Genomic DNA, 57,113 nt, shown 5'->3' with positions numbered 1-57,113 from the left:
GCCGGCCGTGAGGGGAGGCAGGCATGACGTCCGCGGACGAAACTCCGGTGCGCGTCGGGGTGTTCGGCCTGCTCGGCTCCGGCAACCTCGGCAACGACGGGTCGCTCGAGGCCGTGCTCGGGTATCTCCGCGCCGAGCACCCGGAGGCGGTCGTGGACGCGCTGTGCGGCGGACCCGAGGTCGTCACGGCCCGGTACGGAATCCCCGCGACGCGCCTGCACTGGTACCGCGGGGAGTACCGGACCGCGTCACGTGCGGGCTCGATCGCGGCGAAGGGTCTGGGCAAACTCGTCGACGCCGTCCGCACCGCGGCCTGGGTGCGCCGGCACGACGTGGTGATCGTGCCGGGCATGGGTGTCCTGGAGGCCACGCTGCCGCTGCGGCCGTGGGGCTTCCCGTACTCGCTGTTCCTGCTCTGCGCGACCGGCCGGCTGTTCGGCACCAGGGTCGCGCTGGTCGGCGTCGGCGCCGCCCCGATCGGCAACCGGCCGACCCGGGCCCTGGTGCGCTGGTCGGCGCGGCTGGCCGCCTACCGGTCGTACCGGGACGCCCTGTCCCGCGACGCGATGCGGGCGATGGGCGTGGACACCGCGCGCGACGAGGTCTACCCGGACCTCGCCTTCGCCCTGCCGACGCCGCGGGCGAGCGCGCCCTCGGGTCCGTCGGCTCCACCGGGCCCGGTCTGCGTCGGCGTCATGGACTTCCACGGCGGCAACGACGACCGCGCCCGGGCCGAGGAGATCCACCGGCGCTACCTCGACGGGACGACCCGCTTCGTCCGCGCGCTGGTCGAGGACGGCAGGCCGGTCCGGCTGCTCACCGGCGACGAGTGCGATGCGCCGGTGGTCGCCGCGATCCTCGACGCGGTGGACTCGCCGCTGGTCACCGCTGCCGAGGCGGCCTCGCTGGCCGACCTGATGAAGGAGATGGCGGCCGCCGACACCGTCGTGGCCACCCGGTACCACAACCTGATCTGCGCGCTGAAGGTCGGCACGCCGACGCTCGCACTCAGCTATGCGGCGAAGAGCGACGCGCTCATGAATCGGATGGGGCTGGACGCGTACTGCCACCCGGCTCGCGAGACCGACGCCGACCGGCTGCTCGAGCAGTTCCGGGCGCTGGAGCAGAGATCGGCGGAGCTGCGGCGCACCCTCGCCGAGCGGAACCAGGCCGCCGCTCGGCAACTCGACGACCAATTCACCGCCTTGACCACGGCCCTGTTCCCGGCGACCGACCACGCCCACGCCCACGCTCGGCAGGAGACTCCATGAAAGCGACCGAAGTCCCGGAGATCGCCGGCGCGTACCTGTTCGAGCCGACGCCGTACGCCGACGAGCGCGGCTTCTTCTGCCGCACCTTCGACGCCGACGTGGTCCGCTCGGTGGGCCTCGACCCGGACGCCTTCGTTCAGGACAGCCTGTCCCGCTCGGTCCGGGGCGTGCTGCGCGGCCTGCACCTGCGCTCCGGCGCAGGCGAGGCCAAGCTGGTGCGGTGCTCGTACGGGAGGATCTTCGACGTCGTCGTGGACCTGCGGACCGACTCGCCGACCTACCTGGGCCGGGCCTTCTTCGAGCTGTCCGACGAGACGCAGGTGACCCTGTACATCCCGGCGGGGTGCGCGCACGGCTTCCAGGCGCTCACCGAAACCGCTGACACCTCGTACCGGATCGACCGCCCGCACGATCCGGCCGAGGACGTGACGATCGCCTTCGACGACCCGGAGCTCGCCATTCCCTGGCCGTTGCCGGTCACATCGATGTCCCAGCGGGACCGGGAGGCGCCGAGCCTCGCCGACGTCCTGAAGCAGAAAGAGAGTTGAGGTCGGCGTGGACACCGAACACACCGAAGAGACCGAGGAGTTCCTCCTGCCCCGGTCGCGGAAGGCGAACGAGCGGCTGCACGCCCTGATCCCCGGGGGCGCGCACACCTACGCCAAGGGCGACGACCAGTACCCCGAGAACCTGGCCCCGGTCATCAGCCACGGCCGCGGTGCCCACGTGTGGGACATCGACGGCAACCGCTACATCGAGTACGGCTCCGGCTTGCGGTCGGTCAGCCTCGGCCACGCCCACCCACGCGTGATCGAGGCGGTGCGACGGGAACTCGACCGCGGCAGCAACTTCGTCCGGCCGTCCATCGTGGAGGTCGAAGCAGCGGAACGCTTCCTGGCCACGGTGCCGACCGCCGAGATGGTGAAGTTCGCGAAGAACGGCTCCGACGCCACCACCGCCGCGGTGCGCCTCGCCCGCGCCGCCACCGGGCGCCCGCGGGTGGCCATCTGCGCCGACCATCCGTTCTTCTCCGTCGACGACTGGTTCATCGGCACCACGCCGATGTCCGCCGGTGTTCCGGCGGCGACCAACGAGCTCACCGTCGCGTTCCCTTACGGGGACCTGGCCGCCACGGAGGAGCTGCTCACTCGGTACCAGGACGAGGTCGCCTGCCTGATCCTCGAACCCGCCACCCACACCGAGCCGCCGCCCGGGTACCTCGAGGGCCTCCGCGAACTGGCCGACCGGCACGGCTGCGTACTGATCTTCGATGAGATGATCACCGGCTTCCGCTGGTCCGAGGCGGGCGCCCAGGGCCTGTACGGCGTCGTCCCCGACCTCTCCACGTTCGGCAAGGCGCTGGGCAACGGATTCGCCGTCTCCGCGCTGGCCGGGCGCCGCGACCTGATGGAGCTGGGCGGGCTGCGGCACTCCGGCGACCGGGTGTTCCTGCTGTCCACCACGCACGGTGCGGAAACGCACTCGCTGGCCGCGGCGATGGCCGTGCAGACCACCTACGTCGAGGAGGGCATTACCGCGCGGCTGCACGCCCTCGGTGAGCGGTTGGCCGCCGGTGTCCGCGACGCCGCGGCCGGCATGGGCGTCGGCGACCACATCGTCGTCCGGGGCCGGGCCAGCAACCTGGTCTTCGCCACCCTCGACGAGAACGGACAGCCGTCGCAGCAGTACCGCACCCTGTTTCTACGCCGGCTCCTCGCGGGCGGGGTGCTGGCCCCGTCGTTCGTGGTGAGCAGCGCGCTCGACGACGCCGACATCGAGCACACCGTCGACGTGGTGGCCCAGGCATGTGCGGTGTACCGGAAGGCACTGGACGCCGCCGACCCCAGCCCCTGGCTGGCCGGACGACCGGTGAAGCCCGTGTTCCGCCGCTTGGCGTGACGTGACGTGACGTGACTTGACTTGACGTGACGTCAGCGCCCCTCCCGCCGACCGGCGTCGGCCATCCGATCGACCAGCCGGTCGGCCATCCGGTCGACCAGCCACGCGGTCGCCGGTATCACCGCCAGCGCGGTGCACCAGCCGCCGAGGACGTCGGTCGGGTAGTGCGCGCCCAGGGCGACCTGCGCCCAGCCCATGGCGGCACCGGCGACCAGCGCCGCGGCGAGCACGAGTGACGTGCCCGCCGTCCTACCGAGGCCGAGCCGGCCGGTCGCGAGCAGCGCCACCACGAGGGCGAGCGCGGTGAGGAAGGCGGTGTGCCCGCTCGGGTAGGACAGGTTGTCTTCGCCATGGATGGTGCGTCCCACCAGGGACTTGAGCAGCTTTGTCGTCCCCACGGTCATGCCGGCGCCGACGACGACGAGCAGCGCTGCGCGAGGACGCCGAAGCAGCAGGCAGCCCGTCACGGTGGCCGCGACCAGCGTCGCCGCTCCCACGGGCTCCCCCAGGAAGTCCGTGGCCAGAGCGACGTTCCGCCATGGCTGCCGCATACCGTCCACCGCCGCCCAGATCCGCGCGTCCACCATGCCGGGCTCGCCCTCGTCGGCATACAGGACCCCGAGCACGACGACCACCAGCGCGGCGAGGACCGCCATCAGCCCGAGCCACACGCGCAGCGACGGGGGCAGCACCGCGGGCGCCGACCGGCCGGTCACACGCACACCGCGTCCGGTCGACCTGCGGTGCTGTGCCGTGATCGGTAGATGGTGTTCCGGATCGTGACTTCTTGAGGCAGGACGAGGGTGCTGCCCTTCATCCGACCGGTGGACAGCCATGAATCAGCGACTCCCTGTTTCCCCTGCTCCAGGCCCTCTTGAAGACTGCCCGGCCTGCTTTCGGTGACCTTCTTGTCCGCCATGCGCAGCAGTGGTTCATGTCCCGGTCCCCGTGGGACCACGAGCCGGTCGACGACCCGCGGATCGACCTGCTGATGCCCGCGCCGGCGACCGGGCCCCACGACGGCGGGGCGTTGTTTCCGGACGACTTCGATGACCACAAGTCCGGGCACGCCACGGCCTATGTGTCCCGTCAGTACGTCGGCTCCGACGGGCGGGCCGGAAACGGCATTGTCGCGGCCACCAGCGTCCGGGCCGACGAGCGCGTGCATTACCCGCCGCGCACCCTGCCCTACCTCGCCGACCATCCGGCAGATGCGATGCACCTCCCCCTCCCGTCGGGGCCGACGCCATGTCACCCGCCGCTACCGCGATGCCGCGCCCCCGAGAACTGCCCGCTGCCGCCCGCCGACATGGCCGGGGTCGTCAGATGTACGGGCTGCGCACGGCTGGACCGAGCAAGATTGCAAACACGTCAAGCGCGAACCGGGCCGGGCCGACTTCCAGGCCCGCTCCGGCCAAGCGATCCAACGCCACTGACGCTGGTCGACGTGCCCTTCGGCTTCTGCCGACGCCAACTCCCCACCAACGAGCCCCCCGTCGTGTCTGACTTGGCCCGCGCGGGCGCCATCAGCCTGCCACCCTAACCAACAACGCAGAAGCAAGGGGTGAAGTCGGTCAGACGCCGATGTCGGCCAGCCACTGGCTCGTGGTCCGGGGAGTGACGCCCAGCAGCTTCTGGGCGGAGGTCTCCGGCGCGATCGAGCGGTCCGGCATGGTGCTCATCGCCTGGTAGGCCCCCGCGATGTCAGCGGCTGCGGCCTCCCCGATCAGGGGCGCGATCGAGGTGCGCATCTCCTCCGGGGTGATCGGCTCGAAGACGACGTCCCGGCCGAGCCAGGTGCCGAACACCTCGGCCAGATCCGGCCCGGTGATCGCCGGGTACTGGCCGACGGAGACCGCACCGGTGACGTCCGTGCGTTCGAACAAGGCGACGGCGACATCGGCGATGTCGAGGTGGGAGGCCCAGGAGACGGGGAAGTCGGCCCGGATCGCGTAGGGCAGCACACCGCGCTCACGGACCGAGTCCATGACGTAGGGCATGAGCAGGTTCTCCAGGTACAGCTCGGGCGCGATCACCGCATGGGACACGCCACTGTCGGCCAGGCCGGCAGCCAGCGTCGAGGCGGCACCGCCAACGGCGGGATCGATCGGGAAACCGCTGGTGGAGAACACCACACGGGCCGGCCGGGCCGCACGGACGGCGGCGAGGATGTTGCCCGCGAAGATTTGGCGGTCCTCCTCCGAAGCCACGGGCAGGTGGACGAACACCCCTGCGGCGCCACGGTAGGCGTCGGTCAGGTCAACGGCGGAGGAGTAGGGAGCGGCCACGACGCGCGCGCCGTCCACGACGGCGTGCGCGTTGCGGGTCACAGCGGTCACGGGCTTGCCCGCGGCGGCGAGAGCGGCGACGACGGGGGCACCCTGGGCGCCGGTGGCGCCATGAATCACGTAGGTCATGGGCCCATTAGTGCATGTGTTGCACCAGTTACATCAACTGCACTAATGGGCTACTCTCAAAAAATGTCCGACCCCTGTCTCCCGGAGTGCGGTGTCGCCCGGTTCCTCGCCCTGCTCAACGGCCCCTGGGCCACCTTGATCGTGCGCGAGCTCCTGCGCGGCCCGCACCGCTTCACCGAGCTGCGCGAGGCCCTGCCCGGCATCAGCCCGCACACGCTGACCAGCAGGCTGCGCCAGTTCGAGACCCACGGCATCGTCATCCGCACTGCCTACGCGGAGATCCCACCCCGCGTCGAATACCAGCTCACCCCCCTCGGCGAGGGGCTGCGCGACGTCCTCAACGCCATGGGCGCCTGGGCTCAGGCGGTCCCCGACCCCGAGCCCGACGCCATCACCTGACACTGCCGCCGGTGCGACGCGCTCACGCCGAGCCGGCCAGCCTCTGCCGCAGGGCGTCGTTGTCGTCGTGGTGGACGACCTCGTCGAAGCGCAGCCAGCCCGTGCTTGGCCAGCAGGCCTGCCACGATCGCGTCGAGCTGTTCGCGGTGTTCCTCGGTGCGGGCCTGTACGTACGCCTCGCGTACCTCGTCGGGTTCGTCGGCGAGGACCTGGTCCATGCGCTCGCGGATGTACCGCTTGAGGTTGATGTGCTCCATGAACACCTCAGTGACGCCGGCCTCGACGAGCTGCCCGACCGTCCGGCAAACACCCCAACACATCCGCGCCATCGTCGTGCGAGCCACCCACCCGGCGAACTTCGGTACATCCATCGCGTCGGCACAGATCCACGACGAAGTCCTCGAACTCGCCTCCCGACATCGCGTCCACCTCGGTCAGGGACCGGTGGCCGGCCTTGAGGGCCTCCTCCTGCCGCCACTGGTGATCACGTCCCTTGACCAGTCGATTCGTACGCCACAGCCACCACCCGCAGACGGCACCCCCGACGAGAACGAGGCCACCGACGAGGTACGGCCAGATCATCTGCCAGAAGATGACCAGCGGGACGAGGCAGCCCACACCGCCGATCAAGCCCGCCTTGAGTCGCTGCTCGCGGCGCTTCCGTGCGACCGACGTCGATTCCGTGCCGCCACCCAAGCCCTCCCCGTGTCCTGAGCAGCAGTCTCAGCAGCTCTGTGGACATCGGTAAGGGCGCAGATCGGCCAGTGGCTGATGTCATTTCTCCGGCGACACCGCGACAGGCGGAAGCCGACCTCATTGCTACCCAGGCGTGTTCGCTCCGCTCGCCGGCGCAGCCTTCCTCGACGCGGAACTCGTCATCCGTATGCGGTGATGGCGTCGACACAGCACCTCGTACCCCACCTCGGCCGCCGACCCGTCGCCTTCGGCATCACCACTGACTTCCGCACCAAGCGATCGTCGACGAGGCCCTCGCGAAAATCCGGCTGCCCGAGCCGGAACCGTGTGGACGGATGCCGCTGGGCGCGATCAGCCTGAAAAGTCCTACGGCACCCACCAGGTCCTCACCGGAGTGGACCTCGCCGTGGACCGCGGCAGCCGCGTGGTGATCCTCGGCCTCAACGGCTCCGGCAAGACCACCCTGCTGCGCATCCTGGCCGGCGAGCAACAACCCGACAGCGGCCGGGTCGTGCACGGACACGGACTGCGGCTGGGCTACTTCGCCCAGGAACACGACACCCTCGTCCGGGACCACACTGTCCGGCAGAACCTGGCTGACGCGGCCCCGTACCTGACCGACGGCGAAGTGCGGCGCGTCCTGGGCGCTTTCCTGTTCTCCGGCGACGACGCCGACAAAACGGCCGGGGTGCTGTCCGACGGGGAGAAGACCCGCCTGGCCCTCGCCGGGCTCGTCCACTCCGGTGCGAACGTGCTGCTGCTGGACGAGCCGACCAACAACCTCGACCCCGCCTCCCGCGACGAGGTCCTGGCCGCAGTCGGCTCCTACCCCGGCGCCATCGTGATGGTCACCCACGACGAGGGCGCCATCGACGCCCTGCGGCCCGACCGCGTCCTGCTGCTGCCGGACGCGGACGAGGACTTGTGGGACGAGGAGTACCGCGACCTCGTCGGTCTCGCCTGACCAGCCGCCCCCACACCCGGCCGTTCCGGACTGTGTACCGCGCGGAGAACTCCTGGCCCTCCGGCAGCAGGAGACTCACGGGCGCGGGCACGGGCACGGGCACGGCCGGGTCGTTGGAGGGCGTAGTCACGGCCCAACGTGATGGTGAAGTTCCGCCCGAATTCGTCAGAGCACGCCGCGCAGCAAGTGGTACAGCTGCTCCGTCAGCGGCCGGGCGGCCGCCAGCCGGCGGGCGGCCATCGGGTCGGGACGCACGGTGCGGTGGGGTCACGCCGCGACCGGCGCGGCGGTCAGCGACGGCAGGGTGCCGAGTGCGCGGTGGCCGAGCAACGCGGCGCCGAGACCGGAGCCCGCGGCGTCGTCCGTTATCCCCAGCGGCATGTCGAGGGCGGCGGCCACGACGTCCGCCCACAGCGGGGAGCGCAGTGCGCCGCCCGTCGCCCGTATCGCCGAGACGGGTGCTCCGGCCGCGTGCAACGATGCGCGGACCAGTGCCAGTTGCTGACCGACTCCCTCGATCATGGCGCGCGCCATGTGCGCCCTGCCGTGTTCGCGACGCAGCCCGATCAGGGCGCCGCGGGCGTCCGGGTCCCACCAGGGGGCGCGTTCACCGAGCAGGTGCGGCAAGGCGACCAGTCCCTCCGACCCCGGTTCGATCTCGGCGGCCTCCTTGAGCACGTCGGCGACGTCGGCTCCCCCGAAGGACTCCGCTGCCCACTGGGCGACCACCCCGGCGTTGCTGACCGCGCCACCGATCACCCACAGCCCGTCGGCGAGGTAGTAGCAGAACACCCGGCACTGATCGTCCACGCCGGGACGGTGGCGAACGACGCGGAGAGCGCCGCTGGTGCCGAGGGACAGCGCGGCGGTCGCTGGGGCGGTGGCACCGACCGCGACGTTGGCGAGTGGGCCGTCTCCGGCTCCCGCGACCACCGGCAGCCCGGCGGGCAGTCCCAGTGCGGTGGCCGGCTCCGGTCGCAGCGCCAACACCTCGGTGGGCGGGACGAGTTCGGGAAGCCGTTCGGCGCGCACTCCGGCGATCTCCAGTGCGGGCGGATGCCATGTGGTGGTGTGCATGTTCATCAGTCCGGTGGCCGAGGCGCAGGAGAGGTCGGTCACCAGGCGGCCGGTCAGCCGGTACAGGACGAAGTCCTTCAGACCGCACCAGGCCGCCGTACGCCGGACCAGCTCCGGCTCATGCGCGCCGAACCAGGCGAGTTTGGTCACCGGAGCCATGGGGTGCACGGGCGTGCCGGTCGCCCTGTGCAGGGCGTCACCGACTCCGCCGTCCGCGCGCAGCCTCCGGGCCACGTCGGCCGAGCGGGTGTCCGCCCAGCTCAGCGCCGGGGTCAGTGGCTCACCCGAGGCATCGAGCGCGAGCAGGGTGTGCAGGGCGGCGCTGAAGGACAGGCCACTCACCGCGAGTCCCTGCCGCGCACAGGCCTCGGTGCTCTCGCGTACCGCCTCGACCACTCCTGCCAGGACGGCCTCGGAGTCGTGCACCGCTTCGCCGTCACGTGCGGTACGCAGCGGGGCAGGGCGCTCGACGGTCGACACCGGCCGGTGCGTGCCGTCCACGGCCACCACTTTGGTCGCGGTGGTGCCAAGGTCGATGCCGAGCACCACCTCGCCCATGTCGCTCATCACTGTCTCCGTTCCAAGCGGGCTCTCGCCCCGGTCATGCGTATGGGTGCCCGCCCCGCGCCCCGGAGCAGGGACGGCACAGGGCGCGGGGCGGGCGGCTCTCGGCCGTCGGCCTTCCGGCGTCGGGCAACCGGCGTCGAGCTACCGGCGTCGGCCTTCCGGCGTCAGGCAACCGAGCGTCGGCTACCGGGCGTCGGCGGGATCGGTGAGGTCCCGGCCCCGGGTCTCCGGGGTGACGAAGGTCGTGAAGAACGTGATCAGCGACAGGACGATGACGTAAGCCGCCAGCGGCCACCACGCGTCGTTGAAGGCGAGCAGCAGCGTCGCGCCCAGCAGCGGAGCGACACCGCCCGCGACGATCGCGCTGAACTCCCGTCCGATGGCCACTCCTGTGTAGCGGTGCCGTGCCCCGAACAGCTCCGCCAGCAGGGCACATTGGGAGCCCAGCATGCCGTTCACTGCGACACCGATTCCCACTGTGATGACCACACAGATCAAGACGGTGCTGCCGGTGCTCATCAACGCGAAGGCGGGGACGGCGAACAGAGCCTGGAAGAGCGCGGCCCAGCGGTACAGCGGCACCCGGCCCACGCCGTCCGACAGCATGCCGAAGAGAGGGATGGTGACGACGCCCGCGAGCGAGGCACAGGCCACCGCCAGAGGTCCGACCGAACCGGAGACACCCACCACGGCGGTCACATAGCTGATGCTGAAGGTGGAGTACAGGTACGAGGTTCCGTTCTCCGCCATCCGCAGACCGAAGGTGATGAACAGGTTGCGGCGGCTTTTGACCAGCAGGTCGCGCAGCGGACGCTCGCTCACCTCGCCGCTCTCCGCGAGCTGTTCGAAGGCGGGGCTCTCCTCCAGCTTCAGCCGGATGTACACCGCGACCACGATCAGCACAGCGCTCAGCAGGAACGGCACACGCCACACCCAGCCGAACAGGACGTCCTCGTCCAGCGCGGCCAGCGGTACGAACAGTGCGGTGGCGAGCAGCATGCCGACCTGGATGCCGACGAACGGCAACGCCGCGTAGTAGCCGCGTCTGGCACGCGGCGCGTACTCGGCCATCAGCGTCGACGCGCCGGCCTGTTCGGCGCCGGCACCGAACCCCTGCAGCAGCCGCAGGAGCATCAGCAGGACGGGGCTCCACACCCCCGCGGTGTGGTAAGTGGGCAGCAGCCCGATGGCGAAAGAGGACCCGCCCATCAACGCGACGGTCACCACGAGCACCGTCTTACGGCCATGCCGGTCGCCGAGCGATCCGAAGAACAGGCCGCCGAGCGGGCGGGCGACGAAACCGACCGCGTAGGTGGCGAAGATGGCCACAAGCCCCACCGCGGAGCCGAGTCCGGGGAAGAACAGGTGCTTGAACACGAGGGCCGAGGCGGTGCCGTAGATGGCGAAGTCGTAGTACTCCAGTGCGCTGCCCACCGAGCTCGTGACGAGAGCACGGCGCAGCCCGGGATCTTTGTGGGTGCTGTCGCCATCGGTGGGCCTGGATGTCGTCGTTGGCACCTGCATGGGATGCCGCCTTCCGTCTCACGGACGCTGAAACACGCCGTACACCTGGGGACGCCCTGGACCGTAACAGCATGCGACACGTAAGCCAACATGTTGAACAGATGAGGCGAAGGCTTGCCACATTCGCCACTGACGGCCAATATTCTGTTCGGCGAACAGCATTTAGTTCGGGAGGCTTTAGTGTCAGAGCATACGGAGGTGGGGATCGCCGGGCTCGGTGTCATGGGCTCGGCCATCGCCCGCCGACTGTTGCGGCGCGAGCGCGCCGTGCGGGTCTACGACATCCGACGGGACGTGATGGCGGAACTCGCCCGGGAAGGGGCGGCCACCGCTGAGTCCGCCGCGCATCTGGGCGCGGCGTCCACGGTGATCCTGTCCCTCAACACCGCCGACATCGTGGAACAGGCGGTCTTCGGCCCGGAGGGAGTACTCAGCACCGCACCCGATGGTGTGCTCGTCATCGACATGTCGAGCATCGATCCCGGCCGCACCCGTGAATTCGCCGAGCGCGCCGCGAAACGGGGCGCCGGCTGGGTCGACGCGCCGCTGTCGGGCGGGGCTCCGGGAGCCGAGCGGGGCGAGTTGACCCTGATGCTCGGCGGTGACGACGAGCATGTGGAGCGGGCGCTGCCCGTACTGGGCGCCCTGGCGACCCGGTTGACCCACCTCGGTCCCGCCGGGTCCGGGCAGCTGGTGAAGTCGGTCAACCAGGTGCTGGTCGGCTGCCAGTTCGCCGCGCTCGCCGAAGCCGCGGCCCTGGTGCGCGCGGCCGGGTTGTCGCCGCGACAGGTCCTCACCGCGCTGACCGGTGGCAGGGCGGACTCCGCTCTGCTGCAGGAGTTCTTCGTGAAGTTCGGCGAGGTCGATCTCACCCCGACCGGACGGGTCAGCAACATGGTCAAGGACCTGGAGGCCGCCCGCGACTACGCACGCTCCGTCGGAGTACCGCTGCCGGTGGCCACCACAGTCTCGGAACTGCACCGCTGGGTGGCCGCCGCGGGTCACGGCGACGCCGACAACGCCGCGCTGATGCACCACTACGAGCCCTTGGGGGTACGGTCGTGACGGGTACCGAAGCGTCGGTCACGCGGGGGCGCGAGGGCTCGGTCGCGAAAGGCCCCGCGCTGTTCGACCTGTCCGGCCATCGAGCCCTGGTGACGGGGTCGAGCAAGGGCATCGGACTGGCCCTCGCCATCGGTCTGGCCGAGGCCGGGGCCGAAGTGATACTCAACGGCCGAAACGCGGAAGCTCTGGAGAGCGCCCGCGAGGCCCTGGAGGAGTGCACAGGCACCAAGGCGCACAGCGTCGCGTTCGACGTCACCGACGAGGCCGCCGTACAGGACGCGGTGCGGGAGATCGAGGACCGGATCGGCACGCTGGACATACTCGTCAACAACACGGGCGTACAGCACCGCGAGCCGCTGCTCCAGGTGCCCGCGGACACCTTCGAGCAGGTGCTTCACACCAATCTCACCAGCGCCTTCCTCGTCGGGCGCGCCGTGGCCGCGGGCATGGTGGAACGCGGCCGCGGAAAGATCGTCAACATCTGCTCCGTGCAGACCTGGCTGGCCCGCCCCGGCATCGCCGCCTACGCCGCCTCCAAGGGAGGCCTGGCGATGCTGACCCGGGGCATGTGCGCGGAGTGGGCCGGATCGGGGGTCACGGTCAATGGACTCGCTCCGGGCTATGTGATCACCGAGCTCACCCGTTCCCTTGTGGACGATCCCGCCTTCGACTCCTGGATCCGGGGGCGCACACCGGCCGGGCGCTGGGCAGCCGTCGAAGATCTCGTCGGCACACTGGTGTGGCTCGCCGCACCGGCGTCCGACTTCGTCAATGGCCAGGTGATCGCCGTCGACGGTGGCCTGACCTCGGTCATCTGAGAGGGACGGACCGTGAACATGAGCAGCATACGAGCGGTCGTGGCGCACGGGGCGGGCGATCTGCGCGTGGAACAGCGCGAGGTTCCCGTACCGGGCCCCGGCGAAGTGGCGGTCGAGGTCCGCTACGGCGGCATCTGTGGATCTGACCTGCACTACTGGCGGCACGGTGCGGTTGGCGAGTTCCGGCTGCGCGAACCCCTCGTCCTGGGCCACGAGATCGTCGGTCACGTACGCCAGGCGGGACCCGGCACCCAGGCGCTGCCGCTGGGAACGCCGGTGGCCGTGCACCCGCTGGCCTCGTGCGGCACCTGCCGGCAGTGCGGTGCCGGCAGACGCAACACCTGCTTGGACGCCGGTTACCTCGGCAGCGCGGCCCGCGATCCACACGTACAGGGCGGCCTCGCCGATGTGCTGGTGGTGCCCGCCGAGCGGGTGCTGCCCCTGCCCGAGGGTCTGGACCTGCGGCTGGCCGCGCTCGCCGAGCCGGCGTCGGTCGCCTGGCACGCGGTACGCCAGGCCGGCGACGTACGGGGGAAACGGGTCCTGGTCACGGGCGCGGGCCCCATCGGCTGTCTGGTCGTCGCGGCGCTGCGGGCCGCCGGAGCCGGTGAGATCACCGTGACCGACGTCCACGAGGAGCCACTGGCCGTCGCCAGGGCGGTGGGCGCCACATCGGTGGTACGGGTCGGATCCGAGCCGGACGGACTGGACGGTCTGGCCGCTGACCTCGCCATCGAGTCATCGGGCAATCCGGCGGGACTGCGCACCTGTGTGTACGGGGTCGACCGGGGCGGGCTCGTGGTGGGGCTGGGCCTGCTGCCGCCCGGCGACACCCCGGTCGCGGCCAACGCCGTCATCACGCGGGAACTGCGGCTGGTCGGATCCTTCCGGTTCGACACCGAACTCGGCGAGGTGCTGCGGGCACTGTCCGACGGCCGCCTGCCGGCAGATCCGGTGATCAGCTCCGTACTGCCGGTGTCCCGTACGGACGAGGCCTTCCGGCTGGCGGCCGAACCGGCTCGCTCCTGCAAGGTGCTGCTCGACTTCGCCGATCCGGCGACGGCTTGACGTCCTTGACGCCGACTGTGCGAAATCCCCTGTCAGGAAACGGAGTTCCTCGTGATCGGAAGTTCATCATGACCGGTACGTCCATGACATCCGGTACAGCCACGCCACGCCCTCGCGTGGCAGTCAGCCGTGCCGGGCTGCCAGGAGCCGGCGTCAAGCGCCTCGCCTCCCACTACGACGTCACCATGTGGGAGGGGACGGCACCGCCCACTCCCGCCGAGCTGGCGCGGCTGGCCCATGGCTGCGAGGCGCTGCTCGTCCTCGGCTCCGACCGCGTCGACTCCGCGCTGCTCGACGCAGCCGGACCGGGACTGCGTGTCGTTGCCCTGGCGTCGATGGGCTACGACGGCGTCGACCTGGACGCGGCTGCGGCGCGCGGCGTCGTCATCACCCACACGCCCGACGTGCTGGCAGACACCACCGCGGACGTGGCGATGGCGCTGATCCTCATGGCACGCCGCCGCCTCGGGGCCGGCGTGGACGCCATGCGGCGCGGCGAATGGGGCGCCTTCCGCATGGACGCCTTCCTCGGCCTGGACGTGCACGGAGCGACCCTCGGGCTCATCGGCTACGGGCAGATCGCCCGGGCCCTGGCCCGCCGTGCGACCGGGTTCGGGATGCGGGTGCAGCACCATCACCCGCGGCGCAAGGAGGACGACGAACTGTCCCGCTGGGTCTCCTTCGACGAGCTGTTGCAGACCAGCGACATCGTGTCCGTCCACACCCCGCTGACCGCCGAGACGGCCGGACTGATCGGCGCCGCGGAACTCGCCCGCATGCGGCCCACGGCAACCCTCGTCAACACCGGGCGGGGTGGCGTCGTCGACGAGGAGGCGCTGCTCTCGGCGCTGCGCGGCGGACGGCTGCACTCGGCGGGCCTCGACGTGATGATCGACGAGCCCCGTACGGACCCGGCGGACCCCTTGTTCGCCGAGCCCCGTCTGGTGGTGCTGCCGCATGTGGGATCGGCCACGGAGGCGACGCGTGCGGCGATGGTCGATCTCGCCGCGCGCAACATCGAGGCCGTCCTGGACGGCAGCGACGCGCTGACCCCACTGCCGGGCACGCGGCTGCGGCCGGAACGGCCTGTCACGCCGTGAACTGTTAAGCGAGGGCAGCCCAACACTCCGCATACGTAGGCGCGTTGGGCTCGCTCGTGACCCGGCTGCCCGGCCTTGCCGGACCGTCACCCAAAACCCGAATGCGCCGGCTCACGCGGCTCTGGGATCATCTCCGAATGGGACACAGCTTCGAACCGCTGGTCATCCGGCATACCCACCGACTCCCCTCCCCCACGGGACCCACCGGGGAGGGCGACGTCGCGGCGCGACAGTTCGACGACGCGCTGATGTCCGTCGGCTTCAAACTCTCGGCGGACCTGCTGGAGCACCTGTCGGGGTTGTCCGAGGGCACCGTGGTCGCCACTGCCCGGCGCACGTTGAGCACCGTCCGCGAGATGGTCGGCGACCACGTCCAGCACAACGTCTACTTCATCGACTTCCCGGCCAACGTGCCCGACACGTTCGACTTCTGGATGCGATGCGTCGCCGAGGCGCTCACCGACGACGCCTCGCGCGCCGGCACACTTGCCCAACTGCGGAGCGGTGTACTGGATCTGCTCACCCTCCCGTCGTACGGCAACTACCGGCACACCTATGCCGAGATGCTCGCCGCCCACGACGAGCTGATCGCCGCGGCGGGCGACCGCATGACGGTTCTGCACGCGGGCGGCGACCTGGACGACGAGGTCACCGCTCTGTACCTGGCCCTGGCCGGGAGCACCACACCGCTGAGCGATGACGACCTGCGCGACCTGAAGGCGCTCGCCGAGCACCAGGTGAACGGCCCGCAGCCGGAGACGATCCCGGTCCGCGAGAACCGCGCCGTCATCAACCATGCCCGCCTGAACGTCGGCGCGGAGCTTCTGCTGGACACCGTCACCGATGTGCTCCGCCTGGCCTGCGTCGTATCGGACGGCGACGTCACCCTGCTGGAACCGACTCGGTTCCGAAAGCTGTCCCGGCCGGTCCGCCGCGCCCTGCTCGCGGGTCTCGACGCCGTCGTCGGCGCCGCACCCGCCAAGCTCGCCGACGTCAACGCGCATCGCGAGGCCTTCAAACGCCTCGGCGAGCGCCTCCATCCGCATGAGTACCCGCTCTGGCCGCACGCCGCCGACGTGTTCGCCGTCGCCCGGGGCGAGAAGAAGGCGCGGTCCTTCGACAGCCGTGTCGAGGAACTGCTCGGCATGAACGACGTCAACGGAGCGGCGGAGCTGCTCAAGTCCGCCCCGGGCAAGCTGTTCCGCTCGCTGGACCGGCTGCTGCGTCTCGCCCTCACCCAGGACGAGCGCGACGCCGTTGTGGCCGCCGCCGAACACGTTGCCCCGATGGTCTCCGGTCGGGTCGTGCTGTCGGTCCGCGAGCACCTGCACAATCGCGCCGAGGAAACCGGCGAGCGCCGCGTCTTCGTCAACCGCCTCGGCCGTGCCTGGGTCACCTCCGACGATCGCCCGCCCGTACTGCCGCCGGAGCGCGAGCGCCTGATCACCGCTCTCGACGCCGAGATACGCCGCCGCCTCCCCGCGCCGGGCCATCTGTTGATCGACCCCGACGTCCTCGACGTCGCGCTTCCGCTCAGCGGCAAGGCGACCGCGTCCGGCCTCGGTGTACTGCCCCGCGGCTCTGTCTCCCCGGTCGACGGCGAGCTGCTGCGCTTCTTCGTGTACTGGAAGCAGACGGAACGCACCACTGACTACGACCTGTCGGCGCTGCTGCTGGACGCCGACTACGCGACCGTCACCTGGCTGTCGTACACCGCCCTCAGCGACCTCGAGGGCGAGCACTCGGGCGACATCACCGATGCACCCGACGGCGCTTCGGAGTTCATCAACCTGCGCCTGGGCGCGGCCCGCGGCACCTTCATCGTCCCGCAGGTCAACATCTTCTCGGGGGAGGGCTTCGAGGAGGTCGAGGAGTCGTTCTTCGGGTTCATGCTGCGGGACACCGAGCAGCAGGGCCGCCCGTTCGAACCGCGTACCGTGCGCATGAAGTCGGAACTGCGCGGCCCGGGGAGGGTCGCACTGCCGCTCGCGTTCATGCGCGGCAGCGACGGCCGCTGGCGCGCCAAGTGGCTGCACCTCTACCTCAAGGGCCATCTGTCGGCCAACCAGGTCGAGGGCAACCGCTTGTCGGTCGCGACGCTTCTGCGCGGCATCGTCGCGCGTGACCAGCTCACGGTCCGGTACCTCACCCACCTGACAGCCGACGACGCCACGACCATGACGCTGTGGGACGGCAAGACGGTCCCGGACGGCCCCGTCACCTTCATCGGTCTGGAACGCCCCGACGGCCTGCACCCCGACTCCCGGGTCTTCACCCCGGAAAATCTGCGCGACCTGATCCCCGCCTGACTGGTAGCGTTGACCGCGGCGAGGCCATGAAGGGACTTCCTTCTCATTCCTCTCTGAAACTAGTCCTTTCGCTTTCCTCGCCCCCCAACATGTGTGCCAGGGCCGCCCGAACGGCGTCCCTGGCATTTGTGCGTGCCGACGCCTGCCGCCCGCCTCGGTTCCGGCGCGTCGGGTGGCTGTTCACCGCCGGGACCTGCATGAAAGGCTCACCGCACACGGGCGGCCGTGTGCCAGTCGGCATCGGAAGTGCAGTCGGCATCGGTCGCCGCACGGGATCGGCACGAGGAGAGGGCGGCGGCATGCGTATCGGACTGCTCGGTACTGGACCGTGGGCCGCGATGGCTCACGCCCCCGCCTTGAGCGGGCACGGTGAACTGGACTTCGTGGGCGTGTGGGGCAGACGCCCGGACGCGGCCAAGGCCCTGGCCGACGAGCACGGAGTGCGGGCGTACGAGGACGTCGACGCCCTGCTGGCCGAGGTGGACGCGGTCGCCATCGCCCTGCCGCCCGCCGTTCAAGCCCCTCTCGCCGCACGCGCCGCGCGGGCGCACTGCCATCTGCTGCTCGACAAGCCGCTCGCGGCGGGCGTCGAGGAAGGGCGGGCGGTGGTCGAGGCGGTCGAGGAGTCCCACGTTGCCTCGGTCGTCTTCTTCACCGCGCGTTTCCAGGCCACGACCGAAGCCTGGCTCGCCGAACAGGCTGCCATGGATGGCTGGTTCACCGCACGCGCGGAGTGGCTCGGCACAGTGTTCACCAGCGACAGCCCGTTCGCGGCGTCGCCATGGCGCCGCGAAAAAGGGGCCCTTTGGGACGTCGGCCCGCATGGTCTGTCCGTGCTCCTGCCGGTGCTCGGCGACGTCGAACGCGTGGCGGCCGCCGCGCGCGGTCCGAAGGACACCGTCCACCTCGTTCTTCAGCACGTCAGCGGGGCGTCCAGCACGCTGACTCTCAGCCTCACCGCTCCCCCGGCCGCCGCCGGCGTCACTGTCGAACTGCGAGGCAAGGCGGGCGCGACCGTCCTGCCCGCGTCCTCCGACGGACCGGTGCAGGCTCTCACCCGGGCAGCCGACGCTCTCCTCGCCTCAGCCCGCACCGGCCGACCGCACCCCTGCGACGCCGCCTTCGGCCTGCGGGTGACGGAGATAATCGCCGCGGCTGAAGCACAGTTGACCGGCGATTGAGGGCTCCGGTGTGACGGACGCGGTGGAGGACAGCGCGCTGAAGACCGACCGGGGGCGCGCTCGGCCGAGGTGTCTCATCGAGGCCGTGGAGAAACTGCCCTCACGCGGCTCGGCGCACCGGGTCTGACCAGTGCGAGCGCCGCGTACGGACGGATGAATCTGCGGCCTGCCGCCGCCGCGTCCCCGGCCCCGACCGCCCTCCCGGCCCTCATAGTGCGGGGATGCCGCCCAGAGAGGGACGAAGGACGGGGTTCATGGGGAAACGCAGGCAAGGACTCGGCCGCAGGGAGCTTCTCGGACTCGGCGCGGCGGCTCTCACGGCTGCGTCGGCCGGCACGCCGCCCGCGTACGCGGTGGACAAGCGGTTCGACCTGGCGGGGCCGAACGCGCTCTGGATCGACGAGAAACGGCTGCACCACACGACCGTGATGCAGTCCTTCGCCTTCGACGAGCAGCGGCACCACATCTATGCCTTCCAGGTGATGCAGGGCGGGATCCGTCTCCCCGGGGAGTCACGGACGTACACGCACGCGGAGCGGAAGGTCCAGGGCGACCTGTGCCTGAACCGGCTCTCGATGAACGGCGATCACGTCGACCACATGTACCTGAAGGGCTTCGGCCACGGCGGCGCCATCGCCGTGGAGGAACGACCCGTCGGATCCCCCAGGCTGTGGGCCGAAGGAGACATCAACCCGGCCTCGGGCTACGGCCGCGCGATCGTCCGCTTCCGCTACGCCGCCGGCACCGTGCTACGGAGCGGCAGCAGCAGCGTCGCCGTTTTCCGGCCCAAACCGGGCACGACCAACAACAACGTGGCCCTCGACCTGTACCGGCGCCGCATGCTGCTGCGCTACCGGTTGGCCGGCGCCCCGCGCTATGCGCTGTACCGCTTCGACGACTTCACCGCGGGCCGGTTCAACGTGCTGATCGACTTCCCGCAGCCCGGCGCCGAACTCGGTCTGCCGTTCCAGGGCATGGCCCTGCACAACGGCTACGCGTACCAGATGCTCGGCCACGCCCTCGACCCCGACCACCCGTCTTCCCCTGCCGGTGACGGCCGGCTCCACTGCATCGACGTGCGCACCGGACGTGTCGTGCAGGAGCAGCTGGGCCGGCCCGCGCGACTGCGGCAGGCGCGCGAGCCGGAGGGTCTGGCAGTCCTGAGGCGGATCGCCAAGCCTCGGCTGTGCCTGGGTTTCGCGGCCGGCCCGCCGAGGGGCCGGACCTATTCCATCTACTACAAACAGGCCCTCTGACCCCGGGCGACGGCACTCTCCCGCGAGTATCAGCGGGCGAGTTCAGGCATCAATCGCATGGCGTTCTCTCGGTTGATCCCCTGGAGTTGCTGATCGGAGATGACCGGATCGTTGTCCAGAGCAGACGTCGTGATGTCGGCGATGACGTGTCCCGGAGTGGGCGGCCAGTCCGTGCCGAAAAGGATGCGACTGGGATCCACGGTGGCCAACAGGGTGGGCGTGGCCGAGGGAGACATGGGGCCCGCTGTATCGAAGTAGAACCGGTGCAGGTAATCGCGGACGCGGCCCGGCTCGATCTCGGGAGTGAGATGACCGCCGAAGAGTTCGAGCCGGGCGGCGATGTAAGGAAGGAATCCCCCTCCGTGCGGAAGGATGAAGGTGAGATTCGGATAGCGGTCCAGCGTTCCATTCTTGATCAGGTTGATGGCGGCGCGTGTGGTGTCCACGAGGAAGTCGCATACGAAGGGCGGCATCCCTGGAAGTCCCATACCGGGGTCGTTTCCTGTCGGCACTTCCATGGGGTGCGTGCTGATGACCGCGGACCGGTCGTTCAGTTCCTTCAGCAGGCGGTCATGCGTGTCGTCGCCGAGGTAGACACCGCCCATGCTCGTCCTCGTGCTCACCCCGACGGCGCCGAGCTCATCGAGGCCGTACTTGAGGCTCCACGTGGAGAGTTCCAGGTCATCGAGGAACACCGGCGTGAAGAACCTGAAGCGTGCGGGATGCTTTTCGACCACGTCAGCCGCTGCCCGCAGGGCGACACGCGCGCTTTCCTGGCGCTCCGGGCGCTCTCGGAGCCGGCCGAGCATCGCCACCGTCATGACGGCCGTGCTGATGCCCGCCTTGTCCATGACGTCCAGGGCGGCGTTGAGGTCCCAGCGTGTCCACCAGGGCAGCTTGTCGCGCTTGACGACGCCTTGTTCCTCCGCCCAGTCCAGCCATTCCGGCGCGGTGAAGTGGTGGTGGACGTCTACTCGGCCCGCCGCCGTGCTGTCGTCGGCTGCTGATGTCATTGCTCTATCCCCTTCTCAGTCGCGGCAGAGTACTGTCTGCAGCACATTCGTCAGCATGCGATCAGCATGTGGCATTTCGGCATGCGCTCGCCACGCGACGTAACCGTCGGGGCGTACGAGAACGGCACCGTCTTCGGCTGCGCCGTGCAACTTGGCCCAGTCGGCATCCGACTCAGGAACAAGGTCGCGATCACGACCATTTCCTACGAGATATGCCTCAACGGGAATACCCAAATTCTCAGAGGCTTTCTCTGCCGCATTCCGCCACACCTGTCCTCTGGGACCGGCGAGGACGACGAAGTGCCGCTCGTACAGATCCAGCGTGGAGATCTTGACGCCTTCTCTCATGACCCACATATGAGGTGCACGGCTGCCTGGTTCGCCGCCGAGCTCGAAGGTGTCCGGGACGACCGGCCGTTCCGCGGAGGCACCCACGACAGCATTCGACGCGTACCGGTAGCAGAGCGCGACGGTGTTGAGGTCCGCCGGGTCATTGTTACGTCCCGCTGCGGGACTGTATCCCGGATGCTGCTCCTCGACTGCTTGCAGGCACGCCCGTGTGCTGGTCGTGACGGCGACAGGCCGTCGTTCCTGCTGGTAGGTGTCGAGCAAGGGCATGCCCGCCCACCCGCGGAGCACTGCGGCCAGCTTCCAGGCAAGATTGTGAGCATCCTGAATTCCGGTGTTGGAACCGAATGCTCCGGTGGGCGGCATTTCATGCGCCGAATCACCTGCCAGAAAAACACGGCCCTGACCGTAGCTGTCCGCAATACGGTTCGAAGCGCGCCAAGGCGCCTTTCCGGTGATCTCCACATCGATATCCGGAACACCGGCGGCCGCGCGGATATGCGCTGCGCAGCGGTCGTCACTGAAGTCATCCAGGGATTCTCCGGAGTCCGGAAACCAAGGAACATGGATCACCCAACGTTCCTCGTTGTCCACAGGCAGCAAAGCACCTTCGCCGAGCGGGTCGGTGACATAGCAGACAACAAATTTCTTTTCTCCGACGTAATCCTTGAGCATCTTACTACGGAAGGTGACGCTGACATTGCGGAAGAGTTCACCGGGTCCTGACTGACTGATTCCCAGACGTTTACGGACAGGGCTTCTGGGCCCGTCGGCCGCCACCAGAAATTCAGCATCAACGGTATACGTCTCACCGGTATCCCGGTGCATGACCTGAGCCTGGACTCCGTCTCGGTTCTGCGTGAAGGAAAGCATCTCCGCACCGAAGCGGATATCTCCGCCCTGGTGGCGGGCGCGGCTCAGCAATACCGGCTCGAGATCGTTCTGACTGCACAGGCACCAGTTTGAAGAGCTGATCCGAGACATGTTCATGCCTGCGGAGATGTCACGAATAATCCAGCGGCGCTCGTCTCCGGCGAGGGTGTCCACTTGAAGGACGCCGTCGTTTCCGGAGAGAACGGAGGCAGCCTCGCGGATATTCTGCTCCAGTCCGGCACTCCGGAAAATCTCCATGGTGCGCACGTTGTTCCCGCGGCCACGTGGGTGCGTCGATGTCCCGGAATGCCGCTCGACGAGCATGTGCTCAATTCCAAGGCGCCCCAAGAACACGGAGGTGGAAAGACCTACCAGGGATCCGCCTACGATGAGAACTGGTACAGATTCCGCTGCGCGTCCACTCACTGATTTCCTACCCATCCGGCGTCCCCAGTCCTGGGAGTCGAGGACCGGCCTGTCAATCAGTGTTTACCAAGGGGTACTTGAGCACGCGATCGGGGAGCACCCTGCGATGGGCCGACTGGGTCAGTGGAGCCGTTTGCACAATTCATACGGCGACCCGACCCATATGGCCCAGCGACGTTTGCTCCACAGTGCCGCACGGGAAACCGTGCCACTGACCGATGGAACTCACCCCTGTGGTCAGGGGTGCTCCGGTGAACACCATGCCTCACAGCTGCCGTCGGCAGCTCGACCCCCGGGACCAGCCATGACGCAAGCCTTCGCATCTGAGGAATTCTCATCCGAAGAGGCCGCGACCGCGGCCTCATCCTGCAGTCGGGAGTTTCGCGCCAACCCGCATCCCGTCTACGCCAAACTCAGGGAGACGGCACCCGTATGCCCGCTGTCGCCTCCCCATGGGGTCGAGACGTACCTCATCACTCGGTATGACGACGCTCGTGCCGCCTTGGCCGACCCCCGTCTGAGCAAGGACATGTACGGCGGCATCGACGCCTACCAGCGCATCTTCGGTGACTCGTCGATCGCTCTGGACGACAACATGCTCTTCTCGGACCCTCCGAAGCACACCAGGCTCAGGAGAATTGTCGGCAACACCTTTACCCCAAAAAGGACGGAATCACTGCGTCCGCGCGTCAAAAAGATCGCCGAGGATCTGCTGGAGCAATGCTCGACTTCGGAGCCCGTGGACCTGCTGCCGGAGTTCTGCTTCCCGCTGCCGCTCGTTGTGATCTGCGAACTTCTGGGTGTCCCGGAAAATGAACGCAAGCAAGCCCACGCATGGTCCAATACCGTCGCTCGGACCGGTTTCGGTCCAGAGGCGAGGAAAGCGCTGGAAGTGGCGGAGGGCAACCTTCGCGACTATCTCGTGGATCTGATCGCGCGAAAGCGGCAGGAGCCGGACGGAGGTCTGCTCAGCGCACTCGTCACAGCGAGGGACGAGGATGGCGCGCTCACTGACCACGAGCTGGTCTCCACAGCCTGGGTGCTGCTTTTCGCAGGTCACAAGTCGACTGCGTATCAAATCGGCAACGCCGTCTACCATCTGCTTGCTCAGCCGGAACAGAAGAAACTGGCACTCCGAGACGCGGACGCCACAGCCGCGGCCATCGAAGAGATCTTCCGGTTCGAGACCTCCGTGGAGAACTCGACATTCCGCTACGCAAAAGAAGACGTCATGATCCGCGACACGCTCATCCCCAAGGGCGCGCTCGTCCAGATTTCGATCACCGCGGCCCACCGCGACCCGGAGGCGTTCGCCGATCCGGACCGGATGGACGTCACGCGCCCGAACGTCCAAGCAACTCACCTTGCATTCGGCTTGGGCCCTCACTACTGCATCGGCGCGCCGCTGGCACGTATGGAGATGCAGATCGCCCTCACCGCGCTCTTCGGGCGGTACCCTCGCATGGCCCTGGCCGGGGCGCCGGAAGACGCACGCTGGCTGACCGTGCCGTTCCCTGCCTTCCGGGGGCTGGCGGAACTTCCCGTCACCCTTGACCCGTCCTGACCATGACCAAGATGGAACCAGACGGTCAGAAGTCTACAGCCGCCTCCCCAGTTCCGGCACGTGTGCGAGTAATTCGCATGCTGCGCGTGCGAGAAGGAATGGAAGCAGATTTCGTAAAGTACTATGACGGCTTGCGCGAACGCGCCGCGCGATTCCCCGGACACCTCGGCGAGCAGCTTTGCCGCGACGCCGACGATCCCAGTCGGTGGCTGCTGACCAGCGAGTGGGAAAGCCTCGAATCCATCAAACAGTGGCGCACCGACCCCGATCACACAGCTCTGGTCGAGCCGATGAACGGCTGCCTGCACGACGACCGACGGACAGCGATCTTCCACGTCATGGACAGGGAGGCCGGGTAGGCACGTGAGCCGCACCCGGTGGCGTGCGTTTAGCCTTGGGGCATGCATCAGGACCTAAGACGCGACCGGCGTCCGGCCCGTCACCCCGCGCCGGCGCCGGCCCGTCACCAGACTCCGGCCGCGGCGGTCGAGGGAGCCGATGTCGTGGTCGTCGGCTACTTCTCCGGCAAACAGAAGGACTTCGCCGCACTGATGGATGCGGCGGTGCGGGAGATGACGGCGCACGGTGCACAGGTCGTGGGCCGGATTGTGCAACGGCGAGGTGTCTCGGACGGCGGGGCCAGGAAGATGGCCCTGCCGTATTCCTCCAGCACTCTGCTGAGCTATGGGAAGGTTCGTGAAGCAGCCGCGCTCTGTCAGCGGACCGGTGCTGACGCGGCTGTCTTCCTGGCGCCTCTGACGGAGCGCCAGCGGCGTGTGCTGACACGGATGCTCGGATGCCCCGCTGTGAGTCTCGCCGACATCGTGACAACGGACTGAACTCGTCCAGCGGTCCACGGTCCGCCCGGCGGGGCCGCCGGCCCGCCGAGCTCATGCATCCGACCCTCGTGTCAGGTTAGGTTTGCCTTAGTTTAGGGTTGCCGTCGAGTCACGTGCCACCACTCGAAGGGAACCTGATCATGTCCCGCCCCCTGCGGGTAGCCATAGTCGGAGCCGGCCCCGCCGGGATCTACGCCGCCGACGCGCTGCTGAAGTCCGAAGTGGCCGCCGACCCCGGCGTGTCCATCGACCTCTTCGAGAGGATGCCCGCCCCGTTCGGCCTGATCCGTTACGGCGTGGCGCCCGACCACCCTCGGATCAAGGGCATCATCACGGCCCTGCACCAAGTGCTCGACAAGCCGCAGATCCGCCTCTTCGGCAACGTCGACTACCCGCGCGACATCGGTCTGGACGACCTGCGGACCTTCTACGACGCCGTGATCTTCTCCACGGGCGCGACAGCCGACCGGGCGCTCGACATACCCGGCATCCACCTCGACGGCTCCTACGGGGCGGCGGACTTCGTCTCCTGGTACGACGGTCACCCGGACGTCCCGCGGACCTGGCCGCTGACGGCGGAGAAGGTCGCCGTCCTCGGCGTCGGCAACGTCGCGCTCGACGTGGCGCGCATCCTGGCCAAGACGGCGGACGAACTGCTGCCGACCGAGATTCCGCCGAACGTCCACGACGGCCTGAAGGCCAATCGCGCCCGCGAGATCCATGTCTTCGGCCGACGCGGACCGGCGCAGGCGAAGTTCAGCCCGATGGAACTGCGGGAGCTGGACCACTCCCCCACCATCGAAGTCATCGTCGACCCCGAGGACATCGACTACGACGACGGCTCGATCGCGACCCGACGCGGCAACAAGCAGGCCGACATGGTCGCCAAGACCCTGGAGAACTGGGCGATCCGCGATGTCGGCGACCGGCCGCACAAGCTGTTCCTGCATTTCTTCGAGTCGCCGTCCGAAATCCTCGGCGAGGACGGCAGGGTCGTCGGCCTGCGCACCGAGCGCACCGCTCTCGACGGCACCGGCAACGTCAAGGGCACCGGTACGTTCAAGGACTGGGACGTCACCGGCGTCTACCGGGCCGTGGGCTACCTGTCCGACAAGCTGCCCAAGCTGCCCTGGGACGTCGAGTCGGGCACGGTGCCGGACAAGGGCGGCCGGGTGATCGAAGAGACCGGCGCACACCTGCAGTCGACGTATGTCACGGGCTGGATCCGGCGCGGCCCCGTCGGCCTGATCGGCCACACCAAGGGCGACGCCAACGAAACGGTCGCCCATCTGCTCGACGACCACGCGGCCGGCCGCCTGCACGTGCCCGCTTCGCCCGCACCGGAGTCCGTGGACGCCTTCCTCAACGAGCGGGACGTCCGCTTCACGACGTGGGAGGGCTGGTACCGCTTGGACGCCGCCGAGAAGGCACTGGGCGAACCTCAGGGCCGCCAGCGCGTGAAGATCGTCGAGCGTGAGGACATGCTCAGGGCGAGCGGCGCCTGACGGACCCCACCCGCGCTCTCCCTGCCCGCCGGCCGGGGCGGGAGAGCGCGGGAGCGCGCGGTCAGTGCGGAGCGCGCGGTCAGTGCGGGATGTTGTCGATCAGGTCGCGGGCGCCGTGTCGGAGCAAGGTGACGGCGACGGACATGCCGAGGGTCGACGGGTCCAGGCGGCCCGCCCGCTCCTGGGCGGTGAGGACGGTTTTGCCGTCCTCGGTGAACACGCTGGCGTGCAGGGACAGTTCGCCGTCGGGCGCGGTCTGCGCGTATCCGGCGATGGGCGAGTTGCAGTGGCCCTGCAGAACGTGCAGGAACATGCGCTCCGCGGTGGCTTCCCGATAGGTGTTGGGATCGCCGAGGTCGCTGATGACGTCGATCAGGTCGGTGTCGCCCTCGCGACACTGGAGGGCGAGGATGCCGGCGCCGATCGGCGGCATCATGATGTCGGGCTCCAGGACCTGGGTGATCACATCCTGGCGGCCGATGCGCTCGAGGCCGGAAACCGCGAGCAGCAGTGCGTCCGCCTCGCCTGCGGCGAGTTTCTCCAGACGCCGGTTGGCGTTGCCGCGAAACGGTACGCACTCGAGGTGCGGGTACGCGGCGGCAAGCTGGGCGACACGCCGCACCGAGGAAGTGCCGATCCGGGTGCCGGGCGGAAGCTGGTCGAGGGGCAGGCCGCCGGGATGGATGAGGGCGTCGCGGATGTCGTCCCGCTTGAGGAACGCGGCGAACACCGTGCCGGCCGGGAGCGGCCGGTCGGCGGGGACGTCCTTGACACAGTGCACCGCGAGGTCCGCCTCGCCCGCGAGCAGGGCGGCGTCGACCTCCTTGGTGAACGCGCCCTTGCCCTCGACCAGGGACAGGTCCCCCATCCACTTGTCGCCGGTGGTCTTCACCGGGACGACCGTGGTGCGGATCCCGGGATGGAGCACGGCCAGCTCGGCGCGGACGCGCTCCACCTGGGCCAGGGCCATGGGCGAGTCACGGGAGACGATACGAATGAGTTCCGGGGCGGACATGCGGTCCACGATAGCCCGTCGGCCGCGGGGGCCGACGGGCAGTCCGCAGACCCATCTCAACAATGCGCCACGCGAGTTGGACGCTTAGGACAGGAGTGCGAGGGAATCGCCGTGGACGGTACTGTCATCCGTCGTCTCCCCTGACGGTCATGCCGCGCAGCCTCCCGATGTTGTCGAACGACCCGAATCCGACCCTGCCGGCGGTGAGCGTGGTGTCGACGGCGGTCATCAGCGGCTGTCGCGAGCCGTCGACGTAGACCGCGATCTCGCCGGTGCTCGCGCAGCGCACCACCCGTACCTTGTGCCAGGCGGTGTCGGTGATGGCCGGCGGGGCGCCCGTCCTGCCGTTCCACTGGTCCTCGATCCGCAGCCGGTCGGCGTCGTTGACGACGAAGATCCCGTTGTGCGGATAGATGGTGTTGTCCGTGGACAGATGGGCGTAGTAGAACTTCGTGTCCGACTGGTACCCGAAGACGATGATCACGTCCCGGTTGCGGATCTCGACCGGAGTGTCGATACGGACCTCGGCATCGACCTGCACATCGCCGTACGCCCGTCCCGCCGTCAGCACGGCGTACTCGAAGGGGCGGCGCGGGCCGGGGCGAGCGACTCCCGCCTCGGCGAGGATGGCCTCACCGCCCGTGAACCGCCACTTGGAAGGCGTCACGGGAGCCCAGTTCCGCTCGCCCATGACACGGGTGAGCGTGGTTCCGTCGGTGTCGCAGGAGGCGAACTTCCGGGTGCCCGTCACCTTCCAGATCTTGCCGTTGGCCTTGGACAGCAGATACAGCTCGCCGTCCGCGTCCCGCCCGAAGCGCAGGTCCACCCGGGTGTCCCCTGCCAGGTCCTGCATGGTGACGCGCTTGCCGCTCTCGTCGTAGAGCATGAGGTCGTACAGCCGCGCCAGATCCTTGCTGTCGCGGTCCATGTCCTCGGTGTCGGCGAAGAGCAGCCGTCCGTCGACGAGGTCTCCGAAGATGTACTTGCCGCGCAGTCCGGGCAGGTCACTGCCGCGGTAGACGAAGCCGCCCACGATGGCGCGGCCCACGTCGGAGGTGCAGTTCCAGCCAGCGGGCGGGTCGTGGTCGTAGGCGGCGACAGGGTAGGTGTAGCGGTACCGGTCGTCGTCCTCGGGGAGCGGGAGGATCCGGGCGCAGGGGTCGGTGGCCGTCTTGTCGAAGACGAAGGGGCCCTCGCGTTCGCTCCAGCCGAAGTTGTCGCCCGCGCGCACCTCGTAGACGGACTCGATGGCGTGCTCACCGATGTGGCCGAGATACATGCGGTGGCTGCCGCCGGGGTCCCAGCTGAAGCGGTGCGGGTCGCGCATGCCGACGGCGTAGATCTCGCCCAGCGCGCCGGGGGTGCCGGTGAACGGGTTCCGCGCCGGGATCCCGTACTTGCCGTTGGCGCTGCCCGTGCCGCGCGGGTCGATGCGCAGGATCTTGCCGTGCGGCAGGGAGAGGTCCTGCGGCTCGGTGTTCCTGACTCCCTGGCCGCCGTCGCCGACGGCGACGTAGAGCAGGCCGTGGTCGGGGTCGTACCGGTCGGCCGTGGGGTTGAAGTCGATCTGCTGGATGCCGTGGATCCGGCCCGCGAAACCGATGCGCAGGATCTCGCGGCGGGTGCCCTGGAAGGTGTCGGCCGAGGGGTCGTCGGCGGTCCACTCGGTGATGATGCCGTGGTAGAGGGTCGTGGCCTGCTGCCGATAGTCGGGTACGGCGGTGGTGGCGGAGGCCAGTTCGGTGTGGACGGTGTAGAAGCGGCCGTTGCGCTTGAAGCCGGGGTCGAAGGTGACGAACCCGAAGCCCTGGCCGAGGCCCTGGCTGGCGAAGAACTGGGGCGCGAAGGTGGTGGCGACGTCGAGGTAGAGGCGTGGGGTGCCGTCCTCGACGAGATACAGCTTGCCGTTGAGGTCGGGCACGGCCATCCGGCCGGATCCGTCGGGGAGTTCGCTCAGGTAGTTGATACGGGCGTGCCGTACCAGCCGCGGATCGGTGACCGGGCCGGGCGGTGGTTCCGTCTTCGGGAAGGAGGCGTACTCCTCGACGGTCAGCCCTATGCCGGAGGCGGCGGGCCGCTCGGGTATGGGATCGGTGAGGGGGTCGGCGGCCGCGTGCGCCCTTCCGGGTACGGCGACGAGGGCCGACAGCAGCAGGGCGAGCACGATGAGAGGGGCCAGCAATAGGGGTCTCGGTCTGACGCCGAGGGATGTGTTCATCGGTCATTCCTCCTTACTGATGGCTCAGTTCTCACCGGTTGTCACCAGTCGGTACTGAGCCCGTATCCGCTCGCCGTCCAGGGCCCGGTTCAAAAACATCAGGCTGTCCATGCGGCAGTCGCAGGGATTTCGTTCGGCGGTGTTCTGCGGGAAGCTGCCGCCGATCTTGATGCCCCTGGGGTCGGTGGGCGAGGTTCTGTGCGGCCCCGGTCCCGAGAGGTCCCAGGGGTCGCCGGGGACGGCGTAGAAGCCGTCCAGCCGCTGCCCATCGCGATAGAGCGCCATGGCTCCGGTGTCGAAGTCGAAGGTCGCGGCGAGGAAGACCCACTTGCCGTCCGGCAGCAGGGTCCGCCAGTCCTGGGAGGCGGCGAAGGTCTGCGAGCTCGCCCCGTCGACGCGCCGGCCGAGGGCCACCAGACGCAGTTCGCCGTTCACGTTGATGATTTCCAGCAGCCCACGGACCGCGTGGCCGTCGGAGTCCCCCGACAGCACCCCGGCCAGGCCGACGGCGCCGTAGTAGTCGTCCGGGGCTGCCGTGTTGCTGTTCGGGCTCGGGTTCGGGCCGGTCATCTTGAACCAGCCCATGACGGTGATTCCCCTGACCGCGTTGAAGGCCTTCAGCGTCGGCACGCCGGAAGTCCCGTACACGCCTGACTTCCAGTCGTCGTTGCCCGCCGTGTCCGGGTTCACCTGCCGCACCTGGAGGGAGGTTCGGCTGCCGCGGTGGCCCCCGTCCGCCGTCCGCATCAGCGCCCCGCCGTTGACCAGGTCGATGTCCGTGCGGGAGAAGCCCTGGTCCCGCTCCTTCGCCGGGTTCCCGCGCACCGGGTGCTCGAAGTCGTAGTACGCCGCCAAGTACGGCCTCAGGGTGGGGTGTACGGCACCTTTGTCGGCCCCTGCTTGCGCGGGTGCGGCCGCCACGGCCATAGAGGCGGTCAGGAAGGCGGCGAGAGCCGCGGCGGTGTGCCGTCTGCGTCGCATGAACATTCCACTCGCTCCTTTGCGAGGCCGGTCATGGGCGGGCGTGTCGCGGGGGGCTGTCGGAGGGACGGCGTGTCGGAGGTGCGGCGGGTCCCAGACGCGGCGTGTCGCCGTGGGACGGCCCGGAGGGCGGCATGTCGTGGGCAGGGGTTGTCGTGGCTGGGGATCTGTCGTGGACCGGGGAACTGTCGTGGACCGGGGATCTGTGGTGAGCCGGAGGTGCGCACGTCAGCGGCGCGCGGGCCGGCCTCCGAGATAGAGCTCGCCCAGTTGCGGATCGGCGAGCAACTGCCGTGCCGGGCCGGAGACATGGACCCGGCCGAGGTCGAGGACGCAGCCGGTGTCGGCGGCCTCCAGCGCGCGCCGCGCGTTCTGTTCCACGAGCAGGACGGCGGTGCCCGCGTCCCGCATCCGTACGATCTGCTCGAAGACGATGCCGGTCGCCTTGGGGTCGAGCCCCATCGAGGGTTCGTCGAGGAGCACCACCCGGGGTTTGACCATCAGCGAGCGCGCGAACTCCACCTGCTTCTGCTGGCCGCCGGAGAGCAGCCCGGCCAGGCTCGTCCACCGCTCCCCCACGACCGGGAAGAGTTCCCGCACGAAGCTCACCCGCTCGGCGAGGAGCGCCTTGTCCCGGAGGGTGTAGCCGCCCAGCAGGACGTTCTCGGCGACCGTCATCTCCCGGAAGACGCTGTGCCCTTGGAGGACGTGGGCGACTCCGGCGGCGAGCATCCGCTGCGGTCCGTGGCCGGTGAGGTCCTCGCCGTCGACCAGGATCCGGCCCGCGCGCGGGGCGAGGAGTCCGCTGGCGACCTTCAGGACGGTGGACTTGCCCGCGCCGTTCGGCCCGACCAGGCAGACGATCGCCCCGGCGGGGACCTGGACGGTCAGCCCGCGCAGCACCAGCGCCGCCCGGCCGTATCCGGCCTGTATGTCGTCGAGTTCGAGAAGGATTGCGGAGTCAGAGTCAGACGCCAAGATATGCCCCGAGGACTCGTTCGTCGGACTGGATCACCGAGGGCGGGCCCTGTGCGATCGGCCTGCCGCGGTCGAACACGACGACGTGGTCGCTGAGGCTCATGACCAGGTCCATGTTGTGTTCGACGATCAGGAAGGTCCGCCCCTCGGCGTTGAGTTCGCGGACCAGCTCGCAAATGCGGTCGATGAGCGCCGGGTTGACGCCGCCCGCCGGCTCGTCCAGCAGGACCAGCTCGGGCTCGCTCATCAGCACACCCGCGAGTTCCAGCAACTTCTGCTGTCCCCAGGACAGTTGGCGTGCCTCGGCCCGCTCCAGATGCTCGATGCCCATCCGGGCCAGCCAGCTCCGGGCCCGTTCGGTCTCCTCACGCTTGCCCGCGCCCGCGAGCTGTCCCGCCAGACCGGACGGCCGTACGGCGGCAAGGAGGTTGTCCAGTACGGTCATCCGCGGGAAGACCCGGCACAGCTGGAAGGAGCGTCCGATGCCGGCGCGGGCGATCCGGTGCGGGGGCTTTCCGGTGATGTCGCGTCCGCGGTAGGTGATACGGCCCGCGTCCGCGCGGATCATCCCGGTGACGCAGTTGAAGAAGGTGGTCTTTCCGGAGCCGTTGGGGCCGATCAGGGCGTTGACCTTGCCGTGGTGGAAGGTCACGGTGGCGGAGTCGAGCGCGGTGACCCCGCCGAAGGCCTTGATGAGTCCGACGGTCGCCAGACTCGGCTCAGGCTCAGGTCTGGCTCCCGGTCCCGGTCCCGCTTCCGCTCCCGCTTCGCTCACTGTCTCTCACCTCTTCCGTTCCGTTGCGCTGTCCGCGCCGCTCCCGCAGTTCGGCGGCGGTCACCTCGCGGATGGAGGTCTCGCCGGTCTTGCGGAAGCGGTCCAACAGGGCGGTGGCGGCCGGGATGACCCCGTCCGGCATGAACATCACGACGACGCCCAGCAGCAGCCCCGCCACGACCAGGTGCAGGGGTGTGTCGCCGAATTCGACCTTGGAGTACTCCAGCGCGTACCCGACGATCACGGCCCCGAGCACGGGCCCGTACAGATGGCGTACGCCTCCCAGCAGCGCCATCAGCACCATGTACGCCCCGCTGAGGATCGAGAACTGGAAGACCGGGTCGAGGTCGCCGAACCAGAGCGCGTAGAGCCCGCCCGCCAGCGAGGTGAAGGCGGCGGAGACCACGAACACCACGAGTTTGTACGTGTACGTGGGGGTGCCCAGCGACTGGGCCTTGTCCTCGTCCTCACGGATCGCCTTCAGCCCCATGCCGAACCGCGAGCGGTCGATGATCCACCAGACCAGCAGCGCCGCCGCGAGCAACGCGGCGAAGAGGAAGTAGAAGGTGCGGTGGTGCTCGGCGCGCAGCATGCCGGGGAAGGGCCGTGGTACGACCAGTCCTCGGGATCCGCCGGTGAAGGAGGACCAGCTCTGGAAGACCAGCAGCAGGATGAGGACCAGGGCGATGGAGACGATGACGAAGGAGGCGCCGCGCACGCGCAGGGCGGCGTAGCCGACCGGCACGGCGACGGCGGCCACCAGGACGGCGGCCGTGAACAGGGCGGCGAAGGGCGGGAGTTCGGTCTTGGTGACCAGCAGTCCGGTCCCGTAGGCGCCGAGTCCGGCGAAGCCGCCGTGCCCGAGGGAGATGTAGCCGGTGAATCCGCCGACGAAGTTCCACGAGGTGGAGAGAACCGCGTAGTTGAGGATGGCGATGCCCACGGTGATCTCGTACGGGCTCGGGGCCATGGAGGGGAAGGACAGCACGACGGCGACCACGGCGAGCAGGATGCCGAGGCGCGGCAACCTGCCTGCCCAGAACGGGGTTTCGCCCGCCCGGAGCTGGGTTCCGCCTGCCCGCAGCGAGACTTCGCTCGCCGGGAGCGAGGCTTCCCCTGCCGGGAGCGGGGCTTCAGAATCTCTGGGCAAGCCGCCCCCCGAAGAATCCCTGTGGCCGGAAGGCCAAGGTGGCGAAGAGCGCGACATAGAACACGGTCTGCGCCCAGGTGGTCGAGAGCTCCAGCTGGAGCAGGCTCTGGAGCATGCCCAGCGTCATGGCTGCGATGGCGGCTCCCGGCACGCTGCCGAGTCCACCGACGACGATGATGGCCATCAGCGGGCCGATCCAGTGCCAGTGCAGCGAGGGGTAGATGGTGGTGTCGAGGGCCAGTGCCGTGCCGCCGACGGCCGCCGTGGCGAGGCCGAGCCCGAAGCCGTAGCCGGCGACCCGGTCGGTGTCGATGCCGAGCAGCTGGGCGGCTTCCCGGTGCTGGATGGTGGCACGCAGCGCCTGGCCGAACCGGCTGTGCTTCATCAGCGCGTACAGCCCGAGCAGGGCGAGTGCGGCCATGCCGAACGCGATCAGCTTCACCGCCGCGATCCTCGCCCCGAGGAACTCGAAACCGGCCGAGCTGTAGTCGAGCCGGATACGGCGCTGGGTGCCGCTGAAGACGTACCCGAGCAGTCCTTCGATGACGAGGGCGACCGAGAAGGTGAGCAGCACCGACATCATGGTGAGCGTCGCGGGCCGCAGGCGAGTGAGGAGCAGCCGCTGCATGGCGACGCCCGCGGCGAAGAACAGCGGCACGGTGACGAACAGGGTGAGAAGCGGGTCCACACCGGTCTCCCGGTGGGCGTACCAGGCGAGGTAGGCGGCGAGGATCAGGAAGGCGGAGTGGGCGATCATCACGACGCGCATGACGCCGAAGTAGAGGGTCAGGCCTGCCGCGAGGAGGGCGTAGAGCCCTCCCAGCAGCACACCGAGGACGACGCTCTGGAAGACGAGGCTCGCGGAGGGCACGCCGGCCTCACCACTCCGGCTTGGGGTAGATCAGATCGGCTTCCTTCTGTTGCTCGGGGAGCACGATCTGGATCTCTCCGTCGACCCATTGCTGGATCATGTGCGCGCTCTGCGGACGGCCCTTGTCGTCCCACTTCAGCGGTCCGACGACGGTCTCCACCTGGTGGCCGCGCAGCCACTCGACCATCTTGCCCTGGCATTCGGGGTCCTGGGAGGCGCAGTCGGCGGCCTTGACCGCCGCCGCGACCACCTGACCCGTGGTGTAGGCGTTGGCCTCGTCCTCCTCCGGGGCCTTGCCGAACTGCTTGGTGTACTTCTCCACGAACTCCTTGTTGCTGGGGTAGTCGCCCTTCTGTGTGTAGCCGGTGGGCGCGAGGATCCCCTCGGTCTTGTTGCCGACGGCCTTCGCGAACTCCGGTTCCGTCGGCGCGGTGGAGAAGGCGGCCATCTTCGGCTGGTAGTTGAGCTGTTGGAGGGCGACGATCAGGTTGACGCCGTCCTGGTACTGCGAACCGCCCACCACCATGTCCGCCTTGGAGTCGGCGATCTTGGCGGCGATACCGCCGAAGTCGGTGGTGTTGGGCGGGTAGACCTCGTTGACGACGGTCTTGATACCGCCCTTTTCCAGTTTCTCCTTGAGTCCGTAGGCCGTTCCCTGGGCGAAGGGGTCGTCCATCGCGGCGTACGCGACCGTCCGGGGACGCTTGTCGGCCGGCAGGGCCAGGATGTATTCGGCCAGGTGGTTGTAGTGGTCGTTGGCGACGGCCGGCGCGGCGTAGAAGAGGTTCTTGAAGCCCTGGTCGAAGACCTCCGGCGCCGCTCCCGCCGGCTCGACGAAGAGCATGCCGTACTCCTCCGCGACGCGCGCGGAGGGGACGACGAGCCGGGTGGAGAAGGGCCCGAAGACCAGGTCCACCTCGTCCTTGCCGATCAGCTGCTCGTAGTCGGAGACGACCCGGTCGGCGTTGGACTGGTCGTCGAGAATCTTCAACTCGACCTTGCGGCCGAGGAGTCCGCCCTTGTCATTGACGATCTTCGCCCAGGCCTTGTATCCGCGCTCGACGCCTTTGCCGGGTTCGGAGAAGTCGCCGGTGAGAGGCAAGGAGACGCCGATCACGATGGGGTCGTCGGGTGAGTCCTCGGAATTGGAGCCGCCGGAGACGCAGCCACTGGCGACGAGCACCAGGGCGAGCGTGCCGACGGTGATTCCCCCTTGCAGACGGTGCGTTGTTCTCATCGAATGGACACCCCTCGTCGGCTGGACCGCCTCATGGGTTGGCCGGATAACGTGGTGCGTGAAAGCGCTTTCAGCGACGCTTTCGTCCTATGTAAGCCGTGTCAGGGTGGTCTGGACAACAGTCGTGCACGGAGAAATTTGGCCTTCGCTTGACCAGTTTGGTGCCCCGCCCGCCCGGCGGCGGCCCGCTCGCTCCCCCTCGGGCGGGGTGGCGGGACCGTCACCATCCGCCGGGGCCGCCTCGAAGTTGACGGCTCGACAGCGTTCGGGGGGCGACGTTCCGTCGGCGGAGAGCTGAGCTGCCACGGACGGATCCGCGCGCGTTGGCACGAGGTTGTGCGGACGGACCGGTTACGCCCCTGAACTGGGACGTTCCGATTGCGCGCACACTACGGAGACGGGGGGACGGCGGCCGCGTCCGCGGTCAACTGCGCCTGTCGGCCGACAAGTCCTCGACCTCGCGGGTCAACACAAGAAAACGCGAAGGGCTGACGTGGCAACGATGACCCGTACGGTCCTCAACTCGCGGGGAGCGGGCCCGCGCTGCGGACCGGAGCCCGTACCGGCCTGAGTCGTCCTTCACCGGAGCGTGGCCGGACCGGAGCCCGTACGGATCTGATTCATCCGACCTTTGAGTGACCGGACCTGAGTCCGTACGAACCTGGGTCTCTGACCGTTTGTCTCACAGGGCCTGAGCCCGTACAGCCCGGGCGAGGCCTGCGGCGCCGCGCCGAAGGTCAGGCGGCGTACTCGTAGAATCCGTGGCCGCTCTTGCGGCCGAAACGGCCCGCGGCGACCATGCGGCGCAGTAGCGCGGGCGGCGCGTAAAGGGGCTCCTTGAACTCCTCGTACATCGATTCCGCCACGGCCTGGGCGGTGTCGAGCCCGATGAGGTCGAGAAGGCGCAGAGGGCCCATGGGATGTGCGCAGCCGAGCTCCATGCCGCGATCGATGTCCTCGGCGCGGGCGGATCCGGACTCGACCATCCGCACCGCGGCGAGCAGGTAGGGCACGAGGAGTGCGTTGACCACGAACCCCGAGCGGTCGGTGGCCTGGACGACCTCCTTTCCCAGGCACGCGGAGGCGAAGGCGCTCGTCCGGGCGACGGTGTCCGGGCTCGTGGTGAGGGCCGGGATGACCTCGACCAGGGCCTGCACCGGTACCGGGTTGAAGAAGTGCATGCCGATGACCTGAGTGGGCCGCTGTGTGGTCACGGCCAGGTCGACGATGGGTATCGACGAGGTGTTGCTGGCGAGGATGGCCTGGGGATCGGTCACGACGCGGTCAAGGGTCTTGAAGATGCCGGTCTTGATGTCACGGTTCTCCGCGACGGCCTCGATGACGAACTGACGATCCGCCATGGCGTCGAAGTCGTCGGTGACGGCCAGGCGGGCGAGCGCGGCGTCCCGCGCCTCCTCCGTGATCTTGCCGCGGCACACACCGCGGTCGAGGGAGACCTCGACGCGTCGGCGGCCGGCCCGGGCTGCTTCGGGGGAGGACTCGGCGACCAGGACGTCGGTGCCGCCGAGTGCGGCGACTTCGGCGATGCCGGAGCCCATGAGGCCGCAGCCGACGACGCCGAGGCGGGAGACGGTTTCCATGTGATGGCCCTTGCGGTGGATGGTTGCTGTGGAGTTGATGGGGGTGGTGCCGATCAGTGGTGCAAACGGACAGGGTGTCGCGCGTGTTGCCAGGTGTTTTGGGCCGGCGCCGTCATGAGCCGGCGACGTCGAGCGGGCGGGGCTGCCGGTAGGGCTTCACCGCGCGGCGCGCTATGGCGAACCGGTGTGTCTCCGAGGGGCCGTCGTAGATCCGGAACGGGCGCACCTCCCGGAGCAGGCGGGCCAGCGGGGCGTCGGCGGCCGAGATGCCGAGCGCTCCGCAGATCTGTACCGACCGGTCGACCACCCTCCCCACCGCCTCCGCGACGAAGGTCTTGGACACCGAGGTGAGCTGCGCGGCCGCGGCGGAACCGGTGTCCAACTCCCAGGCGGTACGCAGAATCAGGGCGCGGCTCGCCTCGATGTCGATCTCGGAGTCGGCCAGCATCTGCTGCACCATGCCGAGGTCTCCCAGCACGGAGCCGAACGCCGTCCGGCTGCCCGCCCGCTCCAGTGCGACGTCCTGAGCGCGGCGGGCCGCTCCCAGCCAGCGCATGCAGTGCGTCATACGGGCGGGGCCGAGCCGGACCTGGGCGTTGTCGAAGCCGCGGTCCACCGCGCCGAGCACCTGCCCCTCGCCGACCACGCATTCCTCGAAGACGATCTCGCTGTGCCCGGCGAAGAGCCCCTCGTCCAGGGTTTCGATGTCCCGGACGATGCGCATGCCCGGGGTGCCGGCATCGACCAGGAACATGGTGGCGCCGCCCGCGTCGCCGGGGCTGCCGGAGGTGCGGGCCATGACGATGGCGAAGTCGGCTCCGTTGGCTCCGCTGATGAACCACTTGCGCCCGTCGATGCGCCACCCGCCGGGTACCCGGGTCGCGGTGGTCCGCAGGGAGCGGGGGTCGGCGCCGGCTCCCGGCGCCGGTTCGGTCATCGCGAAGCAGGACCGCGACTCGCCGGCGGCGAGCGGGCGCAGATAGCGCTGCTGCTGCTCCTCGGTGGCCACCTTCTCCAGCAGGTGCATATTGCCCTCGTCCGGAGCCGCGCAGTTCAGGGCCAGCGGTCCGAGCAGCGAGTACCCGGCGGCTTCGAACACCACCGCCTGCCCGCGCAGGTCGAGCCCGTGCCCGCCCCACCGCGCCGGCACATGCGGCGCGAACACGCCTGCCTCTCGGGCGCCCTTCTGCAGAGCCCGGCGCAGCGCCTCGGGGGCGTCGTGCACGGAGCCGCCGCACTCGCGCTCGGCAGGGATCACCACTTCGCGTACGAACGCCGCGGTGGCCTCGGCCAGCCGGGCGACAGGCGGATCGACATCGAACTGGACAGGCATGGTTCCTCCCCGCCACGGGCGTACGGGCATCGGTGCCCGTCGCGACCCTAGAAACTGTACAACGTCTTCAGTATCTTGCCTCTGTGACGCTCGGCAACCACGAGAGAAGACCCCTGTGAATCATCAGCCGGTGGATACCGAGCCGGTCCGGGTCGTCCGGCATCCCGACGGAGTCGTCGAGCTGAGGCTGGACGATCCCGGGCGGGGCAACGCCCTGGACCTCCGGACAGCCGAGGCGCTGCGGGACATGACCGCCCAGGTGGCCGCCGACCCCGGCGGCGCGGTCCTGCTGCGGGCCACGGGAGCCAACTTCTGCGTGGGCGGTGACCTGCGCTCTTTCACCGGCCTGGGCGCGAAGACCGGTCCTTATGTGCATGCCGTGGCGACCGCCGCGCACGCGGCGGTGCGGGCTCTGCACGAGCTGCCGGTGCCCGTGGTGGCCGCCGTGCGCGGCGCGGCGGCGGGCGGCGGCATCGGTCTCGCTCTCGTCGCCGACCTCGTCCTGGCCGCCCGGTCGGCGCGGTTCCGGCTGGCGTACACGGCGATCGGGCTCTCGCCGGACTGCGGGGCCTCGTGGTTCCTGCCGCGCCTGGTGGGCCCCCGGCTGGCAGCGGATCTGATCCTGACGAACCGGGTCCTGACCGGCGACGATGCCGAACGCCACGGCCTGATCTCCCGTACTGTCGGCGACGACGAACTGGACGAGGCCGCCTACCGGACGGCCGCCGAGCTCGCCGCCGGGGCCGGTGAGGCGCTGCGCGCCTCGAAGAGCCTGCTGTGCGACGACGACACCAGGGGCGACCTGCGCCGTCACCTCGCCGAAGAGGCGCGGCTGATCGCCCGCCTGGCGGACGGCCCGGAGGCACAGGCCCGCATGGCGTCGTTCCTGACCTCCCGGAGCCGCGCGGCGGTGGCCGGCGGCGCGACCGGAGCGAGTCGACCAGGACGCCTGACCGTGCCGGGGAAGCCCGGCCCGGAGCCGGAACCCAAAAGTGTTTCTTGATTCCCTCTTCACTAACAGACCCACCGGAGCGTAATCTCCGGGCAACACAGAACCGAGGAAGAGGTGTGGCGATGCAACCTGCTGCCGTGACCGGGTCGGACGCTGTCGACGAGACCCTCACCGAAGCCGTTGTCGACCTCGTTCTGCGTGGCATGTGGCGTGGCGCCCCCGAGTCCGAGCACCGCCCTCTGGTGGACGCCGGGCTGGCCATGGCGAAAGGCCCGATGGTCCTGCCGACCGAGCGCGCCAAGGCCACCGCGGCTCAGCTCCTGCGGGTCCCCGCGGGATCGGAGCAGGAGGAGCGGATCACCGCGGTCTACGAGGCGTTTCTGCCGGTCAACAGGAAGATCCGCGAGGTGTGCACGGCATGGCAGTGCCGCCCCGACGGCAGCGCCAACGACCACACCGACACCGTCTACGACGCCGAGGTGCGCGAGTCGCTGGAAGATGTGCACGAGGCCATTCAGCCCGTGCTGCGCAGGCTGGAGCGGGTGCTCGCGGGCAGCGGACGCTATATGACCGGCCTGGACGAGGCGCTCGACCGCTTCGACGACGGCGCGGTGGAGTGGCTGGCCTCGCCGCTGTGCGACTCGTACCACACGGTGTGGATGCGGCTGCATCAGGAACTGCTGCTGGTTCTGGGGATCAGCCGGGCGCAGGACGAGGTTCTCGAAGAGGAACTGGTCCGAAGGAGCCGGGGTTGAGCACGACCGACGGCCGCTCCGGCGCACTCGCACAGGCACACACGCCCGTCGCACAGGCACCCACCCCCGGCCACACCTTGGTGCCCTACGGCCAGGGCCGGATCCGGGGGCTGGACGCCGGTGAACTGGGCACGCACGGAATCGCCATGGACCGGCTCGTGGCCCTCGGCCTCCCGGTGGTCCCCGGACTCACCGTGCCGGCCGGTTCGGCCGACTCGCTGTGCGAGCCGGAGACCGCCCGGGCCGCCCTGGAACTCGTCGAGCAGCTGTCGGGACGGCAGATCGGCGACCGGGGCAGGCCACTGCTGCTGCGTCTGTCGGCGAGCGCGTCGACAGAGGTCGCTGGGCTGCCGCCCGACCTCGCCTGCATCGGCGTCACCGCGGCGGACGCCGATGACCTGTGCGCCGTGATCGGCCGCGAGGAGGCGCTGTACGAGGTGTGGGCGGCCACCGTCCGGATGATCGCCGAGTACGCCCTCGACGTGCCCGGCCCGGAGCTCGACGACGCCCTGCTCGACGCGCCGGAGCCGAAGGCCCGCGTCGACGCCCTGCTCTCCACGATCGCCCGGCACGGCACGCGCCCTTACCCGGACGATCCGGCGGAACAGCTCGCGCTCGCCGCCCGAGCGGTACGAGGACGGTGGGCCTCGCCCCGGGCCAGACGCTCCCGCAAGGCTCAGCGGCTCCCCGCCGACATGGCCCTCGCCCTGCACGTCCAGGCCGTACGCATCGGGCCGTCGGACCTCTCCGGCTACGGCACGGCGGTGAGCCGGCACCCCGACAGCGGCCGCTTCGCACCGCAGGGCTCCTTCTTCCGCGGTGTACGCCGCAGCGCGCCGCCCCCGCACACCGGGGAACCACTGGAGAAGATCGGCGGGGGCACCACACTGCTCGAGCACTCTCTGCTCACCCTCGAACGCCATCTGCACGCCCCGGTCTCCGTCGACTTCGAGGTGCGCGACGGCGAGGTCTCGCTGCTCGCAGCCTCGGCTCAGAGCCGCCCGCCGCTGCGCGCCTCGGTGTGCCTGGCCGCGGATCTGGCCGGCGACGGGACGCTTGGCCCGGAGGAGGCGGTACGCCGTGTCGGCCCCGCCCAGGTGCAGGAACTGCTGCACCCCCAGCTCCGGCTGACCGGCGCGGAGGAACTCCTCGTGCAAGGGCTGCCCGCCTCTCCCGGGGCCGCGGCCGGCGCGATCGTCCTGTCCAGCGAACGCGCCCTCGAACTGGGCGCGGCCGGCACGCCCGCCGTCCTGGTGGCGCACGAGACCACTCCGGCCGACGTCCCCGGCATGCTGGCCGCCTCCGCGGTGCTGACCGGCAGCGGCGGCATCGCCTCGCACGCCGCGGTCGTGGCCAGGGGGGCCGGCAAGCCGGCGGTGTGCGGCGCCGAGGGCCTGCGGGTGGACCCAGTGGCCGGGACGGTACGGATCGGGGACCGGTTGCTGAGCGAGGGCGACCCGGTCTCCCTCGACGGCCGCACCGGGGCCGTGTACGCGGGGACGCTCCCGGTCACCCTCGCCGACCCGCCGCCGGAGCTGTCCACGCTGCTGGAGTGGGCGGACGGCGTGCGGCGCCTGGGCGTACGCGTGAATGCCGACACGGCGGCGGAGGTGAACACCGCCGTCGCCCTGGGCGCGGAGGGTGTCGGCCTGTGTCGCACGGAGCACCAGTTCCTCGGCGACCGGCTGCCACTGATCCGGCGCGTGATCCTGGCCGCCGACCCGGACGCCCGCACCGAGGCGCTGCTCGCCCTGGAGCATGCCCAGCACGAGGACTTCCGGGCGCTGCTGTCCGCCGTCGGGGACCGACCGGTCACCGTACGGCTGCTGGACGCGCCGCTGCACGAGTTCCTGCCCCCGCCCGGAGAGGCAGGCGACGCCGCGACCGAACAGCGGGCCGACGCCCTGCGCGAGGCGAACCCCATGCTCGGGCTGCGCGGAGTGCGCCTGGCCCTGCTGCACGAAAGGCTCTACCCGGCACAGGCCGAGGCGCTCTTCGCCGCCTGGGTTGACGTTGCCGCCACCGGAGTCCGCCCCGAGCTGGAGGTGATGATCCCGCTCGTCAGCCTGCCCGAGGAACTGGCCGCCGCTGCCGCGTACGTGCGGGGCGCCGCCGAGGCGGTCGCCGCCCGCACCGGTGTGACGGTCCCGTACCGGCTCGGCACGATGATCGAGACACCCCGGGCCGCACTGATGGCCGCCGAGCTGGCCGAACACGCCGAGTTCTTCTCCTTCGGCACCAATGACCTCACCCAGCTCACCTATGGATTCTCCCGGGACGACGTCGAGCGCCAGGTGCTCGCCTCGTACCTGGACCGCGGGTTCCTGACCGCCAGTCCGTTCGCCCGGCTCGACCCGCACGGCGTGGGCGCCCTGGTCGCCCTCGCCGCCGAGCGGGCCAGGCTCGTACGCCCTGACATCAAGCTGGGCGTGTGCGGTGAGCACGGCGGGGACCCGGAGTCGATCGCCCTCTGCGACGAACTGGGCCTTGACTACGTCTCCTGCTCCGCGCACCGCGTGCCGGTCGCCCGCATGGCGGCCGCGCACAGTGCCCTGCGAGAGCCGGAGCGGCGCAGCGAAAGCGAGACCGTGTCATGACGAGCACCGTGCCCCGTCCCGTCAGAGAGGCAACCGAGGTCTCGACCACCTCAGCTGTCTCAGCAGCCTCCGAAGTCTCGGATGCCGATCTGAACGACCTGCGCGAGACCGTGAGGGTGGTGTGCGCGGATGCCGGCGGCACCGCCGCGGTGCGCCGACTGCCCGAGCACTCACCCGGCATCGACGCCGGGCTGTGGGACACCCTCGGCCGTCAGGTCGGCCTGGCCGCCCTAGGCCTGCCCGAGGCTGCCGGAGGTATCGGCGGCCTCGCCGAGATCGCCGTGGTCTGCGAGGAACTGGGCCGGACGCTGGCGCCGGTGCCGCTTTTGTCCTCCACCGTGCTCGCCGGGCAGGTGCTGGCGAACTGCGGTACGGCCGACGAGGCGCTGGCGGATCTGGCCGAGGGCGCGGTGCACGCCCTCGCGGTGGCGGCACCCGACGGCACCTGGCGGCCTGACAGCGTGCCGGTGGCTGTCACCTGGCAGGGCGGCGCCCCGGTGCTGGACGGGACCGCGCCGTTCGTCCTCGACGGCGCCGATGCCGAAGGGCTGGTGGTCGCGGCCGTCGGAGCCGACGGTGTGGACCTCTTCCTCACCGGCCCGGGCGAGCCGGGGGTGACGGTCCGCCGGGTGCCCACTCTGGACCTCAGCCGCGGGCAGGCCGTGATCTCCTTCTCCGGCGTGCGGGCACGGGCCCTGACCGCCGGGGGCGAGGGAGCGGATCTCGTCAGCCGTGCCCTCGACCTGGGCCTGGTGGCCCTGGCCGCCGAGCAACTGGGCGGCGCGCAGGCCGCTTTGGACATGACCGTGGCCCACGTACGGGACCGTACCCAGTTCGGCAGGTCCCTCGGCAGCTTCCAGGCGGTCAAGCACACCTGCGCCGAGATGCTGCTCCAGGTCGAGGCCGCACGGTCGGCAGTGGTACGCGCCGTCCGGGCGGCCGAATCACCCGAGGCGCTTGCTGAGGCGGCCGCGGTGGCGCAGGCGTGGTGCGGCGAGGCGTTCGTGTTCGTCGCCGGCGAGTGCGTGCAATTGCACGGCGGCATGGGCTTCACCTGGGAACACGACGCGCACCTGTACTTCCGGCGTGCCCAGTCCGACGCCGTCCTNGGGCTTCACCTGGGAACACGACGCGCACCTGTACTTCCGGCGTGCCCAGTCCGACGCCGTCCTGCTGGGCGGCGGCGCGCACCACCGGGAACGGTTGGCGGGGCTACTGGGCTGGTGATCAAAAGCCACCGTAGTCACCGCAGAAAGGCAGGGCCGGGCCCCATGCCCACCAGACTCATCGACGACAGCCTGTTCGACACCTCCTACGACAGCGACAGCGACAGCGACGGCAGCGTCGGCGTCGGCGTCGGCGTCGGCGTCGGCGTCGGCGTCGGCGTCGGCGTCGGCGTCGGCGTCGGCGTCGGCGTCGGCGTCGGCGACCGGGGTGACAGTGACCATGCCGGTGCTCCGCCCCGACTCGCGGGGGCGCGCTGCCCCGGTTGCGGCACCGTCGTCTTCCCCCGGCAGGCCTCCTGCCCGAACTGTTCGGCCGACGACATGGCCGCACATGTGCTTCCGGTGAGCGGCCGGGTGTGGTCCTGGACTCTGCAGGCGTTCCCACCCAAGCCGCCCTATCGGCCGCCGGCCGGCGGCTTCCGGCCGTACTTCCTCGGCTATGTCGATCTGGATGAGGTGCTGGTAGAGGCCCGGCTCGAGGTGCCCCGCCCGGACATGCGGATCGGGCTGCCGGTCCGGCTGACCACCGTCGTGGCCTACCACGACGAGGACGGCACCGAGGTGCTGACCTTCGCCTTCCGCCCGGAACCGGACCCGGAAGGGGAGCGATGACGGCCAGGGCCGACGAGGTCTACGTGGTCGGCTGCGGGATGCATCCCTTCGGCCGCGACGCGAGCGTGACCGGGATGGACATGGCCGAACACGCCGTGCGAGAGGCGCTGCGGGACGCCGGCGTCGGCTGGGCGGACATCGGCTACGCGGCCGGCGGGTCGGACGTGTCCGGCAAGCCCGACACGCTGGTCGGGCGCCTCGGCCTGACCGGTGTCCCCTTCGTCAACGTCCTGGGCGGCTGCGCGACCGGGGCGTCGACCGTGCTCGCGGTGGCCAACGCGCTGCGCGCGGGCGAGGCCACGCTGGGGCTGGCCGTGGGCTTCGACAAGCATGAGCGGGGCGCGTTCCACGTCTCCGCGGCCCGCTACGGGCTGGGCGACTGGTACGCCGAGACCGGGATGATGCTGACGACCCAGTTCTTCGCCCTGAAGACCCAGCGGTACCTGCACGAGTACGGAATCTCGGAGCGGGCGCTGGCGATGGTGGCGGCACGGGCCTTCCGCAACGGCTCCCACCACCCCATGGCCTGGCGCCGCAAACCCCTGACGGAGCAGGAGATCCTCGACTCCGCCGAGGTCAGCCCGCCCCTCACTCAGTACATGTTCTGCTCGCCGGGACAGGGAGCGGTGGCACTCGTGCTGGCGCGCGGCGACCGCGCCTTCGACCTGTGCGAGCGGCCGGTCAGGCTGGCGTCGGTGGCACTGCGCACCCGGCGGTTCGGCTCGTTCGAGGTGTTCTCGCCCTGGCTGCCGCCGGGCCCGCACCGCAGCCCGAGTGTCGACGCGGCCGAGGCGGTGTTCCGCGGGGCGGATGTGCGTCCGGCGGACGTGCGGGTGGCGCAGTTGCAGGACACCGACAGCGGCTCGGAGCTGATCCATCTGGCGGAGACCGGGCTGTGCGGCCACGGCGAGCAGGAGGAGCTGCTGGCCTCGGGCGACACCGATCCCACGGGTCGGCTGCCGGTGAACACCGACGGTGGCTGCCTGGCCGGCGGCGAGCCCGTCGGCGCCTCCGGGCTGCGCCAGTTCCACGAGGTCGTACGGCAGTTGCAGGGCCGGGCTGCGGGCGTGCAGGTACCGGGCGCTCCCCGGGTGGGCTTCACCCATGTGTACGGGGCACCCGGGATCAGCGCCTGTTCGGTGCTGACGGTCTGAGAGCCAGGGCAGGCACGCGGAGACAAGGCGTACGCGCAGACAAGGCAGGCACACGATGAACGGGCAGCAGAATCCCGCCCTGGAAGGCCGGAGAACCGCGCTGGTCACCGGCGGCGCTCGCGGCCTCGGCGCCGAGATATGCCGGCAACTGGCAGGTCAGGGACTACAGGTCCTGGTGGCGGCCCGAAGGCGTGAGGCGGCCGAGGAGGTCTGCCGCGCCATCGGCCCGGCAGCGGTGCCGCTGGCCCTGGACGTGACCTCCGCCGAGAGCGTCACCGAGGCGGTGCGCGAGGCTCTGGAGCGCTTCGGCACGATCGACGTCCTCGTGAACAACGCCGGTGTCAGCCTCGACGGTTCACGAACGGCTCTCGACCTCGACGACGGCATCCTGCGCGCCACGCTGGACACCAATCTGGTGGGCGCGTGGCGCATGGCCGAGGCCGTGGTCCCCGGCATGGTGCGCGCCGGTTACGGCCGCCTGGTCAACGTCACCAGCGGCTACGGCTCGCTGGCCCTGATGGACTCCGGCCGCCACCCCACGTACCGGGTGTCCAAGACCGCGCTCAACGCCCTCACCCGCATGCTCGCCGCCGACCTGGCCGGCACCGGTGTGCTGGTCAACTCCGCCGACCCGGGCTGGACCCGGACCGGCATGGGCGGCCCGGCCGCTCCGCGCGGACCGGAGTTGGGCGCCGACACTCCGGTGTGGCTGGCGACGCTGCCCGAGGGCGACACGACGACGGGCGGAGTATTCGCCGAGCGCAAGCCGCTGCCGTGGTGACAGGTGTATGAGCCCCCTGAGCACCACGGTGAGCAACCGTCGGTGATCAAGCCCCGGTGAACGACCCCCGGTGAGCGACCCCCAGTGATCAAGCCGGCGAGACCGCGGCGCCCTGGTCCGCGGCGACGATCCGCAGGGCCAGCGACCTGACCGCTGCCTGTACATCACTCGGCGGCAGACCGGCCAGCGGCCCGCCTTCCGCCCGCAGCGCGGTGACGAGCATGGTCGTGCTGATGAGGGTGCGGACCGCGAGCGCCTGGGCGGCGTGCCTGGCCTTGGCCGCGCGAGGGCTGCGTGTGGTGCCCTCCGGCAGATAGTCGTACGCACGCTGGATGTGCCGCTGTTCGAACTCGTCGCGCAGCAGCTTCACGCTTCCGTTGGCGGCGGCGACCTGGACCTGGAACAGGCGGGCCTCGTCCGGGTTGGCCCCCACCCAGTCCCAGACGGCGTCGATGACGCGCAGCAGTCCCTGGGCGTCGCCCGGCTCGGAAGCCGGCCGGGCCTCCTCGACCACGTCGTTCAGCTGGTCGAAGACCCGGCGCATGGCCAGTTCGAGCAGCTCTTCCTTGCCGTCGAAGTGGTAGTAGACGGCCGTGGGCACCACCTGGGCCTCGTCCGCGATGTCCTGGACGCTGGTCTCGGCGAAGCCCTTCCTGCCGAAGACCCGTACCGCGGCACCGATGATGTGCTGCCGTCGTGAGGGACGGTGGGCCGGCTGCTTGCCGTTCTGCGTGGTGGCCATTGCGTGCTCCCTTGCCGCTGCCGCTGCCGTCTCCGGTGCCAACGCCAGTCCCAGTGCCGGTGTACTGACCATGCTATCCAGTAACTCCGTCATATTGCTGCCAGTAATTCCTGCCATTGCTGTGGCGCTGTCGGCAGGGGCCTTGGGCATACTTGACATCATGACGACTTCCGGAACCCGCGCCGCTCACCGCCCGTCGCGTCGGCAGTGGGTGATCGAAGCAGCCACGGAGCTCTTCGCCACCCAGCCGCCGGACGAGGTGACGGTGGCCGACATCGCCGCGCGGGCGGAGATGACGTCCGCGGCGGTGTACTACCACTTCTCCTCCAAGGACCAGGTCCTGGTGGAGGGCATGCGGGTGTTCGCCGCAGCGCTGCGCGAGCAGCTGGAATCGCTCACCGAAGCCCACACGCCGGGTTCGGACATCGGCGCGGAAGTCACCGCGCTGCTGGCCTGGTTGGGCGAACACCGGTCGGCAGCCGCCGTCTTCTTCGTCTCCTCGGCCGGGATGAGCCAGGAGGCGGAGATACTGCGCCACGAGATCCGTACGCAGCTGCTCGAAGAACTCGTACGCCTGGTGCGCAAGGCCCGTGAGTCGATCAGCGACGCGGAGGCGGCGGTGATCGGCCTGGGCGTCCTCGCGCTACTGGAGAACGCCGCGATCTCGCAGATCCGTGGCGACGACGTCTACCGGTCGCTCGGCCACCGGTCCTTCACCAAGGAGGTCGGCCGACTGGCCGGCCGCGTCGCGGGGGCCACCGGGGCTACCGGCGGCTGAACAGGGCACGGGCACGGGCGCTCCGTGCTCCGCGCCGACGGCGGACCACGGCGAAGCCCTCGCTCACCAGGGAAGTGAGATGCTTCGCCGCGGTGCCGGCGGGCCGGGCCCCGATCATTCGGGGGTGATGCGGCCACGCCACGCTCCGGATTCGCCACCGCGGTGCTCGATGTACTCCTTGAAGCGTCGCATGTCCCCCTTGACGCGGCGGTCGACCATTCCGAACATGTCGGCGGTCTTCTCCGCGACTCCGCTGGGCTGGATTTCCATCACGAGCTCCACCCTGGTGTGGGTCTCGTCCAGCGGCTGGAAGCGCACCATACCCATCTGCCTGGTGTCGCCTGTGGTGGTACGCCAGGCGATCCGCTCGTCAGGAAGCTGGTCGACGATCTCGGTGTCGAACTCCCGCCGTATTCCGCTGATCTTGGTGGTCCAGTGGTTGTGGGTTTCGTCGAGCTGCCTGACCTCCTGGACCCCCTGCATGAAGTTCGGGAACTCCTCGAACTGCGTCCACTGGTTGTAGGCGGTGCTGACGGGGACCTCGACTTCTACCGATTCCTTGACCGTGCTCATCCCTGGCCTCCTTTCACTGACCGGCACGACAGAGCCATCGGCCCCGCCGCGCAGATCTCGGCACGCCGCGGCGAGTACCCACGAACGGCCCGCTAACCGCTCCGAGCGTCCCCGGCGGGTCCGGGCCGCCCTGTCATACGAGCAGACGCAGCGGCTTGCCCAGCAAGGCCGCCACCGTGCGCAGAAACTCCGCGGCCGGAGCCCCGTCGACGGCACGGTGGTCGAAGGTGAGGCTCAGGGTGAGCACCCGCGTGCGCCTCGGCTGGTCGTCCACCCATTCGACGCCGTCCCTGAGCCTGCCCACTCCCAGGATGGCGACGTTTCCGGGGTTGATCACGGGGGTGAAGAAGTCGACTCCGTACCCGCCCAGCGAGGTGACGGTGAACGTGGCCCCTTCCAGCCGCGCCGGGGAGATCCGGCCGGCGCGGGCGCTCTCGGCCAGTTCCCTGGACCGGCGGGCCAGTTCCGTCAGCGGAAGAGCGGCGGCGTCCTCGATCACGGGGACGAGCAGTCCGTTCGGCACGGCGACGGCGAAACCGACGTGGATGTCCTCGACCAGGTGGACACCGTCCTCGTGGACCGCCGCGTTGAGCAGCGGGTGTGCGCGCAGGGCCAGCGCGGCGGCCTTCACGAGGAAGTCGTTGAGGCTGGGCACCGGCAGGCCGCTGTCGGCCCACTCCTGCTTGAGCTGGGCCCGGAGGGCCACGACGGCATCCATGCGCACCTCGTAGCCGTGCGTCAGCTGCGCCATCTCCTGGAGGCTGGCGTGCATCCGGCGGGCGATGGTGCCGCGCATTCCGGTGAACGGGAGGACGTCTCCCGGCTGTGGAGCGCCGGCCACGGCGCGCGAGGGCCGGCGGGCGGCGGCCGGTTCGGAGGTCGGCGCGGGCGCAGGTGCAGGTGCAGGTGCAGGTGCCGCTGCAGGTTTCGGAGCGGCGGGGACCGCGTCGAGGTCGGCCCTCCGGATGCGGCCGCCCACGCCCGTGCCCTGTACGCCGGCGAGGTCGATGCCCCGCTCTTTCGCCAGACGGCGGACCAGGGGGGAGACAGGGGTGACGGACTCGCCGAGCAGGGCCGCGGGCTCGTCCGGCAGGGTGGCAGGCTCGCCGGGCAGGGCGGCGGACGCCTGTGCGGCCTGCACGGAAGCGGCCGCGAGGAAGTCCTCCACGTCCTCTGAGACGATCCGGCCTCCGGGCCCCGTGCCGCGTACGGCCCCGAGATCCACGCCGGCCTCGGCGGCCACCCGCCGGGCGTTGGGCGAGGACAGAAGCCGGCCCCCGGCCCCGCGGCCGTGATGCCCGTTCCGTGCCGCGGCACCATCGACGGACGGCACGTGGGAGCCGTTGGCGGACGGCGGCGCGGCGGGGACGGCTTGGTGCGCGGGCTCGGGGGCGCCGGTGGTCCCGGGCTCGGCGGGCATCGGCGTACCCGCCGGGCCCGGAGGCTGCTCGCCGTCGGCCAGCAGCCAGCCGATGAGGGCCCCCGCCGGGACGGTGGCCCCGGCCGGGACCACGGGGTGGAACAGTCCCCCCGCCTCCGCCTCGACGTCCACGTCGACCTTGTCGGTGGCCAGCCGCAGCAGAGCGTCGCCCTCGGAGACGAAGGCGCCGACCGGCACCAGCCACTCGTCGATCGTGCCTTCCTGCATGGTCAGGCCGATTTTCGGCAGCAGAACCTCGACCGCCACTGGGTCACGACCTTTCGAGGAGACGGCGGCAGCCCTGCACGATGCGGGCCTGGTCGGGCACGTACGCCTTCTCCAGCACCGGGGAGAACGGCACCGGGGAGAAGGGCGCGCCGATGCGCAGCACCGGCGCGTCGAGGTAGTCGAAGGCCGCGTCCTGGATCTGGGCGGCGATCTCCCCGCCGAGCCCGCCGAAGGTGACGGCCTCGTGCACCACGAGCGCCCTGTTGGTGCGGCGGACCGAGGCGATCATGGTCTCGGTGTCCAGGGGCTGCACGGTGCGCGGATCGATCACCTCGACCTCGATGCCTTCGGCGGCCAGCTCATCGGCCGCCGCGAGGGCCTCGCCGACCATGCGGCCCAGGGCGATGACGGTGACGTCGGAGCCCTGTCGCGCGGTGTGGGCCTGGCCCAGCGGGATGCCGTAGATCTGCTCCGGCACCTCGCTCTTGCTGCCGAGCAGAACCTTGTTGAGCATCACGACGACCGGGTTGTCGTCCCGGATCGCCGAGACGGTCAGGCCCTTGGCGGTATACGCGTCGCACGGCATCACGACCTTGAGGCCGGGCACATGGGCGAGCCAGGCCTCCAGGCTCTGACTGTGCTGGGCGGCGGCACCCAGGCCCGCGCCGGAGGCGGTGGTGATGGTGAGCGGCACGGAGACGGCGCCGCCGAACATGTACTTCATCTTGGCGGCCTGGTTGACGATCTGATCCAGGCAGACGCCGATGAAGTCCATGAACATCAGGTCGACGACGGGGCGCAGGCCCCGGGCGGCGGCGCCCACGCCCAGGCCGACGAGCGCGGCCTCGGAGATCGGGGTGTCGATCATGCGGCGAGGGCCGAACTCGTCCAGCAGATTGTCGAACATGCGGAATACGCCGCCGTATCCGGCCACGTCCTCGCCGGCGACGAAGACGTTCTCGTCCTCACGCATGGCCTGCGCGAGGCCCTCGTTGAAGGCCTTGACGTAGGTGAGCTTGCGGGCCGTTCCGTCCTGGGCGGCCGCCGGTGCTTCGCTGATGGTGGTCATGACGGTCACCCCGAGTAGACGTTGAGCAGCAGGTCAGCGGTGTCGGGCAGCGGGCTGGCCTCGGCGTACGCGATGGCCTCGGCGATCGCGTCCCGGGTGCGCTGCCAGGTGTCGTCCAGCTCCGCGCGGGTGGCGGTGCCGTCGGCGAGGGCCCGGGCCTCCAGCAGGTCGATCGCGTCGCGGGCCTTCCACTCCTCGACCTCCGCGTCCGAGCGGTAGGGGTGACGCAGCCCCTTGACGCCCTGGTGGTCGTAGTAGCGGTAGGTCTTGGCCTCGATCATCATCGGGCCCTCGCCGGCCCGGGCGCGTTCGACGGCCTCGGCCGCGGCGTGATGGACGGCGACCGCGTCCATGCCGTCGACGATGACGCTGGGCATGCCGTAGGACGCGGCCCGGTCGGCGACGTCGGTGATCAGCATGTGCTTCGACTGCGGGGTGAACTCGGCGTAGCCGTTGTTCTCGCAGATGAAGATCACCGGCAGGCGCAGTATGGCGGCCATGTTGGCGGCCTCGTGGAAGGCGCCGATGTTGGTGGCCCCGTCGCCGAAGAAGGTGACGGCGACACTGTCCTCGCCCTTGTACCGGGCGGCGAATGCGGCTCCGACGGCGATCGGGATGCCCGCGCCGACGATGCCGTTGGCGCCGAGCATGCCGAGGGTGACGTCATTGATGTGCATGCTTCCGCCGCGGCCGAGGCAGGCGCCGGTGACGCGGCCGTACAGCTCGGCGTACATGTGTCTGAAGCTGACGCCCTTGGCCACGGCGTGCCCGTGTCCGCGGTGGGTGGAGGTGATCTGGTCGTCGTCGCGGAGTGCCGTCATCACCCCCGCGGCCACGGCTTCCTGGCCGACGTAGAGATGCAGGAAGCCCGGGAGCTTGCCTGCCTCCATGAGTTTTCCCGCCTCGGTCTCGAAGAGCCGGATACGCACCATGCGCTCGTGCAGATCGCGTATGACCTGGGCCGATGCCGGGTGGGTAACCGTCGAGGCCGCCTGTCGCGTGATTTTCGCGGCCGACTTCCGCGGTGCCTTGTGAACCATCGTCCGCCCCTTCGCCCGAGCGGGGTGTCCAACCGATCGGACTTTGTTGTGCCGGTCTACAGTAACCAGCAGGGGCACCTTACTGGAGAGGTTCTCTAATTACTACGGGCCGAGCTCAACCGGGCTCATCCGTCTCCCGGTCACCGCCCCGCTGGTCCACCAGCTCGACGACATTGCCCTCGGGGTCCGCCCAGAAGCTGATCCGACGGTTCCGCGCCCGCACGACGACCGGGCTGGACAGCGGCCTGGCTCCGGCGGCCGGAAGTGCGGCGACCACCGGCGCGATGTCATCCAGGTGGAAGGTGAGATAGGCCAGACCGCGGCGCGCGGTCAACGGCTCGGGCGGCAGGGCGGGCGAGGCGGGCATGACGTCCGCCTGTGGCCGTATCAGCTTGATCCGCCCCCCGGAGGGCACCTCGGACGCCGCCTGCGACGCCATTCCGGACGGCATCCCGCTCGGCACCTGAAGCCATACGACCAGAAGCAGCCCACCCAACCCCGCAGGGCCACTGATCGACCGCGGGATGCCCGAGCGGTGCACCGGAACACAGCCGAGCGCCTCGCGATAGAAGCGCTCCATCAGTTCCAGGTCGCGCACCACGACACCGGCCTCGAGGGGCCGAGTCATCGCCACCCCCCGACACCCCGGCCACACCAACCCTCGACCGCATCGACCACATCGACCGCTTCGTAAGCCATCGGACCGCCTTCCCTCGGAACAGCACTCACCGACCGCACTCCGGCAGCTGGAGCCGATCCATAGAAAGATCGCGTCGATCCGGGGTTACCCTCGCTGCAGAAAGCGAAGGTGACCTGCGGAATGCCGCACGACCAACTTCGGCACTTTCTATTGACACACCACACTAACTCCTGTTGTTGTGGCGATCGCAGCGGAGCTGTAGCACCGGAACCCTTCATCAGCTCGCGGCTGGGAGGATTGAGGACACCGTGGTCCAGATCACTTCACCGGAGGACCGAGCGGCAGGCGACGAGCGTCCCTTGCCGCCCCCCGCCCCCGAATACAACTCATGGATCGGCCAGAACCACTCCACCGATGCCGCGAGCGTGGCCATGCGTGAGGACGCGGCCGAACTCGCCGAGCGCGTCATCGAGCACTACCGCAACAACACGACTCACGAGGTCGAGGAGCAGTGGACGGAACCCGTCGACCACTACCTCGACGCCGACCGCTGGCTGCGGGAGATGGACGCCGTCCATCGGAGCGTTCCGCTGCCCCTCGCCATGTCGTGCGAGCTTCCAGGACCAGGCACGTACAAGGCGCTGGATGTGCTCGGCGTCCCGATCCTGATCACCCGGGACCGCAAGGGCGTCGTACACGCGATGATCAACGCCTGCCGGCATCGTGGCGCCGAACTCGTCGAGCCCGGCTGCGGAGTGGCGAAGCGCATCACCTGCCCCTACCACGCCTGGTCGTACGACCTGTCGGGCGAACTGCGCGGCGTGTACGCAGAGAAGACCTTCGGCGACGTACCGCGCGAGAAGCGCAGCCTGGTACAACTCCCCGTGGGTGAGCGCGCCGGCATCGTCTTCGTCTCGCTCGACCCTTCCGCCGAGCACGACCTCGACGCCTGGCTGGGCGATCTGCAGCCTCTGCTGGAGGGGCTTCGCTTCGCGGACTGCCACCACTACGCGACCCGCGAACTGACCAGCCCCAACTGGAAGGTCACCCTCGACGGGTACCTGGAGACCTACCACTTCGCCTCGCTGCACACGAAGACGGTCTTCGAGACGAACTTCTCCAACATGATGGCCCACGACACCTGGGGCCCTCACCAGCGCCTCGGTGCCGCCCTGCGGCCCGTCGCCGACGTGGTGGACCTGCCGCCGGACAAGCGTGACCCCGGCGACGTGGTCGGAGCCATCTACTGGCTCTTCCCCGGTCTCGCCATCGCAGGCACCTGGCGCAACAAGATCGCCGTCTCCATCGTGATCCCCCGTTCGGCCACCGAGTCGGTGACCCAGCAGATCATCCTGCTGCGCGAGCCGGCCGTCACCGAGGAGGAGCGCCACGCCGCCGACCAGTTCGGCGAGTGGTTCTACGAGGTGGTCCGCGACGAGGACTACGCGACCACCTACGGAGTGCAGCGGGGGCTGAAGGCCCTCGCCGGGACCGACTTCGTCTTCGGACGCAACGAACCCGGACTCCAGCATTTCCACCGCACCATCCACCGCCTCCTGGACGAAGCGTCCAGATGACGAACCCTCAGAACTCGCAGGAGAACAGCATGGTGGCTACGGGCAGCCTCGACGGACGTGTCGCGGTGATCACGGGCAGCACGCGCAGCATCGGCCGCGCGATAGCCGAGGCCTTCCTGGCCGACGGGGCAACGGTCGTACTCAGCGGCCGGTCGGAGGTCAAGGGCAAGCAGGCACTGGAGGAAATCCAGGCCGGCGACAAGGCCGTCTTCCACCCCTGCGACTCGAGCCGGCAGGCGGACATCGAGGCACTGGTCGACTGGACGGTCGAGCGATTCGGCCGACTGGACATCATGGTCAACAACGTCGGCGGCACCGAGGGGTTCGCCCCGGTCCACGAGCTGAGCGACGACGCGTGGCACAAGGCCCTCGACCTGAACCTCAACGCCTACTTCTACGGCACCCGCCGCGCCCTGCGGCCCATGCTGGAGGGGGGCTGGGGCCGTGTCATCAACATCTCCTCGGTCGAGGGCAAGCAGGCCAACAAGCCCGCGATCAGCCACTACATCACCAACAAGCACGCCATCCACGGTCTGACCAAGGCGACCGCCTTCGAGTACGGCACCGCCGGCATCACCTGCAACGCGATCTGCCCCGGCGCCGTCGACACCGACCTGATGCGCGCCGCCGGTCCGGCCGCGGCCGAGGCCGAGGGCATCTCGTACGAGGAGTGGCTGGCCCGGTTCGCCGAGCACGCCGCCACCAAGAAGATCACCACCGTGGAACAGATCGCGGGCGTCGCCTCGCTCCTCGCCAGCGACGCCGGCGCGGGCATCACGGGCACACTGATCAGCGTCGACGGCGGAACGGCGCAGTGGTGAGCACCGCAACGGACGGCGGGAGACCCATCGCCATGAAGCACTGGATCACCGACTCGCAGCGCAGCGAGCGACTGCCCCACTACACCCGGGCCAACGCCGGCGAGACCCTGCCGGATCCGGCCAGCCCGCTGGGCTGGACCCTGGTCTGGGGGCGCGGCCTGCAGGGCTGGCGGCGCGGCTTCGTCGAGTTCGGCATCTACCGCGGGGACGAGGTCAGCGGCCCCCGCCCCCCGTTCGCCGGAATCTTCGGCGGCTACTTCTACCTCAACCTGTCGCATCTGCGGCTGTTCGGCATCCGCATGGGGCAGACCGCCGACCAGATCGACACTGCCTTCGTGGGCCAGCGCTCCGACACCCCGGTGTACGTGCCGCACGCCGACGACCAGGACGCGGAACTGACGGCCAAGGCGACAGCGACGCTGCAGGGCATGCTCGGCCAGTCCGGGTACCCGGAGGGCGACGCCGACCACGAGCGGCTGCGCCGGGTCCGGCGCGAGCGGCCCGATCTGGCGGCCCTGTCCGACGCCGAGTTGGTGGCGTACGCCCGCTCGCTGCTGGACGACGTGGAGAAGACCTTCCAACGGCATGTCGAGTCCTCGCTGCCGGCGTCGGTCGGACCGGCGATCCTCGGCCCGCTGTGCGCGAGCGTCGACCGTCCCGGCGCGATGCTCGACCTCATCGGCGGGCTGGGGGATGTCGACTCGGCCTCTCCGTCGACCGGCCTGTGGACGCTGTCGCGCCAGGTGGCGGCCTCAGCGGAGCTGACGGCTCTGTTCGACCGGGGCCCGGCCGCGGTGGAACAGGCCCTCGAAGGGGCGACCGGAGACGTCAAGGCGTTCCGGGACTCCTTCGACGAGTTCCTGGCCGAGTCCGGTGACCGCGGTCCCAACGAATGGGACATCCACGCACTGTCCTGGGAGGCGGCGCCGGTCCAGGCGCTGGCCCTGGTGGACCGGATCCGGCACAGCTCCGACGACGCCTCCCCCGCCGAGCGCCACCGCAAGCTGACGGGGCGTCGCACGGAGATCGCCGCCGAGATCCGAGCCGCGCTTCCGGAGGACGCACAGCCGATGTTCGACGCCGGCATGCACGCCTCGCAGGTGTGGATCCCGGCCCGCGAGCGGACCAAGGCGAACTGCGTGACCGTCATCAACGAGATACGGATGGCGGTTCGGGAGCTCGGTCGCCGCGGGGTGGAGGCGGGGCGCTTCGCCCAGCCCGAGGACGTGATGATGCTGCTGGACACCGAGCTCGACGACTATGTCGCTGACCCGGACCGCTTCGGCTCCGTCATCGCCCGGCGGCTGGAGGAGTACTCCGGACTCAGCGAGCTGGAACCCCCGTTCTTCATCGCGGAGGACTCCCGGACCGAGATCGACGCGTGGCCGCGACGCAGCGACGCGGGAGTCGCGGCCGCCGGCGAGGGCGATGTCCTCTCGGGTGTCGGTGGCAGCCACGGCACATACACCGGCAGGGTGCGCGTGGTCACCGACCCGGCCTCGTGCGAGGCGCTGGAGCCGGGCGAGGTGCTGGTGGCTCCGATCACGGACGCGGCCTGGACCCCGCTGTTCCTCGTCGCGGGGGCGGCCGTGGTGGATGTGGGCGCGCTCAACAGCCACGCGGTCGTGGTCTGCCGCGAGTTGGGCATCCCGGCCGTCATCTCTGTCGAGGGCGGCACCCAGCGGCTGCGGGACGGCATGGTGGTCACGGTCGACGGCGACAAGGGCACGGTCACCGTGGACAGCGTTCCGACGGCACTCGGCATCTGACCCCCGTCGGGCCCGCCGTTCCTCTGCCGGAGGAACGGCGG

Annotated in this window: 51 protein-coding genes and 2 pseudogenes (1 of these 53 running past the window's edge); 29 read left to right on the top strand and 24 right to left on the bottom strand. The window is 69.8% G+C overall.

Annotated features, from left to right (window positions below; all coding sequences use genetic code 11):
- The 4 genes in view from FGD71_RS14170 to FGD71_RS14155 are tightly spaced (at most 7 nt apart) and all read left to right on the top strand, a layout consistent with a single transcriptional unit that may run on beyond the window.
- Positions 1-27: the 3' end of a glycosyltransferase family 2 protein gene (locus FGD71_RS14170; protein WP_119100790.1), read on the top strand. Its footprint begins 921 nt before the window's first position; 27 of the gene's 948 nt are visible here — the last part of the coding sequence; the start codon falls outside the window, past its left edge; it ends in the stop codon at positions 25-27.
- Positions 24-1,271 (top strand): polysaccharide pyruvyl transferase family protein, encoded by a 1,248-nt coding sequence (locus FGD71_RS14165; RefSeq protein ID WP_119100789.1) that lies wholly within the window; start codon positions 24-26, stop codon positions 1,269-1,271. Before FGD71_RS14170 ends, FGD71_RS14165 begins: the two co-directional genes overlap by 4 nt.
- The gene (gene rfbC / locus FGD71_RS14160) at positions 1,268-1,819 is read left to right on the top strand and encodes a dTDP-4-dehydrorhamnose 3,5-epimerase (RefSeq protein ID WP_119100788.1); all 552 of its coding nucleotides are present in this window, start codon (positions 1,268-1,270) and stop codon (positions 1,817-1,819) included. The genes FGD71_RS14165 and rfbC overlap by 4 nt, the downstream gene beginning before the upstream one ends.
- 7 nt (positions 1,820-1,826) lie before the next feature.
- Complete coding sequence (locus FGD71_RS14155; protein ID WP_119100787.1) at positions 1,827-3,170, top strand: glutamate-1-semialdehyde 2,1-aminomutase; 1,344 nt, start codon at positions 1,827-1,829, stop codon at positions 3,168-3,170.
- Positions 3,171-3,202: 32 nt separating this feature from the next.
- Here FGD71_RS14155 and FGD71_RS14150 read toward each other — a convergent pair whose 3' ends face one another.
- Positions 3,203-3,886 carry a phosphatase PAP2 family protein gene (locus tag FGD71_RS14150; RefSeq protein ID WP_119100798.1) on the bottom strand — a complete coding sequence of 228 codons (684 nt, stop codon included), beginning with the start codon at positions 3,884-3,886 and terminating at the stop codon, positions 3,203-3,205.
- Positions 3,887-4,104: 218 nt separating this feature from the next.
- Here FGD71_RS14150 and FGD71_RS50145 point away from each other — a divergent pair, with 218 nt between their 5' ends.
- Positions 4,105-4,713, top strand: a complete 609-nt coding sequence (locus FGD71_RS50145) for a transposase (protein WP_119100786.1) — start codon at positions 4,105-4,107, stop codon at positions 4,711-4,713.
- Between the two features lie 31 nt (positions 4,714-4,744).
- On the opposite strand, the gene FGD71_RS14140 is transcribed toward FGD71_RS50145, so the two are convergent.
- Positions 4,745-5,587 carry an NmrA family NAD(P)-binding protein gene (locus tag FGD71_RS14140; RefSeq protein ID WP_119100785.1) on the bottom strand — a complete coding sequence of 281 codons (843 nt, stop codon included), beginning with the start codon at positions 5,585-5,587 and terminating at the stop codon, positions 4,745-4,747.
- 63 nt (positions 5,588-5,650) lie between these two features.
- Between FGD71_RS14140 and FGD71_RS14135 the strand changes: the two genes are divergently transcribed.
- Entirely contained in the window at positions 5,651-5,986 is a 336-nt protein-coding gene (locus tag FGD71_RS14135; protein ID WP_119100784.1) for a winged helix-turn-helix transcriptional regulator, read from the top strand.
- Here FGD71_RS14135 and FGD71_RS14130 read toward each other — a convergent pair.
- Together FGD71_RS14130 and FGD71_RS48805 are read right to left on the bottom strand one after the other, a co-directional pair.
- Entirely contained in the window at positions 5,947-6,243 is a 297-nt protein-coding gene (locus FGD71_RS14130) for a hypothetical protein (protein ID WP_240436582.1), read from the bottom strand. The two genes, FGD71_RS14135 and FGD71_RS14130, sit on opposite strands and share 40 nt — an antisense overlap.
- A gap of 7 nt (positions 6,244-6,250) precedes the next feature.
- Complete coding sequence (locus FGD71_RS48805; RefSeq protein ID WP_240436585.1) at positions 6,251-6,406, bottom strand: restriction endonuclease; 156 nt, start codon at positions 6,404-6,406, stop codon at positions 6,251-6,253.
- 563 nt (positions 6,407-6,969) lie between these two features.
- Here FGD71_RS48805 and FGD71_RS14115 point away from each other — a divergent pair.
- Positions 6,970-7,646: pseudogene (locus tag FGD71_RS14115) on the top strand (ATP-binding cassette domain-containing protein); the annotation flags it as partial.
- Between the two features lie 267 nt (positions 7,647-7,913).
- Here FGD71_RS14115 and FGD71_RS14110 read toward each other — a convergent pair.
- The gene (locus FGD71_RS14110) at positions 7,914-9,290 is read right to left on the bottom strand and encodes a gluconokinase (RefSeq protein WP_240436581.1); all 1,377 of its coding nucleotides are present in this window, start codon (positions 9,288-9,290) and stop codon (positions 7,914-7,916) included.
- A gap of 183 nt (positions 9,291-9,473) precedes the next feature.
- Positions 9,474-10,814, bottom strand: coding sequence for an MFS transporter (locus tag FGD71_RS14105; RefSeq protein WP_119100783.1), 1,341 nt, complete (start codon positions 10,812-10,814; stop codon positions 9,474-9,476).
- 180 nt (positions 10,815-10,994) lie between these two features.
- Between FGD71_RS14105 and FGD71_RS14100 the strand changes: the two genes are divergently transcribed.
- From FGD71_RS14100 to FGD71_RS14070, 7 genes are all read left to right on the top strand, one after another.
- Positions 10,995-11,879, top strand: coding sequence for an NAD(P)-dependent oxidoreductase (locus FGD71_RS14100; protein ID WP_240436580.1), 885 nt, complete (start codon positions 10,995-10,997; stop codon positions 11,877-11,879).
- A gap of 59 nt (positions 11,880-11,938) precedes the next feature.
- Positions 11,939-12,697: an SDR family NAD(P)-dependent oxidoreductase gene (locus tag FGD71_RS14095; RefSeq protein WP_162931125.1), complete on the top strand. Its 759-nt coding sequence runs from the start codon at positions 11,939-11,941 to the stop codon at positions 12,695-12,697.
- 18 nt (positions 12,698-12,715) lie between these two features.
- Positions 12,716-13,765 (top strand): L-idonate 5-dehydrogenase, encoded by a 1,050-nt coding sequence (locus FGD71_RS14090; protein ID WP_162931123.1) that lies wholly within the window; start codon positions 12,716-12,718, stop codon positions 13,763-13,765.
- Positions 13,766-13,833: 68 nt separating this feature from the next.
- Positions 13,834-14,865 (top strand): 2-hydroxyacid dehydrogenase, encoded by a 1,032-nt coding sequence (locus FGD71_RS14085; protein WP_119100779.1) that lies wholly within the window; start codon positions 13,834-13,836, stop codon positions 14,863-14,865.
- Between the two features lie 137 nt (positions 14,866-15,002).
- Positions 15,003-17,174, top strand: coding sequence for a TerD family protein (locus FGD71_RS14080; protein ID WP_119100778.1), 2,172 nt, complete (start codon positions 15,003-15,005; stop codon positions 17,172-17,174).
- Between the two features lie 299 nt (positions 17,175-17,473).
- Entirely contained in the window at positions 17,474-18,355 is an 882-nt protein-coding gene (locus FGD71_RS14075) for a Gfo/Idh/MocA family protein (RefSeq protein WP_119100777.1), read from the top strand.
- Positions 18,356-18,609: 254 nt separating this feature from the next.
- On the top strand, positions 18,610-19,611 hold the full coding sequence (locus FGD71_RS14070) for a phage baseplate protein (RefSeq protein WP_119100776.1): 1,002 nt from the start codon (positions 18,610-18,612) through the stop codon (positions 19,609-19,611).
- Positions 19,612-19,640: 29 nt separating this feature from the next.
- Here the strand turns inward: FGD71_RS14070 and FGD71_RS14065 are convergent, their stop codons facing one another.
- Complete coding sequence (locus tag FGD71_RS14065; protein ID WP_119100775.1) at positions 19,641-20,624, bottom strand: amidohydrolase family protein; 984 nt, start codon at positions 20,622-20,624, stop codon at positions 19,641-19,643.
- Between the two features lie 15 nt (positions 20,625-20,639).
- Positions 20,640-22,286: an FAD-dependent oxidoreductase gene (locus FGD71_RS14060; RefSeq protein WP_119100774.1), complete on the bottom strand. Its 1,647-nt coding sequence runs from the start codon at positions 22,284-22,286 to the stop codon at positions 20,640-20,642.
- 289 nt (positions 22,287-22,575) lie between these two features.
- Here FGD71_RS14060 and FGD71_RS14055 point away from each other — a divergent pair, with 289 nt between their 5' ends.
- The 4 genes from FGD71_RS14055 (at position 22,576) to FGD71_RS14040 (ending at position 26,179) form a co-directional block, all read left to right on the top strand.
- Entirely contained in the window at positions 22,576-23,835 is a 1,260-nt protein-coding gene (locus FGD71_RS14055; RefSeq protein WP_119100773.1) for a cytochrome P450 family protein, read from the top strand.
- 2 nt (positions 23,836-23,837) lie between these two features.
- Positions 23,838-24,194 carry an antibiotic biosynthesis monooxygenase family protein gene (locus FGD71_RS14050; RefSeq protein WP_338120051.1) on the top strand — a complete coding sequence of 119 codons (357 nt, stop codon included), beginning with the start codon at positions 23,838-23,840 and terminating at the stop codon, positions 24,192-24,194.
- Between the two features lie 144 nt (positions 24,195-24,338).
- Positions 24,339-24,674, top strand: a complete 336-nt coding sequence (locus tag FGD71_RS14045) for a hypothetical protein (protein WP_240436578.1) — start codon at positions 24,339-24,341, stop codon at positions 24,672-24,674.
- A gap of 140 nt (positions 24,675-24,814) precedes the next feature.
- The gene (locus FGD71_RS14040) at positions 24,815-26,179 is read left to right on the top strand and encodes an FAD-dependent oxidoreductase (RefSeq protein ID WP_119100772.1); all 1,365 of its coding nucleotides are present in this window, start codon (positions 24,815-24,817) and stop codon (positions 26,177-26,179) included.
- Positions 26,180-26,258: 79 nt separating this feature from the next.
- Here FGD71_RS14040 and hemC read toward each other — a convergent pair whose 3' ends face one another.
- The 10 genes from hemC to FGD71_RS13990 all read right to left on the bottom strand — a co-directional run bounded on the left by hemC (position 26,259) and on the right by FGD71_RS13990 (position 38,338).
- Positions 26,259-27,194: a hydroxymethylbilane synthase gene (gene hemC, locus FGD71_RS14035; RefSeq protein ID WP_119100771.1), complete on the bottom strand. Its 936-nt coding sequence runs from the start codon at positions 27,192-27,194 to the stop codon at positions 26,259-26,261.
- Positions 27,195-27,318: 124 nt separating this feature from the next.
- Positions 27,319-29,412, bottom strand: coding sequence for a PQQ-dependent sugar dehydrogenase (locus tag FGD71_RS14030; protein ID WP_119100770.1), 2,094 nt, complete (start codon positions 29,410-29,412; stop codon positions 27,319-27,321).
- Between the two features lie 24 nt (positions 29,413-29,436).
- The gene (locus FGD71_RS14025; protein ID WP_181359198.1) at positions 29,437-30,393 is read right to left on the bottom strand and encodes a LamG domain-containing protein; all 957 of its coding nucleotides are present in this window, start codon (positions 30,391-30,393) and stop codon (positions 29,437-29,439) included.
- A gap of 228 nt (positions 30,394-30,621) precedes the next feature.
- On the bottom strand, positions 30,622-31,371 hold the full coding sequence (locus FGD71_RS14020) for an ABC transporter ATP-binding protein (protein ID WP_138043896.1): 750 nt from the start codon (positions 31,369-31,371) through the stop codon (positions 30,622-30,624).
- Positions 31,361-32,146: an ABC transporter ATP-binding protein gene (locus tag FGD71_RS14015; protein ID WP_181359197.1), complete on the bottom strand. Its 786-nt coding sequence runs from the start codon at positions 32,144-32,146 to the stop codon at positions 31,361-31,363. The genes FGD71_RS14020 and FGD71_RS14015 overlap by 11 nt, the downstream gene beginning before the upstream one ends.
- The gene (locus FGD71_RS14010) at positions 32,097-33,296 is read right to left on the bottom strand and encodes a branched-chain amino acid ABC transporter permease (RefSeq protein WP_219925789.1); all 1,200 of its coding nucleotides are present in this window, start codon (positions 33,294-33,296) and stop codon (positions 32,097-32,099) included. Before FGD71_RS14010 ends, FGD71_RS14015 begins: the two co-directional genes overlap by 50 nt.
- Complete coding sequence (locus tag FGD71_RS14005; protein WP_119100767.1) at positions 33,280-34,167, bottom strand: branched-chain amino acid ABC transporter permease; 888 nt, start codon at positions 34,165-34,167, stop codon at positions 33,280-33,282. The genes FGD71_RS14010 and FGD71_RS14005 overlap by 17 nt, the downstream gene beginning before the upstream one ends.
- A 7-nt stretch (positions 34,168-34,174) precedes the next feature.
- Positions 34,175-35,404, bottom strand: a complete 1,230-nt coding sequence (locus FGD71_RS14000; protein WP_119100766.1) for an amino acid ABC transporter substrate-binding protein — start codon at positions 35,402-35,404, stop codon at positions 34,175-34,177.
- 737 nt (positions 35,405-36,141) lie between these two features.
- Positions 36,142-37,005 carry a 3-hydroxybutyryl-CoA dehydrogenase gene (locus FGD71_RS13995; RefSeq protein ID WP_119100765.1) on the bottom strand — a complete coding sequence of 288 codons (864 nt, stop codon included), beginning with the start codon at positions 37,003-37,005 and terminating at the stop codon, positions 36,142-36,144.
- A 112-nt stretch (positions 37,006-37,117) separates the two neighbouring features.
- A complete protein-coding gene (locus FGD71_RS13990) occupies positions 37,118-38,338 on the bottom strand; it encodes an acyl-CoA dehydrogenase family protein (protein WP_119100764.1) in 1,221 nt (406 codons plus the stop codon).
- A gap of 130 nt (positions 38,339-38,468) precedes the next feature.
- Here FGD71_RS13990 and FGD71_RS13985 point away from each other — a divergent pair, with 130 nt between their 5' ends.
- The 7 genes and pseudogenes from FGD71_RS13985 (at position 38,469) to FGD71_RS13955 (ending at position 46,415) form a co-directional block, all read left to right on the top strand.
- The gene (locus FGD71_RS13985; protein WP_240436577.1) at positions 38,469-39,341 is read left to right on the top strand and encodes an enoyl-CoA hydratase/isomerase family protein; all 873 of its coding nucleotides are present in this window, start codon (positions 38,469-38,471) and stop codon (positions 39,339-39,341) included.
- 86 nt (positions 39,342-39,427) lie between these two features.
- Positions 39,428-40,045 (top strand): hypothetical protein, encoded by a 618-nt coding sequence (locus FGD71_RS13980; RefSeq protein WP_119100762.1) that lies wholly within the window; start codon positions 39,428-39,430, stop codon positions 40,043-40,045.
- Positions 40,042-42,642 carry a putative PEP-binding protein gene (locus tag FGD71_RS13975; protein ID WP_119100761.1) on the top strand — a complete coding sequence of 867 codons (2,601 nt, stop codon included), beginning with the start codon at positions 40,042-40,044 and terminating at the stop codon, positions 42,640-42,642. The genes FGD71_RS13980 and FGD71_RS13975 overlap by 4 nt, the downstream gene beginning before the upstream one ends.
- Positions 42,639-43,750: pseudogene (locus tag FGD71_RS13970) on the top strand (acyl-CoA dehydrogenase family protein); the annotation flags it as partial. The gene FGD71_RS13975 and the pseudogene FGD71_RS13970, both read left to right, overlap by 4 nt.
- A gap of 163 nt (positions 43,751-43,913) precedes the next feature.
- Complete coding sequence (locus FGD71_RS13965; protein WP_119100759.1) at positions 43,914-44,480, top strand: Zn-ribbon domain-containing OB-fold protein; 567 nt, start codon at positions 43,914-43,916, stop codon at positions 44,478-44,480.
- Positions 44,477-45,634, top strand: coding sequence for a thiolase family protein (locus FGD71_RS13960; protein WP_119100758.1), 1,158 nt, complete (start codon positions 44,477-44,479; stop codon positions 45,632-45,634). Before FGD71_RS13965 ends, FGD71_RS13960 begins: the two co-directional genes overlap by 4 nt.
- A gap of 55 nt (positions 45,635-45,689) precedes the next feature.
- A complete protein-coding gene (locus FGD71_RS13955; protein ID WP_119100757.1) occupies positions 45,690-46,415 on the top strand; it encodes an SDR family NAD(P)-dependent oxidoreductase in 726 nt (241 codons plus the stop codon).
- An 88-nt stretch (positions 46,416-46,503) separates the two neighbouring features.
- Here FGD71_RS13955 and FGD71_RS13950 read toward each other — a convergent pair whose 3' ends face one another.
- Positions 46,504-47,157, bottom strand: coding sequence for a TetR/AcrR family transcriptional regulator (locus tag FGD71_RS13950; protein ID WP_119100756.1), 654 nt, complete (start codon positions 47,155-47,157; stop codon positions 46,504-46,506).
- Positions 47,158-47,317: 160 nt separating this feature from the next.
- Here FGD71_RS13950 and FGD71_RS13945 point away from each other — a divergent pair, with 160 nt between their 5' ends.
- A complete protein-coding gene (locus FGD71_RS13945; RefSeq protein ID WP_119100755.1) occupies positions 47,318-47,935 on the top strand; it encodes a TetR/AcrR family transcriptional regulator in 618 nt (205 codons plus the stop codon).
- A 114-nt stretch (positions 47,936-48,049) separates the two neighbouring features.
- On the opposite strand, the gene FGD71_RS13940 is transcribed toward FGD71_RS13945, so the two are convergent.
- The 5 genes from FGD71_RS13940 to FGD71_RS13920 form a co-directional block, all read right to left on the bottom strand.
- The gene (locus FGD71_RS13940) at positions 48,050-48,508 is read right to left on the bottom strand and encodes an SRPBCC family protein (protein ID WP_119100754.1); all 459 of its coding nucleotides are present in this window, start codon (positions 48,506-48,508) and stop codon (positions 48,050-48,052) included.
- Positions 48,509-48,641: 133 nt separating this feature from the next.
- Positions 48,642-50,195 (bottom strand): 2-oxo acid dehydrogenase subunit E2, encoded by a 1,554-nt coding sequence (locus FGD71_RS13935; RefSeq protein WP_119100753.1) that lies wholly within the window; start codon positions 50,193-50,195, stop codon positions 48,642-48,644.
- Between the two features lie 4 nt (positions 50,196-50,199).
- Positions 50,200-51,225 carry an alpha-ketoacid dehydrogenase subunit beta gene (locus tag FGD71_RS13930; protein ID WP_119100792.1) on the bottom strand — a complete coding sequence of 342 codons (1,026 nt, stop codon included), beginning with the start codon at positions 51,223-51,225 and terminating at the stop codon, positions 50,200-50,202.
- 5 nt (positions 51,226-51,230) lie between these two features.
- A complete protein-coding gene (locus FGD71_RS13925; protein ID WP_276147138.1) occupies positions 51,231-52,265 on the bottom strand; it encodes a thiamine pyrophosphate-dependent dehydrogenase E1 component subunit alpha in 1,035 nt (344 codons plus the stop codon).
- Between the two features lie 115 nt (positions 52,266-52,380).
- On the bottom strand, positions 52,381-52,893 hold the full coding sequence (locus FGD71_RS13920; RefSeq protein WP_240436576.1) for a VOC family protein: 513 nt from the start codon (positions 52,891-52,893) through the stop codon (positions 52,381-52,383).
- Between the two features lie 320 nt (positions 52,894-53,213).
- Between FGD71_RS13920 and FGD71_RS13915 the strand changes: the two genes are divergently transcribed.
- From FGD71_RS13915 to FGD71_RS13905, 3 genes are read left to right on the top strand one after another with little or no spacing between them, the layout of a single operon-like run.
- A complete protein-coding gene (locus FGD71_RS13915; protein ID WP_119100750.1) occupies positions 53,214-54,482 on the top strand; it encodes an aromatic ring-hydroxylating oxygenase subunit alpha in 1,269 nt (422 codons plus the stop codon).
- Positions 54,479-55,303 (top strand): SDR family NAD(P)-dependent oxidoreductase, encoded by an 825-nt coding sequence (locus tag FGD71_RS13910; RefSeq protein WP_181359196.1) that lies wholly within the window; start codon positions 54,479-54,481, stop codon positions 55,301-55,303. Before FGD71_RS13915 ends, FGD71_RS13910 begins: the two co-directional genes overlap by 4 nt.
- Before the next feature lie 32 nt (positions 55,304-55,335).
- Positions 55,336-57,072: a PEP-utilizing enzyme gene (locus tag FGD71_RS13905; protein WP_119100749.1), complete on the top strand. Its 1,737-nt coding sequence runs from the start codon at positions 55,336-55,338 to the stop codon at positions 57,070-57,072.
- Positions 57,073-57,113 lie beyond the last annotated feature (41 nt).

This window comes from Streptomyces sporangiiformans (assembly GCF_005768555.2).
Classification (GTDB): domain Bacteria; phylum Actinomycetota; class Actinomycetes; order Streptomycetales; family Streptomycetaceae; genus Streptomyces; species Streptomyces sporangiiformans.
Note: the sequence above shows the minus strand (reverse complement) of the source record. Positions and strands in the feature narration are given on the sequence as shown.

Excerpts from the sequence above, each read along its gene's own strand:
- FGD71_RS14075 (WP_119100777.1), top strand. The coding sequence starts at position 17,474 with ATGCGTATCGGACTGCTCGGTACTGGACCGTGGGCCGCGATGGCTCAC.
- FGD71_RS14070 (WP_119100776.1), top strand. The coding sequence starts at position 18,610 with ATGGGGAAACGCAGGCAAGGACTCGGCCGCAGGGAGCTTCTCGGACTC.
- FGD71_RS14000 (WP_119100766.1), bottom strand. The coding sequence starts at position 35,404 with ATGAGAACAACGCACCGTCTGCAAGGGGGAATCACCGTCGGCACGCTC.
- FGD71_RS13920 (WP_240436576.1), bottom strand. The coding sequence starts at position 52,893 with ATGACTCGGCCCCTCGAGGCCGGTGTCGTGGTGCGCGACCTGGAACTG.
- FGD71_RS14085 (WP_119100779.1), top strand. The coding sequence starts at position 13,834 with ATGACCGGTACGTCCATGACATCCGGTACAGCCACGCCACGCCCTCGC.
- FGD71_RS13930 (WP_119100792.1), bottom strand. The coding sequence starts at position 51,225 with ATGACCACCATCAGCGAAGCACCGGCGGCCGCCCAGGACGGAACGGCC.
- FGD71_RS13905 (WP_119100749.1), top strand. The coding sequence starts at position 55,336 with ATGAAGCACTGGATCACCGACTCGCAGCGCAGCGAGCGACTGCCCCAC.
- hemC (WP_119100771.1), bottom strand. The coding sequence starts at position 27,194 with ATGTCCGCCCCGGAACTCATTCGTATCGTCTCCCGTGACTCGCCCATG.
- FGD71_RS13960 (WP_119100758.1), top strand. The coding sequence starts at position 44,477 with ATGACGGCCAGGGCCGACGAGGTCTACGTGGTCGGCTGCGGGATGCAT.
- FGD71_RS14140 (WP_119100785.1), bottom strand. The coding sequence starts at position 5,587 with ATGACCTACGTGATTCATGGCGCCACCGGCGCCCAGGGTGCCCCCGTC.
- FGD71_RS14110 (WP_240436581.1), bottom strand. The coding sequence starts at position 9,290 with ATGAGCGACATGGGCGAGGTGGTGCTCGGCATCGACCTTGGCACCACC.
- FGD71_RS14130 (WP_240436582.1), bottom strand. The coding sequence starts at position 6,243 with ATGGAGCACATCAACCTCAAGCGGTACATCCGCGAGCGCATGGACCAG.
- FGD71_RS14030 (WP_119100770.1), bottom strand. The coding sequence starts at position 29,412 with ATGAACACATCCCTCGGCGTCAGACCGAGACCCCTATTGCTGGCCCCT.
- FGD71_RS13925 (WP_276147138.1), bottom strand. The coding sequence starts at position 52,265 with ATGGTTCACAAGGCACCGCGGAAGTCGGCCGCGAAAATCACGCGACAG.
- FGD71_RS13940 (WP_119100754.1), bottom strand. The coding sequence starts at position 48,508 with ATGAGCACGGTCAAGGAATCGGTAGAAGTCGAGGTCCCCGTCAGCACC.
- FGD71_RS14080 (WP_119100778.1), top strand. The coding sequence starts at position 15,003 with ATGGGACACAGCTTCGAACCGCTGGTCATCCGGCATACCCACCGACTC.
- FGD71_RS14040 (WP_119100772.1), top strand. The coding sequence starts at position 24,815 with ATGTCCCGCCCCCTGCGGGTAGCCATAGTCGGAGCCGGCCCCGCCGGG.
- FGD71_RS48805 (WP_240436585.1), bottom strand. The coding sequence starts at position 6,406 with ATGTCGGGAGGCGAGTTCGAGGACTTCGTCGTGGATCTGTGCCGACGC.
- FGD71_RS14135 (WP_119100784.1), top strand. The coding sequence starts at position 5,651 with ATGTCCGACCCCTGTCTCCCGGAGTGCGGTGTCGCCCGGTTCCTCGCC.
- FGD71_RS14065 (WP_119100775.1), bottom strand. The coding sequence starts at position 20,624 with ATGACATCAGCAGCCGACGACAGCACGGCGGCGGGCCGAGTAGACGTC.
- FGD71_RS13945 (WP_119100755.1), top strand. The coding sequence starts at position 47,318 with ATGACGACTTCCGGAACCCGCGCCGCTCACCGCCCGTCGCGTCGGCAG.
- FGD71_RS14050 (WP_338120051.1), top strand. The coding sequence starts at position 23,838 with ATGACCAAGATGGAACCAGACGGTCAGAAGTCTACAGCCGCCTCCCCA.
- FGD71_RS13955 (WP_119100757.1), top strand. The coding sequence starts at position 45,690 with ATGAACGGGCAGCAGAATCCCGCCCTGGAAGGCCGGAGAACCGCGCTG.
- FGD71_RS50145 (WP_119100786.1), top strand. The coding sequence starts at position 4,105 with ATGTCCCGGTCCCCGTGGGACCACGAGCCGGTCGACGACCCGCGGATC.
- rfbC (WP_119100788.1), top strand. The coding sequence starts at position 1,268 with ATGAAAGCGACCGAAGTCCCGGAGATCGCCGGCGCGTACCTGTTCGAG.
- FGD71_RS13910 (WP_181359196.1), top strand. The coding sequence starts at position 54,479 with ATGACGAACCCTCAGAACTCGCAGGAGAACAGCATGGTGGCTACGGGC.
- FGD71_RS14025 (WP_181359198.1), bottom strand. The coding sequence starts at position 30,393 with ATGCGACGCAGACGGCACACCGCCGCGGCTCTCGCCGCCTTCCTGACC.
- FGD71_RS13950 (WP_119100756.1), bottom strand. The coding sequence starts at position 47,157 with ATGGCCACCACGCAGAACGGCAAGCAGCCGGCCCACCGTCCCTCACGA.
- FGD71_RS14105 (WP_119100783.1), bottom strand. The coding sequence starts at position 10,814 with ATGCAGGTGCCAACGACGACATCCAGGCCCACCGATGGCGACAGCACC.
- FGD71_RS14060 (WP_119100774.1), bottom strand. The coding sequence starts at position 22,286 with ATGGGTAGGAAATCAGTGAGTGGACGCGCAGCGGAATCTGTACCAGTT.
- FGD71_RS14090 (WP_162931123.1), top strand. The coding sequence starts at position 12,716 with ATGAGCAGCATACGAGCGGTCGTGGCGCACGGGGCGGGCGATCTGCGC.
- FGD71_RS14165 (WP_119100789.1), top strand. The coding sequence starts at position 24 with ATGACGTCCGCGGACGAAACTCCGGTGCGCGTCGGGGTGTTCGGCCTG.
- FGD71_RS13995 (WP_119100765.1), bottom strand. The coding sequence starts at position 37,005 with ATGGAAACCGTCTCCCGCCTCGGCGTCGTCGGCTGCGGCCTCATGGGC.
- FGD71_RS13990 (WP_119100764.1), bottom strand. The coding sequence starts at position 38,338 with ATGCCTGTCCAGTTCGATGTCGATCCGCCTGTCGCCCGGCTGGCCGAG.
- FGD71_RS14055 (WP_119100773.1), top strand. The coding sequence starts at position 22,576 with ATGACGCAAGCCTTCGCATCTGAGGAATTCTCATCCGAAGAGGCCGCG.
- FGD71_RS13965 (WP_119100759.1), top strand. The coding sequence starts at position 43,914 with ATGCCCACCAGACTCATCGACGACAGCCTGTTCGACACCTCCTACGAC.